The sequence below is a fragment of the Eubacterium sp. 1001713B170207_170306_E7 genome (genome assembly GCF_015547515.1).
Lineage (GTDB): Bacteria > Bacillota > Clostridia > Eubacteriales > Eubacteriaceae > Eubacterium.
In genome coordinates, this window is sequence record NZ_JADMVE010000002.1 from 57,672 (window position 1) to 115,342 (window position 57,671).

Annotated in this window: 49 protein-coding genes (2 of these 49 cut by a window edge); 25 read left to right on the forward strand and 24 right to left on the reverse strand. The window is 51.6% G+C overall.

The features are described 5' to 3' along the window. The 3 genes from I2B62_RS20780 to I2B62_RS05670 form a co-directional block, all read right to left on the reverse strand. Positions 1-1,061, reverse strand: the 5' portion of a protein-coding gene (locus I2B62_RS20780; protein WP_195268023.1) for a diguanylate cyclase. 589 nt of this gene lie to the left of the window's left edge; only the first 1,061 of its 1,650 coding nucleotides appear in the window; it begins with the start codon at positions 1,059-1,061; its stop codon lies beyond the left edge, outside the window. A gap of 112 nt (positions 1,062-1,173) precedes the next feature. Continuing rightward, the gene (locus I2B62_RS05665) at positions 1,174-3,594 is read right to left on the reverse strand and encodes an HAD-IC family P-type ATPase (protein ID WP_195268024.1); all 2,421 of its coding nucleotides are present in this window, start codon (positions 3,592-3,594) and stop codon (positions 1,174-1,176) included. Positions 3,595-3,934: 340 nt separating this feature from the next. After that, on the reverse strand, positions 3,935-4,381 hold the full coding sequence (locus tag I2B62_RS05670) for an Rrf2 family transcriptional regulator (RefSeq protein ID WP_195268025.1): 447 nt from the start codon (positions 4,379-4,381) through the stop codon (positions 3,935-3,937). 148 nt (positions 4,382-4,529) lie between these two features. Here I2B62_RS05670 and I2B62_RS05675 point away from each other — a divergent pair, with 148 nt between their 5' ends. Continuing rightward, positions 4,530-7,850: an FtsX-like permease family protein gene (locus I2B62_RS05675; RefSeq protein WP_195268026.1), complete on the forward strand. Its 3,321-nt coding sequence runs from the start codon at positions 4,530-4,532 to the stop codon at positions 7,848-7,850. A gap of 103 nt (positions 7,851-7,953) precedes the next feature. Then, positions 7,954-8,400: a GNAT family N-acetyltransferase gene (locus tag I2B62_RS05680; RefSeq protein WP_195268027.1), complete on the forward strand. Its 447-nt coding sequence runs from the start codon at positions 7,954-7,956 to the stop codon at positions 8,398-8,400. A gap of 284 nt (positions 8,401-8,684) precedes the next feature. Here I2B62_RS05680 and I2B62_RS05685 read toward each other — a convergent pair whose 3' ends face one another. Together I2B62_RS05685 and I2B62_RS05690 are read right to left on the reverse strand one after the other, a co-directional pair. Next, a complete protein-coding gene (locus I2B62_RS05685; protein ID WP_195268028.1) occupies positions 8,685-9,125 on the reverse strand; it encodes a hypothetical protein in 441 nt (146 codons plus the stop codon). Beyond that, positions 9,112-9,339 (reverse strand): helix-turn-helix transcriptional regulator, encoded by a 228-nt coding sequence (locus tag I2B62_RS05690; protein ID WP_195268029.1) that lies wholly within the window; start codon positions 9,337-9,339, stop codon positions 9,112-9,114. Before I2B62_RS05690 ends, I2B62_RS05685 begins: the two co-directional genes overlap by 14 nt. 132 nt (positions 9,340-9,471) lie before the next feature. On the opposite strand from I2B62_RS05690, the gene I2B62_RS05695 reads away from it, so the two are divergent. Both I2B62_RS05695 and I2B62_RS05700 read left to right on the forward strand, forming a co-directional pair. Continuing rightward, entirely contained in the window at positions 9,472-10,224 is a 753-nt protein-coding gene (locus I2B62_RS05695) for an ABC transporter ATP-binding protein (protein ID WP_195268030.1), read from the forward strand. Further along, positions 10,211-11,608, forward strand: a complete 1,398-nt coding sequence (locus I2B62_RS05700) for a hypothetical protein (RefSeq protein WP_195268031.1) — start codon at positions 10,211-10,213, stop codon at positions 11,606-11,608. Before I2B62_RS05695 ends, I2B62_RS05700 begins: the two co-directional genes overlap by 14 nt. Before the next feature lie 109 nt (positions 11,609-11,717). Here the strand turns inward: I2B62_RS05700 and I2B62_RS05705 are convergent, their stop codons facing one another. Beyond that, positions 11,718-12,236: a flavodoxin family protein gene (locus I2B62_RS05705; RefSeq protein WP_207735957.1), complete on the reverse strand. Its 519-nt coding sequence runs from the start codon at positions 12,234-12,236 to the stop codon at positions 11,718-11,720. Positions 12,237-12,257: 21 nt separating this feature from the next. Next, positions 12,258-13,148, reverse strand: coding sequence for a DegV family protein (locus tag I2B62_RS05710; RefSeq protein WP_195268032.1), 891 nt, complete (start codon positions 13,146-13,148; stop codon positions 12,258-12,260). Positions 13,149-13,321: 173 nt separating this feature from the next. Between I2B62_RS05710 and I2B62_RS05715 the strand changes: the two genes are divergently transcribed. From I2B62_RS05715 to I2B62_RS05730, 4 genes are all read left to right on the forward strand, one after another. Next, a complete protein-coding gene (locus I2B62_RS05715) occupies positions 13,322-15,472 on the forward strand; it encodes a Tex family protein (RefSeq protein WP_195268033.1) in 2,151 nt (716 codons plus the stop codon). Positions 15,473-15,824: 352 nt separating this feature from the next. Further along, positions 15,825-16,298, forward strand: coding sequence for a CarD family transcriptional regulator (locus tag I2B62_RS05720; RefSeq protein ID WP_195268034.1), 474 nt, complete (start codon positions 15,825-15,827; stop codon positions 16,296-16,298). Between the two features lie 148 nt (positions 16,299-16,446). After that, a complete protein-coding gene (locus tag I2B62_RS05725) occupies positions 16,447-17,553 on the forward strand; it encodes a PIN/TRAM domain-containing protein (RefSeq protein WP_195268035.1) in 1,107 nt (368 codons plus the stop codon). 131 nt (positions 17,554-17,684) lie between these two features. Then, positions 17,685-19,073, forward strand: coding sequence for an RsmF rRNA methyltransferase first C-terminal domain-containing protein (locus I2B62_RS05730; protein ID WP_195268036.1), 1,389 nt, complete (start codon positions 17,685-17,687; stop codon positions 19,071-19,073). 46 nt (positions 19,074-19,119) lie between these two features. Here I2B62_RS05730 and I2B62_RS05735 read toward each other — a convergent pair whose 3' ends face one another. Continuing rightward, complete coding sequence (locus I2B62_RS05735) at positions 19,120-20,364, reverse strand: MFS transporter (RefSeq protein WP_195268037.1); 1,245 nt, start codon at positions 20,362-20,364, stop codon at positions 19,120-19,122. 176 nt (positions 20,365-20,540) lie between these two features. Between I2B62_RS05735 and I2B62_RS05740 the strand changes: the two genes are divergently transcribed. Together I2B62_RS05740 and I2B62_RS05745 are read left to right on the forward strand one after the other, a co-directional pair. Then, on the forward strand, positions 20,541-20,834 hold the full coding sequence (locus I2B62_RS05740; protein WP_195268038.1) for a metalloregulator ArsR/SmtB family transcription factor: 294 nt from the start codon (positions 20,541-20,543) through the stop codon (positions 20,832-20,834). After that, positions 20,831-23,320: an FAD-dependent oxidoreductase gene (locus tag I2B62_RS05745; RefSeq protein ID WP_195268039.1), complete on the forward strand. Its 2,490-nt coding sequence runs from the start codon at positions 20,831-20,833 to the stop codon at positions 23,318-23,320. Before I2B62_RS05740 ends, I2B62_RS05745 begins: the two co-directional genes overlap by 4 nt. Before the next feature lie 125 nt (positions 23,321-23,445). Here the strand turns inward: I2B62_RS05745 and I2B62_RS05750 are convergent, their stop codons facing one another. The 6 genes from I2B62_RS05750 to I2B62_RS05775 form a co-directional block, all read right to left on the reverse strand. Continuing rightward, the gene (locus tag I2B62_RS05750; RefSeq protein WP_195268040.1) at positions 23,446-23,874 is read right to left on the reverse strand and encodes a hypothetical protein; all 429 of its coding nucleotides are present in this window, start codon (positions 23,872-23,874) and stop codon (positions 23,446-23,448) included. Continuing rightward, complete coding sequence (locus I2B62_RS05755) at positions 23,864-24,535, reverse strand: ABC transporter ATP-binding protein (RefSeq protein WP_195268041.1); 672 nt, start codon at positions 24,533-24,535, stop codon at positions 23,864-23,866. Before I2B62_RS05755 ends, I2B62_RS05750 begins: the two co-directional genes overlap by 11 nt. 15 nt (positions 24,536-24,550) lie before the next feature. After that, complete coding sequence (locus I2B62_RS05760) at positions 24,551-26,047, reverse strand: ABC transporter permease (RefSeq protein WP_195268042.1); 1,497 nt, start codon at positions 26,045-26,047, stop codon at positions 24,551-24,553. Between the two features lie 127 nt (positions 26,048-26,174). Next, positions 26,175-27,653, reverse strand: a complete 1,479-nt coding sequence (locus I2B62_RS05765; RefSeq protein ID WP_195268043.1) for a HAMP domain-containing sensor histidine kinase — start codon at positions 27,651-27,653, stop codon at positions 26,175-26,177. Then, positions 27,650-28,309 carry a response regulator transcription factor gene (locus tag I2B62_RS05770; protein WP_195268044.1) on the reverse strand — a complete coding sequence of 220 codons (660 nt, stop codon included), beginning with the start codon at positions 28,307-28,309 and terminating at the stop codon, positions 27,650-27,652. Before I2B62_RS05770 ends, I2B62_RS05765 begins: the two co-directional genes overlap by 4 nt. A 366-nt stretch (positions 28,310-28,675) precedes the next feature. Further along, positions 28,676-29,440, reverse strand: coding sequence for an exodeoxyribonuclease III (locus tag I2B62_RS05775; protein ID WP_195268045.1), 765 nt, complete (start codon positions 29,438-29,440; stop codon positions 28,676-28,678). A gap of 105 nt (positions 29,441-29,545) precedes the next feature. Between I2B62_RS05775 and I2B62_RS05780 the strand changes: the two genes are divergently transcribed. The 7 genes from I2B62_RS05780 to I2B62_RS05810 all read left to right on the forward strand — a co-directional run bounded on the left by I2B62_RS05780 (position 29,546) and on the right by I2B62_RS05810 (position 40,691). After that, the gene (locus I2B62_RS05780) at positions 29,546-31,045 is read left to right on the forward strand and encodes an FGGY-family carbohydrate kinase (protein WP_195268046.1); all 1,500 of its coding nucleotides are present in this window, start codon (positions 29,546-29,548) and stop codon (positions 31,043-31,045) included. 290 nt (positions 31,046-31,335) lie between these two features. Next, positions 31,336-32,277, forward strand: a complete 942-nt coding sequence (locus I2B62_RS05785; protein WP_195268047.1) for a sugar-binding transcriptional regulator — start codon at positions 31,336-31,338, stop codon at positions 32,275-32,277. A 108-nt stretch (positions 32,278-32,385) separates the two neighbouring features. Next, positions 32,386-33,918, forward strand: a complete 1,533-nt coding sequence (locus I2B62_RS05790; RefSeq protein ID WP_195268048.1) for an FGGY-family carbohydrate kinase — start codon at positions 32,386-32,388, stop codon at positions 33,916-33,918. 22 nt (positions 33,919-33,940) lie between these two features. Further along, positions 33,941-34,975, forward strand: coding sequence for a 2-hydroxyacid dehydrogenase (locus I2B62_RS05795; protein ID WP_195268049.1), 1,035 nt, complete (start codon positions 33,941-33,943; stop codon positions 34,973-34,975). Between the two features lie 51 nt (positions 34,976-35,026). Further along, the gene (locus I2B62_RS05800; RefSeq protein WP_195268050.1) at positions 35,027-35,689 is read left to right on the forward strand and encodes an L-fuculose-phosphate aldolase; all 663 of its coding nucleotides are present in this window, start codon (positions 35,027-35,029) and stop codon (positions 35,687-35,689) included. A gap of 207 nt (positions 35,690-35,896) precedes the next feature. Next, on the forward strand, positions 35,897-36,559 hold the full coding sequence (locus I2B62_RS05805) for a class II aldolase/adducin family protein (protein ID WP_195268051.1): 663 nt from the start codon (positions 35,897-35,899) through the stop codon (positions 36,557-36,559). 136 nt (positions 36,560-36,695) lie between these two features. After that, positions 36,696-40,691 (forward strand): collagen binding domain-containing protein, encoded by a 3,996-nt coding sequence (locus tag I2B62_RS05810; protein ID WP_195268052.1) that lies wholly within the window; start codon positions 36,696-36,698, stop codon positions 40,689-40,691. Between the two features lie 95 nt (positions 40,692-40,786). Here I2B62_RS05810 and I2B62_RS05815 read toward each other — a convergent pair whose 3' ends face one another. After that, entirely contained in the window at positions 40,787-41,488 is a 702-nt protein-coding gene (locus tag I2B62_RS05815) for a CatB-related O-acetyltransferase (protein WP_195268053.1), read from the reverse strand. A 287-nt stretch (positions 41,489-41,775) separates the two neighbouring features. On the opposite strand from I2B62_RS05815, the gene I2B62_RS05820 reads away from it, so the two are divergent. After that, a complete protein-coding gene (locus I2B62_RS05820) occupies positions 41,776-42,966 on the forward strand; it encodes a SpaA isopeptide-forming pilin-related protein (protein ID WP_195268054.1) in 1,191 nt (396 codons plus the stop codon). Between the two features lie 110 nt (positions 42,967-43,076). Here the strand turns inward: I2B62_RS05820 and I2B62_RS05825 are convergent, their stop codons facing one another. Beyond that, a complete protein-coding gene (locus I2B62_RS05825) occupies positions 43,077-44,975 on the reverse strand; it encodes an ABC-F family ATP-binding cassette domain-containing protein (RefSeq protein WP_195268055.1) in 1,899 nt (632 codons plus the stop codon). Between the two features lie 370 nt (positions 44,976-45,345). On the opposite strand from I2B62_RS05825, the gene I2B62_RS05830 reads away from it, so the two are divergent. From I2B62_RS05830 to I2B62_RS05860, 7 genes are all read left to right on the forward strand, one after another. Further along, complete coding sequence (locus tag I2B62_RS05830) at positions 45,346-46,527, forward strand: acetyl-CoA C-acetyltransferase (RefSeq protein WP_195268056.1); 1,182 nt, start codon at positions 45,346-45,348, stop codon at positions 46,525-46,527. Between the two features lie 156 nt (positions 46,528-46,683). Beyond that, on the forward strand, positions 46,684-47,460 hold the full coding sequence (locus I2B62_RS05835) for an enoyl-CoA hydratase-related protein (protein WP_195268057.1): 777 nt from the start codon (positions 46,684-46,686) through the stop codon (positions 47,458-47,460). Between the two features lie 140 nt (positions 47,461-47,600). Next, on the forward strand, positions 47,601-48,440 hold the full coding sequence (locus I2B62_RS05840; protein WP_195268058.1) for a 3-hydroxyacyl-CoA dehydrogenase NAD-binding domain-containing protein: 840 nt from the start codon (positions 47,601-47,603) through the stop codon (positions 48,438-48,440). Between the two features lie 33 nt (positions 48,441-48,473). Beyond that, positions 48,474-49,613 carry an acyl-CoA dehydrogenase gene (locus tag I2B62_RS05845; protein WP_195268059.1) on the forward strand — a complete coding sequence of 380 codons (1,140 nt, stop codon included), beginning with the start codon at positions 48,474-48,476 and terminating at the stop codon, positions 49,611-49,613. A gap of 24 nt (positions 49,614-49,637) precedes the next feature. Further along, entirely contained in the window at positions 49,638-50,420 is a 783-nt protein-coding gene (locus I2B62_RS05850) for an electron transfer flavoprotein subunit beta/FixA family protein (protein WP_195268060.1), read from the forward strand. A gap of 19 nt (positions 50,421-50,439) precedes the next feature. Beyond that, the gene (locus I2B62_RS05855) at positions 50,440-51,450 is read left to right on the forward strand and encodes an electron transfer flavoprotein subunit alpha/FixB family protein (RefSeq protein WP_195268061.1); all 1,011 of its coding nucleotides are present in this window, start codon (positions 50,440-50,442) and stop codon (positions 51,448-51,450) included. 196 nt (positions 51,451-51,646) lie between these two features. After that, positions 51,647-52,171: a gamma carbonic anhydrase family protein gene (locus I2B62_RS05860; protein ID WP_195268062.1), complete on the forward strand. Its 525-nt coding sequence runs from the start codon at positions 51,647-51,649 to the stop codon at positions 52,169-52,171. 47 nt (positions 52,172-52,218) lie between these two features. Here I2B62_RS05860 and I2B62_RS05865 read toward each other — a convergent pair whose 3' ends face one another. From I2B62_RS05865 to I2B62_RS05900, 8 genes are all read right to left on the reverse strand, one after another. Next, positions 52,219-52,530 carry a YbjQ family protein gene (locus I2B62_RS05865; RefSeq protein WP_013378882.1) on the reverse strand — a complete coding sequence of 104 codons (312 nt, stop codon included), beginning with the start codon at positions 52,528-52,530 and terminating at the stop codon, positions 52,219-52,221. Then, positions 52,511-52,732 carry a hypothetical protein gene (locus tag I2B62_RS05870; RefSeq protein WP_195268063.1) on the reverse strand — a complete coding sequence of 74 codons (222 nt, stop codon included), beginning with the start codon at positions 52,730-52,732 and terminating at the stop codon, positions 52,511-52,513. The genes I2B62_RS05865 and I2B62_RS05870 overlap by 20 nt, the downstream gene beginning before the upstream one ends. A 63-nt stretch (positions 52,733-52,795) precedes the next feature. After that, complete coding sequence (locus I2B62_RS05875; protein WP_195268064.1) at positions 52,796-54,118, reverse strand: hypothetical protein; 1,323 nt, start codon at positions 54,116-54,118, stop codon at positions 52,796-52,798. A gap of 97 nt (positions 54,119-54,215) precedes the next feature. Beyond that, positions 54,216-54,704, reverse strand: coding sequence for an ECF transporter S component (locus I2B62_RS05880; RefSeq protein WP_195268065.1), 489 nt, complete (start codon positions 54,702-54,704; stop codon positions 54,216-54,218). Positions 54,705-54,815: 111 nt separating this feature from the next. Continuing rightward, the gene (locus I2B62_RS05885; RefSeq protein ID WP_195268066.1) at positions 54,816-55,415 is read right to left on the reverse strand and encodes a hypothetical protein; all 600 of its coding nucleotides are present in this window, start codon (positions 55,413-55,415) and stop codon (positions 54,816-54,818) included. Between the two features lie 132 nt (positions 55,416-55,547). Beyond that, positions 55,548-56,579, reverse strand: coding sequence for an IS30 family transposase (locus I2B62_RS05890; protein ID WP_195268067.1), 1,032 nt, complete (start codon positions 56,577-56,579; stop codon positions 55,548-55,550). Positions 56,580-56,654: 75 nt separating this feature from the next. Beyond that, complete coding sequence (locus tag I2B62_RS05895; protein ID WP_195268068.1) at positions 56,655-57,356, reverse strand: phosphoadenosine phosphosulfate reductase; 702 nt, start codon at positions 57,354-57,356, stop codon at positions 56,655-56,657. Positions 57,357-57,387: 31 nt separating this feature from the next. Further along, positions 57,388-57,671, reverse strand: partial view of a replication protein gene (locus I2B62_RS05900; protein ID WP_195268069.1) — the final stretch only. Its footprint extends 664 nt past the window's final position; the window shows 284 of its 948 coding nt (coding positions 665-948); its start codon lies beyond the right edge, outside the window — the gene reads right to left on this strand; it ends in the stop codon at positions 57,388-57,390.

Sequence of the window (57,671 nt, forward strand, 5' to 3'; positions counted from 1 at the left end):
TTGTCGTTGTCCACCGGATTGATGTAAAAGCGTACCAGATCGATGACGCCCGCGGCACACAACAGCAGAAAGGCGGCAAACAGCGTGCTGACGCGCCGCTCATGGCACTTGACCCAGCTGTGAATAAGGGTTCCGATAAACAGAAAAATCGCGCTGATGAGCAAGGTGTGCGTGATGACCAGCATATTCGGCAGATACAGGACATTGACCATGGAAACACAGATATTAGCCAGAAAATTTGCAAGCATCAGCAGGGTGATAACATCGTAGGCCTTGTGGTAGCGTTCGTGGCTTCCCAGCTTAATAAACTGGATGATGGGAATGACCATCAGCGTGAAGCTATAGAAGGACAGGAGCACGCCAAAGGTGGTGTTAAACGGAAGAAACTGCAGAAAGTTGGAGTCTGTCAGAATCCACAGGGCCGACAGGATCGAGAAGGTACCCAGATAGATGAAACGGTCACGCCCGGTTTTGGGGCCGGGCAGGAAACCGAAGGTAGCCAGCAGCAGAACACCAATGATCAGCAGGAAAAGTGATACAAACATGCTGCCAACATCCTGGTTCATCTGACTGAACAATACAGCAGTCCGGCTGCCAAAGCTGATACTGCCCAGATGCAGGTTGGCCGAATCATAGAGCGACGCAACGGACAGGGTGACGGTTTCGCCGCCTGAATCCTCAGGGATCGAAACCACATGGTAAAGATTGCCAAAGGCGGTGTCTGCCGGCAGACTGTAGATTTCTGTACCATTGACGGATACAGTGAGGGACTGGTAGGCTGTCGGGATCCCCAAAACAGCGTCCGCCGGAAGACTCTCGGGAAGAACCGCGGTCAGACGGACAGAATCCGACGGAAACGTTGCCGGCAGAGCGGTTTCCGATTCTGTCAAGCCACTGTCCACTGCCCAGCTTTCCGTCAGCAGAGTAACAGGCCCCGCGTCAAAACGATTGTTGGCATGGGGAAGCAGGTTTGACAGTAATACAAGGACAGCGCCGCCCAGAACCAGCATGATCAGGAACAGAGCAGGAATAAGTTGAAAGGTTTTTTCCTTTATTGTCACAGATGCGTCTCCTTCGTCATAATTAGTGTATTTATATTGTAGCATATTTTTTGAAAAAGAAAACAAAAAAAGGCGGGATGCGTTGTGCATCCCACCGGGAGGCTATAGCCTGTCAGTCTCGCGCAGGCTCAGCGGCTTTGTTTTTTTTCAAGCTTTTAGTTTTTTTCTGCTGCTGCTCAAGCCGGCGCAAAAGGGCTGTCAGGCCGGTCATCAGCAGGGGAGACAGTGCGGTAAGGATGCCAAGGATCAGCCAGCCCTCCAGGGTGAGCAGGCTGAGGCTGAACAGAGGGCCAAACAGGAAGGCAGCCCCGAAAAAGCCCACGCCCATGGCCGCGATGAGGCCAGCCCGTGGCAGGCTCAGCGGCTGACAGAGCTTAAAAAGCACCAGAAGCCCGGTAACGCCGACCAGAAGCGTGCAGACTGTGGAAATCTGACTCATGGGCAGGCCCAGAAGGGAGCCGGCGGTCAGGACAGCCAGCAGGTTAAAGGCGTTGACCAGCCCGCCGGGCAGCGCACCGGACAGCACATTTTTCAGAAAATGCCCGCGCACCTGGCGGTCATTGGGCTCAAAGGTCAGGGCAAAGGAAGGAATTCCGATCATCAGCCCGCTGATCAGAGTGATGTGTATGGGCAGAAAGGGATAGGGGACCGCCACGAACAACAGGATCAGGGACAGGATAAAGGAAAAAATGTTCTTGACCAGAAACAGTGCGGCGGAGCGCTCGATATTGTTAATGACCCGCCGCCCCTCCCTGACGATCTGAGGCATCACGGAAAAATCTGAATCCAGCAGTACCATTTGAGATACGTGCTGGGCTGCGTCGCTGCCTGCTGCCATGGCGATGCTGCAGTCCGCCTCCTTGAGTGCCAGGACATCGTTGACACCGTCGCCGATCATGGCAACCGTGTGGCCGCTTTCCTTTAAACCGCGGATCAGACGGCGCTTCTGCTCAGGCGTAACCCGGCCGAAAACGCTGTGGTTCTCAGCGGCCGCGACCATATCCGCGTCCTCGTCAAGGGAACTGGCGTCAATATAGGCGCCGGCGCCGTTCACCCCCGCGCGCCGCGCGATCTCAGAAACGGCTTCGGCGTTGTCACCGGAGATCACCTTGATCGCCACACCCTGTTCTCTGAAATAGGCCAGGGTTTCCTGAACATCGTGCCGCAGCTTGTCGGAGAGAAAAATAAAGCCGAGGGGTCTCAGATTGCTGTTTTCAGGAGCTTCGACAGACGCTGCGGTGCCCTGAGCCAGCAGGAGCACCCGCTTTCCAGAGGCCAGATAAGGCTTTAGCCGGGAGGTGTAGCGGGTGTAGTTTTTACCCAGAAGCCGCTTGGGCGCGCCCAGAAAGCAGGCAGAGCCGTCATCCAGGATAAGGGCATTCCATTTGCGCTCAGAGGAAAAAGGAATCTCCGATTTTACAGAAAGGGACGGAGCATCCTGCGTACAATAATGGTTCAGGGCGGTAGCTGTGGCGTTTTCTGAGGTGGCAGCCTTTTGAAAAGCAGCGAGATGCTTTTCAAGGTCGCCCTCTGAGAGGCCGGAGAGCGGAAGGACGCCGGTGACTTCCATGACGCCTTCGGTCAGGGTGCCGGTTTTGTCCAGACACAGGGTATCCACTCGGGCCAGGTTCTCAATGCAGGACAGCTCGTGTACCAGAGTTCTGCGGCGGGCCAGGTTGACAACGCTGACGGCCAGAGCAATGTTGACCAGCAGGTACAGGCCCTCTGGAATCATGCCCACCATGGCGGCCACAGTGGAGCTGACCGCATAGGGAACACCTGTGTTTAAAAGGGCGCTCTGCTTGAAAAACATGATAAGCCCCAGAGGAATAATGCCAATGCCGATGAGCTTCAGCATCCGGTCAAGGTCACGCATCATTTCAGAACGATGTTTTTTACGGCGTTTGGCCTCCTGGGTAATGCTGGCGGCGTAGGAGTCCCCGCCGACCTTGTCCAGACGGGCGGAGCAGCTGCCGGAGACGATGAAGCTGCCGGAGAGCAGGCAGTCGCCCGTGCTCTTGGCAACGATGTCGGACTCGCCGGTCAGCAGAGATTCGTTGACCTCCACAGCGCCGCTGTACAGAATGGCGTCGGCGCAGATTGAGCTGCCGGGGCCAAAGAGTGCGATGTCGTCCAGCACCAGCGCATCCGGTGGCAGCGTCTGAACCACACCGTCCCGAATGACCCGTGCGTTCTGGCCTGAGAGCAGGGCGATTTTGTCCAGTGTGCGCTTGACCTTGAGCTCCTGGATGATGCCGATGAGTACATTGATGATGACAATGCCCAGAAAAAGCATGTCGGTATAGGCCTTAACCATAAAAAGACAAAGGGCCAGCGCGAAAAACAGCAAATTAAAAAAGGTAAAGATATTATCTCGAATGATCTGTCCCTCGGTTTTGGACAGACGGTCACCTGTCCTGTTATGCCAGCCCGCTTCTGCGCGGTGCTGTGCCTGTTCGCTGGTCAGCCCCAGGGCGGGGTCGGGGTTCAGTCGTGTGATGGGCTGCCGTCCGGCAGCAGAATGCTTTTTCATTGCGCTTTCCTGTCCTTTCGTTTTGCGGTAGGTTTATTCTATCAGCAAAATCTTACCGGCAAGTCGTCAAAATTCTTACTATTTTTTTAAGATTGACGTTTTCCAGACAGGTGAAAAGTCTTAAAAACGGCTTAATTTACACAGATTTCACATGACGTTCATGTTACCGTCACATTTCGAGGGTATTATACTGATATAACAAAGCACGTCAGCAGCGGACAATCCCTTCACCATAATGTGGTGGGTTTATATATACTTTTTCATTTCTTTTCCTTATTTTTTACAAAGCAAAAGCTGCCGTCCATGGGGTAATGGCCATGGACGGCAGCTTTTGTCTGTTTCAGATAAAAAACATGAAGTGGTTGTTTCCCTTATACCGGCCCGCTTCGACAACCAGTTCATCCAGTGTGATCTTTTCAAGATACGCCTGAACCGTCTGGTCCAGCGGGGTGAACACAGACTTCTGCATCGCGTGTTCGATGGCGGGCGAAGCCTCCTCCACACTGGTCTCAGTGCTTTCAAAAAGAATCTGCTCCAGCGCGGTCAGAATCTCATGGGCATTGATCTGGTCCGGCTCTCTTGTCAGCCGGTAGCCGCCCTGGGCGCCTTTGACAGAATGAACCAGTCCGGCGCGCTTCAGCAGAGAAAAAACCTGTTCAAGATATATTTTAGAGAGCCCCAGCTTTTCCGCAATCACGATGACCGGAACATAGTCCCCCTCAAAATCTCCTTGGGCAATGGCGATCATGGCCGCCAGACCATACCGTCCCTTCGCGGATATACGCATTGCGATACCTCCAATTCATAGTAAGTAAATATGTTTAATTCGATTATATCCTGAAAAGGCGCACGCGTCAAGTTAATCGGTTAAATTATGGTTAAACATTTCAGATTAATGTGTTAGAATAAGACCAGTATGAGAAAATGAGGGAAGTATGAAAGCATTAAGAAAAGATACAGTGCGGGAAATACGGAAATCCCTGAGCCGTTTTTTGTCCATCGTGGCCATTATCGCTCTGGGAATCTGTTTCTTTGGCGGCGTTAAGAGCACCAGTCCCAGCATGAAATACACAGCCAACCAATATTTTGAAGAACAGAAGCTGGCGGATATCCATCTGGTATCCACCTATGGCTTTACCGATGACGATGTGGCGGCCCTGAAAAAGGTGGACGGCGTGGCAGCCGTCATGCCGTCCTACTCTACCGATGTGATTGTGGAAAACGGCGAAAAGCGTCCAGTGTTCAAGGTGCTGGCCGTACCGGCTGAGGACGGCCTGAACCAGCCCCTGCTGCTGGAGGGCCGCATGCCGGAAAAGGATAACGAGTGCGTGATCGAGAAGCCGGACATCACCGGACCGCATACGGGCCGGAATGCCTACAGCATCGGAAGCACCATCAGGATGTCGCCTGAGGTGGGTGACAAGAAGCTGGAGGACACCCTGTCCCAGAATGAGTACACAGTGGTGGGCTATATCCGTTCGCCCCAGTACATCTCCATCGAACGCGGCTCCACCTCCGTGGGCAGCGGGGATATTTCTTTCTATATGATGGTTAAGCCCGGGGTCTTTAAGACCGAGCGCTACACCGACGCCTATGTCTACTCCACGGCCAGTGCGGATGGCGTCTCGGCCTATAGCACTGAATACAAGGATGCGGTGTCGGCGCTGGAAAGCCGTCTGGAAACTGTGGGCCACGACCGCCTGCAGGTCAACTATGATGATATTATAACCACAGGCACCCAGGAGCTGGATAAGGCTAAACGGGAGCTTCTGGACGCCCAGACCACCTTCGAGGAGGAGATCCAAAAGGCTGAGCAGAAGCTGCGCGACGCCGAACAGCAGATTGCTGACGGCGAGGCCGATCTGGCAGAGGGACAGAGAAGCTATGACGAGATGGTGGCCTCTACCACAGCGACCTTAAATGAAAAGGAGGCTCAGTTAAACGCAGCGGCAGCCCAGCTGGCCTCCGGACAGCAGCAGTACGCCGAGGGACTGAGCCAGTACGGCCAGAACAAGGCCGCCTATGAGGCGGGCAAACCGGCCGCGGAGGCCGCCATTGCCGAGGCTGAAAAGCAGCTGTCCGATGCGGCCCAGGGTATTGCGCAGCTAAAATCCGCCATCGCCCAGATTGAGGCGATCCCGGAAGAACAGCGGCCGCCAGAGCTTAAGGAAAAACTGAAACAGCTGAAAAGCCAGCTTGAGACAGCGCAGGCGGCTTATGATGCCGGGAGCGCGGAGCTGGCCGCGAACAGACAAAAGCTGGCCGATACTGAGAATCAGCTGGCAGCGGCTAAGGCCCAGCTGGACCAGTCAAAGGCGGCACTGGACAGCGGAGCCGCCCAGGCGGAGCAGGGAAGAGCTGCCATCGCCCAGGGCTGGCAGCAGCTGGAGCAGGGTAAGACTCAGGCCCAGCAGCAGCTGGCAGAAGGGCAGCAGCAGCTGGACGACGCCCGGAAACAGCTGGCGGAGGGCCGCGCGGAGCTGGAAACCCAGCGCGCCGAGGGACAGCAGCAGCTGGATGACGCCAGACAGAAAATCGCAGACAGCGAGAAGGAGCTGAAGGATGTAGACTTTGGCAAATGGTATGTGTTTAACCGCGACGATAATCCGGGCTACAGCGGTTACGGTGAGGACGCCAACCGCATCGACAACGTGGCCGGTATTTTTCCAGTGTTCTTCCTGCTGGTGGCGGCGCTGGTAGCTTTTACGACCATGACCCGCATGGTCGAGGAGCAGCGCATGGAAATCGGAACTTTAAAGGCACTGGGCTACAGGCCGGCCAGTATTGCATCCAAGTTTGTGATCTACGCGGCCCTGGCCGCCGCGGTGGGCTGTGCCATTGGCGTGGTCAGCGGCATCAATACCCTGCCGGGGTTGATCGTAGGCGCTTACAGCCTGCTATATCAGGTACCGGCGTTGTCACTCTCAGTGCCGTGGGGCGCCATCATTATCAGCTGTATCATCACCCTTTTGTGCACTGTGGGCGCAGCGGTTTTGATCTGCTCTGTGGAGCTGAGAGAGGAGCCTTCTGAACTCATGCGGCCAAAGGCCCCGAAGATCGGTAAGCGGATTTTTCTGGAAAAAATTCCATTCATCTGGAAACGCATGGGCTTTATCTCAAAGGTGACTGCCCGAAATATCCTGCGCTACAAGGCCCGTTTCTTCATGACCGTTATCGGGATTTCCGGGTGTACCGCCCTGATTCTGGCTGGTTTTGGCCTTCAGGACTCGATCTTTTCCATCATTCCCAAGCAGTTTGAGGAAATCTCTGTCTACGACGGCATGATGGCCTTTAAAAATGAGGATACTCTGGAGGCCAAAGCGCCCCTTGAGTCCGAGCTTAAGGCCGATCCTCAGGTTAAGGACGGCATGCTGGCCAAACAGCTGAAAATGAGTGTGGCGCTGGACAACGGCGGTCATTCCAAGGACGCTTACCTCTACGTGCCGGAAACGCCCGGTGATATGAACCGTTTCATCGACCTAAGGCACCGGAAGGAGCCGGATAAAAAGCTGACTCTGGACGACAGTGGGGCCATTATCACCGAAAAACTCGCAAATGACCTTGGGATTCAGGTCGGCGACACGATCCGGCTGTATTCAGATGATCGGGAATTTAAGATTAAAGTTGCGGACATTACAGAAAACTATATTGAAAATTATGTGTACGTGTCGCCAAAGGCCTATGAAGCCGCTTCGGGCGAGCCGGCCAAATACAATGTGGCTTATTTTAATCTGAAGGACACCAGCACAGATGCAGAAAACGCCTTTGGAGAAAAGTGGCTGGATAACAGCGATGTGGTGTCAGTGAGCTTTACGGGCAGCATCGTCAAATCCTCCACCGACAGTCTGAGCAGCCTGAACATGGTGGTGCTTGTCATGCTGGTGGCCGCTGGGGCTCTGGCCTTTGTGGTGCTCTATAATCTGACCAACATTAATGTGTCGGAGCGCGTGCGGGAGATCGCCACCATCCGGGTTCTGGGCTTTTATGACCGGGAGACCAACAATTACATCTTCAGGGAAAACATCATCCTGTCCTTTATCGGCATGCTCATCGGCCTGGGACTGGGAATTATCCTGAACAACTTTATCATCACCACTGTGGAGACCGACATCGTCATGTTCGGCCGGGGCATCGACCCGAGCAGCTACGTTTTTGCCTGTATCTTCACCATAGCCTTTACGCTGATTGTCAATCTTTTTATGGCGCCGGTGATCAAAAGAGTGGATATGGTTGAGTCGCTCAAGAGTATTGAGTAGCATGGGAAGAGGCAGAGAGCGGAACGCACCCTGCCTCTTAAATAGACTCAAATGTATGGAAAATAAGAGGTTTCATGAAACCAGGTGAGATTTTGGAGGTAAAATGATAATAACTGCGGTCAAAGACAGCGATAAAACAAATTTTATGGCACTTTTGCTTCTTGCCGATGAAGATTTGAAGATGATCGAGAAATACCTGTATCGCGGAGAACTGTTTGCCCTGTATGATGATGGCTTAAAAAGCGTTTGCGTTGTTACGCGGGAGAGCGATTCTGTCTGCGAATTGAAAAACATAGCTACTTATGAAAAATGGCATGGAAAAGGTTATGGAAGCCAACTTTTAGAACACGTATTTTCGCATTACAAAGATCAATATGCAACAATGCGTGTGGGAACAGGTGATGTCCCGTGGATTTTACAGTTTTACCAGAAAAATGGTTTTAAGCCATCTCACAGGGTTCGGAACTTTTTCAACGATAACTACGACCACCCGATGTTTGAGGATGGTGTTCAGCTGGTAGACATGGTTTATTTAAGCAAAGACTTATAATTTAAGCGTCCGCCGGCGAACCTGGCATGGGCGCTGTAAAAAGTTTTCTGCTTGGCCTGGGCTCCTGATCTGGCGGAAGCACAGCGGACTATGAGCAGGGTAAAGGTAAAGATGTTTAAAGCCTTTTAGAATGGGAGAAGAAAGTCCGATGGAGCTGGATAAGACCATTATCGGCGGCTATCTTGGATCAGCTCTGCTCTGTTTTAAGCGGCGGATTTTTAGAAATTAATAGAAAAACGGAAAATTTTAAGGCGAGGTGAAAAATCACCCGCCTCTTTTTTTATCTACCGCTGCCGGTAATAAACCCAAAAGGCCAGGAAAATCACAAGCGTAACGATCAGGACAGCGCCCAGAGTATAAAACAGGACCGGGCTGAAAAAGGAACAGACAATGCCGCCGAATCCCAGAAGCGCAAAGGTAAGGTAGAGGGTGCTTCGACAGGTTCTCAGCTGAATGGACTGGTTGCGCTCATCCTTTTCGGCGATTTCAAGGGCTTCGAGCGTTTCGGAGGACTTGAGGGCCTGGGCGTAACGGATAATGCGATAAACGCAGACAGCCTCAATACCTGCGAACAGACCGATGCTTTTTGAAAAGACAGCAGTGTCGGGCGGTCCGAAGGACGAAAGGCTGTACAGAACGCCGGCAGCGGCGGCCAGCGCACCGATGACGGCGATGAGAACACTGAGCGTTAAGCGCCGGACGATGGTTTTTCTAAAGGAATTCATGGCTTTTTTCCTCCTCATCAATTTCTGAGAAATCAAAGACCTGTTCGATGGCCAGGCCAAAGTATTTTGAGATTTTATACGCGAGGGCCAGCGAGGCCGTGTACTTTTCATTCTCGATGGAGGTGATGGTCAGCCGGGTGACCCGGACGGCCCTTGCCAGTTCGGCCTGGGAAATATGCCTTTGTTTTCTCAATTCGCGGATACGTGTTTTCATTCCGAAGCTCCTGTTTTTTTCTAATCATAATATAAAAACAGGAAAACGACAAGTATCAGCGCAAAATAGTATAGCACACTATACAATATTTGTATAGTGTGCTATACTATTTTTGGAAAGAGAGGAGAAAAGATGGCATTCATTGAACTGAAACAGGTGAGCAAAAGCTTTGGAAGTGTGCAGGCGTTAAATCAGCTGGACCTGGACATTGGGCAGGGATCGGTCTGCGCGCTCCTGGGCCATAACGGCGCGGGAAAGACCACGACGCTGCGGCTGATCCTGGGTCTGCTGTCACCAGACAGCGGTGAACTCACGGTCGGCGGTCTGAACCCAGTGCAGGACGGCGATGCGGTTCGGCGCATGTGCGGCGTACTGTCGGAGGATACGGGACTGTACGAGCCCTTAAGCGTCTATGATAACCTGAGCTATTTTGCAAGACTTTACGGCATGACACGCGGAGATTACGATGCCCGGATCGACGCCCTGCTGGCGCGCCTTGATATTTTAGATAAGAAAAACCTGGCAGTCAGAGGCTTTTCAACAGGTATGAAGAAAAAGGTGGCCCTGATCCGCGCGATGCTGCACCGTCCGCGCCTGCTGCTTCTGGATGAACCCACAAGCGGCCTGGATCCGGTGAGTATTGAGCATCTGCGCGCCATCCTTACAGAGCTGACGGAGCAGGACGGCGCCACCATTGTCCTCACCACTCACAATCTCAGTGAGGTGGAGCGGGTGGCGGACCAGATCGCCATATTGCGCTATGGCCGGAGTATTTTTACCAACACATTGGAGGCCTTGAGGTGTGAGACCGGCGGCGGGGATTTTGATCTCGAAAGGCTGTATATGAAGATTGAAGGGCAGGCGGCTGAACATGGACGGGATTAAAGCAGTCTGCGCCCAGCAGTGGCGGCTGACCCTCAGGGATAGCGGTACCTTGGCCTTTTATGCCTGCGGCGCCCTCCTTATCGGCGGGCTGCTGCCCCTGTGGCAGGCGGCCGGCCCCTTTGTGCTGAACGCCATGGTGCTGTACCCGCTTTTTCTCCTAAAGCAGTGGGCGTCCGAGACTTTTGCGGCTGAGAAGGAAACGCGGACGCTTGAGAGCCTCCTGGCCACCAGTGTGCGTAAAAAACAGTTGATTTTGGGAAAGGGCGCGTTCTGCCTCGAGGCCTCGGGGGGCTGCTTCTGCCTGAGCCTGATGCCGCTGCTCATTTTAAAGGCAGCAGCCGGTGTTTTACCCGATGTCACTGGCCTGATGCTGCTCGCTGTGACCGGGTTTTTTATCCTGGGCGCGTTGTGCCTTACCCTGACCGGGTTGTACACATCGGCGGTATCCGCCGATGTTCAGGAGGCCGGAGGCCGGGGGCTGTGCTTCTTGATCCCTGTTGGCTTTTACCTGATCGTGCTGCTCACGCTGGTTTCTCAGGAGCAGACCGAGGCGGCCCTGCTGCTGGGCGGGGTCTTTCTGCTGATGGCGGCCCTGCTGAGCAGCTGGGCGCTGCGGCGGCTGTGCAGATTGGAGCGGGCAGGTTTTCTATCAGCCACGGCGTGGAGAGCAATGGCAGGATATACGCGTCAGCGGGATACCCGTATACAGAGCCTGGTGGTGCTGAGCCATGAGTGGCGGTATTTCAGGGCGCTGGGACGTTTTAAGTTCAGCCTGCTGATTTTTACACTGGCCCCGGCTGTTTTTATGGTCCTCTGGCATTACTTTTTTGGCGCGGGGAGTGTCTACGCGGCTCTGGCGGTTTTGAGCCTTGGGACAGCCCGGATCACGGTAAACCTGACGGCCTATACCATTGGCGGCGAGCGGGCCTATAAGACCTTTGAGTCTCTGCTGTCCACACCAGTCACCACCGGCGCGCTGTTTCTGGGAAAGGGACTGCTGGCTCTTTTGTTCGCGTTTGCCATCAGCGTATTGGCGTCACTGCTGATGCTGCTGGTGTCGGCCATGACCCGCGGACTGGCCGGATTAATGCTGTTTTCGCCGGATCAGTGGCTGCTGTTGGCCGCTGGACTGCTGTTCAGCCTTTTGATGGCCTATGTTACCGGGCTGTTCAGTATGATGATGAAAAAGCCGCGTCAGGGCCTGTATGTGTCGGCTGTTTTCAGCTTTTTGGCCGTTGTTCCGGCTTTGTTGGCCGGAACGCTGACGGGAAGTCCAGTGCTCTGGGCGGCCGGCAGCTTGTTTTTTCTGATGGCGGCAGATCTGCTGCTGGCTGGGTTTATCCACAGACGGATCAGCCGGGATCGGCTCATGGGACGGATTTAAAAAGAGGTGGGGCGCAAAATGCGCCTCACCTCTTTTGGGGTAACAGCTGAAATTTTATACATATTTATGCATTAAAAGCGTTTCGGCTTTAGCTGCGGTGTCAGGAGCTTTATATTAAGCTCCTGACAAAATCCAAAGCCCTTTTAATATCGGCGTCATTTGGATGCTTTTTGGCAATGCCGCCTATTTTTCCAAAGGGTCCGAAAGTGTCGTAGCCTCTGCACTGGAAGGAACCGGCCACCGCCACGTTTTTTTCCTTCAGCAGCGCCCTTGCGCCTTTGGTATAATCCCGGTAGGGAACGCCGCAGGTCGCCATTAAAAACACGCTTTGATTTTCACCGAATGTGGTTTCTGTTATACATTTTTCAATGTTTTTATGCAGGTTGTTATAAAACACACCCGATGCGAAGCCGATCAGCTCATAGTCTGATAAATCAAGGCGCCCCGGCTTGGCCACATCAAACAGGTCAACGTCCAGGCCATGTTTGATGCCCTCAACGACTTTTTTGGTATTTCCGTGATGGATGGACACATAACAAATCGCGATTTTCATTTTAGCTATCCCCTGATTTTGATCCTTCTTATCCATCTCCTTGCCGATGTTCTGCATTGAAGTCAGTTCAGTCATAAAATCACAGCTCCTTTGCTTTTAGGGATAAACCCGTACATAATTATCCGGAAGGGCGTCGAAGAACATGACGCCGAGACAGTCAATGCCGATGTGAACGGTCAGCGCGCTGCCGGCACCGGCTTCGGGCGTCAGAAAATTCTTAGTTCCAAACTCCTTGGTCATGTATTTTTTGACCTTTTCCTGGAGCTCGGGTGCGGTACTGTTGATCATGCCCACGATCTGGTCCTTATCGGCCATGCGCTCATCAATGGAGGCCATCATTTTCTTCAAAGCCTTTTTCTGGCCGCGGACCTTGTCAAAGGCCAGAATCTGTCCGTCCTTAAAGTAAAGGATCGGAACGATTTTGAGCATCTCACCGATAAGGGCCACGTTTTTGCTGATACGGCCGCCCTGGGCCAGCCAGCGGATATCGCCCACCATAAAGAAGATCTGGATGTGCTCGGCCAGAAAGCGCATGCTCTCCACGATTTCTTCGTGGGGCTTGTGCAGCTTGTCGAGCTTGAGTCCCTGGTGCAGGATCATCATCATGCCGGTGGTGGCGCATTTTGAGTCCACAATACTGATTTTGCGTCCCGGATATTTTTCCAGCAGCTCGGAGGCGATGAGACAGGCGGTCTGGTAGGTGCCGGAGAGTCCGGAGGACAGAGCCAGATAGATGACGTCGTCGCCGTTTTTTAAGTGCTTTTCAAAGGTTTCCTGGTAGGCGAGGGCCTGGACCTGTGAGGTCTTCGGAAAGCTTGATGGATTGTTTTTAACAAAATTGATGACCATTTCCGGGGTAATGTCAATACCGTCGTAATAGGTTTTATCATCAAGGGTGACCGGAATCGGAAGGGATTCAAATTCATAACGGCGCAGGATTTCTTCGCTGATGTCGCACATTGAATCCACAATAAACTTATTTCCCATGGTACCCCTCCTTTTTCAAATTTCTTCTCCCATTTTAACATGGCCGCCTGTGTTTGACAATTAAGGGATTTCAGGCTTAAAGGCATCTTAAATAAAAGGTTTTGTTGCGGTGGCGGATTTATAATGGTAAAATGAACCGATGAGAAATTGTAATTTACAGAGGAGTCAACAACGTGGAATATTTAATTGATAAACTGGCGCAGGAATTCAATATCCGGCCAAAGCAGGTAGAGGATACCGTCGAGCTCATCGACGCGGGCAACACCATCCCTTTTATTGCCCGTTACCGCAAGGAGGTCACCGGCAACCTGAGCGATGTTTTGCTGCGTGATCTGGACGCCCGCCTGACCTACCTCCGGAAGCTGCAGAAGCGCAAGGAAGAAATCGCGGGCAGCATTGAGGAACAGGGCAAGCTGACGCCCGAGCTCAAGGCCGCCATCGACAAGGCCGCGACCCTTCAGGAGGCAGAGGACCTGTACCTGCCCTACAAGCAGAAAAAGAAAACCCGCGCCTCAGTGGCAAAGGAAAGGGGACTGGAGCCCCTGGCCACTAAAATCTATTTGCAGCTGGACACTGAGACGGCTCTGGCCGAGGACGCCAAAAACTACATTGATCCGGAAAAAGGTGTGGAAACCGCTGAAGCCGCCCTGCAGGGAGCCATGGACATCATCGCCGAGACCATTTCGGACAATGCGGATTACCGTAAGAGAATCCGCCGTCTGGTGACGGAAAAGGGCGCCGTCAAGTCCACAGTCACCAAGGCCTTTGCCGAGGAAAAGACAGAATTTGAAAATTATTACGACTACAGCGAGCCGGTTAAGAAGATTGCCAATCACCGGGTACTGGCCCTTAACCGCGGCGAAAAGCGCAAGGTGCTGGCAGTGAAGATCGTGGATCCGGCAGAGGAAATCCTGGCTTATCTGAAGAAATCCATCCTGAGGGATAAGGCCAGCAGCTATCTGGTGAGCGCTGTCGAGGACAGCTACAAGCGCCTGATTTTTCCGTCCATCGAGCGTGAAATCCGCACCGAGCTTAAGGAAAAGGCAGAGGAATCCGCCATTAAGATGTTTGCCCTCAACCTGAAAAAGCTTTTATTACAGCCGCCCTTTAAGGATAAAACCACTATGGGCTTTGACCCAGCCTTTCGAACCGGGTGTAAAATCGCGGTGCTGGACCCTATGGGCAAGCTTCTGGACACAGCGACAGTTTACCCGACGGAACCGAAAAACGAGGTGGCAAAATCGGAAAAGATTTTGCTGGGTATGATCGAAAAGTACAAGGTGGACATCATCTCCATCGGCAACGGCACCGCCTCGCGGGAATCCGAGCAATTTGTGGCTGAGATGCTGAAAAAAACCGACCGCCCGGTGCAGTACATTGTGGTCAACGAGGCGGGCGCTTCGGTTTACTCGGCCTCTGAGCTGGGCGCTGAGGAGTACCCGGACATCAACGTTTCCCTGAGAGGGGCCATCTCCATTGCGGGCCGCCTGCAGGATCCGCTGTCGGATCTGGTGAAAATTGACCCCAAACACATCGGGGTGGGCCAGTATCAGCACGACGTTAACCAGAAAGAACTGGAAAAGGTTCTGGACGATACCGTGGAGGACGCGGTCAACAACGTAGGTGTCAACATTAACCGGGCGTCGGTCTCCCTTTTAAAGCACGTGGCAGGCGTCAACAAAACCATTGCCAAAAACATTATCGACTACCGTGAGGAAAACGGCAAGTTCTTAAACCGCAAGGCGATCAAAAAGGTCAAGGGACTGGGCGCAAAAGCCTTTGAACAGTGTGCGGGCTTCCTGCGCATCGATGATGGGGATAATATTCTGGACAATACCGGCGTCCATCCCGAATCCTACAAGGCGGTCCAGAATCTGCTGAAAAGCATGGGTCTGACCACCGCAGACCTGGAGGCCGACAAGCTGGGCGACACGGTCACCCGGCTTAACGCCTTGGACGTAAAGGCCACTGCGGCCATGCTGGAAATCGGAGAGCCGACCCTGCGGGATATTATCAAGGAGCTGAAAAAGCCTGGACGTGACCCCCGTGATTCCGCACCCAAGCCGCACCTTAAATCCGACGTTCTGAGCATTGAGGACTTAAAGCCAGACATGGAACTGGTGGGCACAGTGCGCAACGTCATCGACTTCGGAGCTTTTGTGGACATTGGCGTGCACCAGGATGGCCTGGTACACATTTCACAGATCAGCGACCGCTATATCTCCCATCCCACCGATGTCCTATCTGTGGGCGATGTGGTCACCGTCAAGGTGCTGTCTGTGGATGTGGAGCGCAAGCGCATCGGCCTGTCCATGCTCATTTAACAAAGCCTTAAGAAAGCCTGCCGCATTCACCCGGATGCGGAACATTATACTGAATGAACAATTAAACACTGGGCGCCCCTGCCGTCGGACAGGGGCGCTGCTGTTTTTTGAGCCAGAACACAAATCCAGGTGACCGCAGAGAGTCGCCCGAAAATCTTTGTGCACTATGCCCCCCGGAAGGCCGCTGACATGGCAGAACGCCAATGGAGTGTCCTGCCCGCCTTTTATAAAGCGCAAAAGGCTCGGAAAATGAAAAAATTCATTGACAAAGCATTATATTTCTTATAAAATATTACATTTGTGTTTTTTTTATGGTATAATGAAATCAGCAATTATGATTGAGGTGTATATAATGTACGAAATCGGCGATAAAATTGTATATCCAATGCATGGTGCAGGTGTGGTCAAGGATATCGAGGAAAAGGAAATTTTTGACACCACTCAAATGTATTATTTGATGGAAATTGTATCTGAGGGAATGGAGATTCTGATTCCTGTGGACAAAGCGGACGAGGTTGGTGTACGTGATATAGTAACAGCCGATGTCATTGAGAAAATGCTCGACAGCCTTGAGGGGCCGAGCGACCAGATGAACGGCAACTGGAGCAAGCGGTATCAGGATAATATGGATATCCTGAAAAGCGGCGATATTTTTGACGTTGCCAAGGTGGTTAAGAACCTGACGCTGCTGGATCGGAAAAAGGGTCTTTCTACCGGAGAAAAAAAGATGCTGACCTCTGCCAGAAACTTTCTCATCAGTGAGATGGTGCTGGTGCAGGGACGGAGCAAAGAGGAATCGCTTCAGGTTATAGAAGAAAAAATTTAGCGCGTTTTGGACGCGTAAGGCGATGATTAAAAAAGAGTTGTCATTTGTGACAGCTCTTTCTTTGTATGATGCTTTTGCTTTAACAGATTTTTAAGGCTAAGCGTGCTATAATGAAACTACTATGGACTGAAAGGAGGTGAGAAATGAAATGCTGCAAAAAATTTTAAGAGTATGTTTTTCGATTTTAGGGGTATTGCTGGGCAGTGCCCTGGCGCAGATGGTAATCGTCAATGAGTGGCTTCAGGCGACCCTGCGGGTTCAATTTACGCCGGAAATCGAGCTGGGAACTTATATTGTTATTATGGTTTTGTGTGGACTTATCTTTTTTATTTTCTTTCCCCTGATACTCAAAGGAATCAAAAATCTTACCAAGATGGTGGAAGCCAGCATGGAGGATGTCCGCCTCGTCGACATTGCCCTGGGCGTCGGCGGCCTGGTGATCGGTCTGATCATCGCGATGCTTATCAGCTTCGCCTTTTATCAGATCCCGTTTCCGTGGGTCAGCAGTCTTTTGACCGCGGTGATTTATATTGTGCTGGGTTACCTGGGCTTTACGCTGCCAGTTAAGAAACGAGACGACATTGTAGCCGCCATTCAGGCGGGTAAAAAGGAACGCGACGGAACGACTTCCAGCCGGAAGATCTCAAAGAAAAAGAACAATGCTGCGGCCAAGGTGCTGGATACCAGCGTGGTGATTGATGGGCGGATCTACGATATCTGCAAGGTCGGGTTCATGGAAGGCCCGTTGATCGTCCCAGTCTTTGTTCTCAACGAGCTTCAGCTCATTGCGGATTCCTCGGACGACCTTAAGCGCAACCGCGGCCGCCGCGGTCTGGACATCATCAATAAAATGCAGAATGATCTGGACGTCCCGGTACAGATCTCCGAGGAGGACTATGACGACATCCAGGAGGTTGACGCCAAACTGGTGCGGATGGCCAAGGAGACCAAGTGCAAGATTTTAACTAACGACTATAATCTGAACAAGGTTGCTACCGTACAGGGCGCCGAGGTTTTAAACATCAACGAGCTGGCCAACGCCGTGAAGCCTGTGGTGCTGCCCGGTGAGGAGATGAAGGTGCTTCTGGTAAAGGCCGGCAAGGAATCCGGCCAGGCTGTTGCCTATTTGGACGACGGCACCATGATCGTCGTGGAAAACGGCAAAAAGTATATTGGCGATAATATTACTGTTATTGTTACCAGTATCCTGCAGACAGCCGCAGGGCGGATGATCTTTGCAAAGCCGAAAAAGTGAGAAGCGGTTCAGCGCGCCCGTGGATACCGGTATGCCGGTGTTCGCGGGTTTTGTCTGTATCCCTGACAGTTGACAGACAGGGTTATAAAGATTACAATTATTTTTTTAAGAAGCGTGAAAGGAGATGAAACATGCAGATACCAGAGGCCTTTAAAGAAAAAATGCGGCGCCTGCTGAGCAACGAGGACTACGAAAAGCTCATGGCCTCCTATGACGGGGTGGTGAACAAGGGCATTCGGACCAATACCCTGAAGTGCACATCGGAGGAGATGGGGCAGAAAACGCCCTTTGAGCTCACGCCTGTGGACTGGTGCCCGACCGGATACTACATTGACAGCAATGTGAGGCCTGGTAAAAATCCGGCTTATTACGCGGGACTGTACTACGTGCAGGAGCCTACAGCCATGACCTCGGCGGAGGCCCTCTCGCCCGAGCCGGGAGACTGGGTGCTGGACCTCTGCGCTGCACCGGGTGGAAAATCGACCCAGCTGGCCTGTAAGCTCAAGGGTGAGGGACTGCTGGTTGCCAACGAGCTGGTGAACAACCGGGCCGAGATCCTGGCTAGCAACGTGGAGCGCATGGGCGTGCCCAACGCGCTGCTGTTCAACGAGTTTCCGGAACGATTGGCAGCCCGGTTTTATGAGCGCTTTGACAAAATTCTGGTAGACGCCCCCTGCTCGGGCGAGGGCATGTTTAGAAAGGACAACGGCGCGGCGGAGGAGTGGAACCCGGAACGGGTGGCACACTGTGCAAAACGCCAGATGAAGATTCTGGAGAGCGTAGATAAAATGCTGAAGCCCGGCGGCGTCATGGTCTACTCGACCTGTACCTTTTCGCCGGAGGAAAACGAACAAGTGATTGAGGATTTCCTGGGAAATAACCGCTATGAGCTGATGGACATGAACCTTAAAGGGCTTAACGATCGGGGTCGGCCTGAGTGGTCGGAGCAGGGGACGCCGGCCCTCGCCAAAACCCTCCATGTTATGCCTTTCCACGTCCGGGGTGAGGGACATTTTATCGCAAAGCTGCGCAAGACAGCGGCCTGCCCGCCGGAGGATGAGCCCCTGAAGCTTAAGGGAAAATCCCGTTTAAAGCCCGCAGGACGCAGGGATCTGGATGATTACGAGGCCTTTGTGGCACAGTACATGAACCGGGCCTTTGACAACCTGCACCTTCAGGGCGATCAGGTTTACAGCCTGCCCGAAGGCATTACCGTCCGGGACATCGAGGGCCTGAAGGTACTGCGCCCGGGGATTCATCTGGGCACGCTCAAGAAGAACCGTTTTGAACCTTCGCACACCCTGGCCATGACGCTGGCGCCTGAGGACTTTAAAAACGTCTATACCGTAAAGGATGATGAAGAGGCCTATACCTACCTGAAGGGCGAACCCATCACCGGGGCAGATCTCAAAGGCTGGGTGCTGGTGTGCTGGAACAGATGGCCCCTGGGCTTTGGAAAAGCCAGCCAGGGCATGATTAAAAACCACTTTCCCAAAGGGCTGCGGATTCGGAAGAAATAAAAAAGAGGTAAGGTCTGAAACGGACCCTGCCTCTTTTTCGTTATTATCAGGCTTCTTTCGCGGCGTTGATCCTTCTCACGGCCAGTACAAACAGGACAAAGCCGATGACAAACAGGAGGGAAATGGAGATGATGCCATAGCGGGAATGCCCTGTGAGCTGGGTGACAACGCTGACGAGCAGGGTGCCGGTAAAGGCCGCCCCTTTGCCAAAGATGTCGTAAAAGCCAAAGTACTCGGCGGATTTTTCCTTGGGGATGATCTTGGCAAAATATGACCGTGACAGGGCCTGGATGCCGCCCTGGAAGATGGCAACGCAGACGGCCAGGAACCAGAATTCCCACGCCTGATCCAGCTGGATAGCAAACAGAGCGATAAAGAAATAGCCGATGATACCTGTGTAAATGAGCTTTTCAGTCTTTACCCTTTTGGACAGCCAGCCAAACAGGAGAGCGAAGGGGAAGGCCACAATCTGGGTGAGCAGCAGAGCCATCAACAGGTCGTTGTCACCCACGCCCACGTCCTTGCCATAGGAGGTCGCCATCTCGATGATGGTGTAGACGCCGTCGATATAGAAGAAAAAGGCCACCAGGAAAAGAACGATATTTTTATCCTGACGGATGTTTTTGATGGTGTGACCGAGGCGAACAAAGCCTTCCTTTACCGGATTGGACACATGCCCCACAGAAAATTTCTGATGGTAGCCCCGGAGCAGAGGTACGCTCATGAGCACCCACCACACCGCGGTGATGACAAAGGAGATGGAGGTTGCAAGCTGAGTGCTGATGCCAATGCTTCCGGCAAAAAGTACCAGGAGCATACAGGCCGCAAAGGGTATGCAGCTGCCAATGTAGCCAAAGGCGTAGCCCACGCTGGAGACCTCGTCCATACGCTCGTCGGTGGTCACGTCGGTGAGCATAGAGTCACAGAAGATAAGGCTGCCGTTATAGCCGATTTTGGCGACTACAAACATGACAAGAAAAAGCAGCCAGCCCATGGGAATCCCCAGGGCCACACAGCCTACGGCCCCCACGCCCAGCGACAGCAGAAACAAACGCTTCCGGTAGCCGCTGGTGTCCCCGATGGTTCCGAGAATGGGGCCCAGGATGGCCACGATCAGGGTGGAGATAGAGGTGGCGTACCCAAAGTAGGCGGTGGAATCAGCCATGGACACCCCGGCAGAGGAGGCGATATTTTTAAAATAAATCGGAATGATGGTTGAAACCAGCATGATAAAGGCTGAATTCCCCACGTCGTACAGAATCCAGGACTTTTCGATTTTAGATAATTTCATAAGAATCCCCTTTTTTTGTTCTTGGTTTTATTATAAAGAATAATACGGAAAAAAGCTATCTTTTTAAGTTAAAAGTATGTTAGAGGAAAAAAGAAAAAATTTTTATTGACTATATTAGAAAAATATAATATAATAATATTATAAAATTAGAATAAACGAATAAAGGGAGTCGGTCAATGGATATAAAAAGGCAGCAGGAAAACGAGCAGGCCGCCGGGATTTTAAAGGCGCTGGCCCACCCGGTGCGGCTGTGTATGGTAAGGGGGCTCATCGAAAGGGGACGAAACAACGTCTCTTATATGGAGTCCTGTCTGGAGGTGTCCCAGTCGGGGATTTCCCAGCATTTATCCAAGCTCAAGGCAGCTGGAATTGTGCGGGGAACCCGGGAGGGCAATGAAGTTTACTATGAGCTCTGTAATGAACAGGTTAAAGAAATTGTAGAAGTTCTATTCAAGGAGGAACAACAATGAAAAAAATTCTGATTGTCGGTGGTGTAGCCGGCGGCGCAACCGCTGCGGCACGTTTGAGACGTTTGAGCGAAGAGGACGAAATCATCCTCTTTGAGCGCGATGAGTATATTTCCTTTGCCAACTGCGGACTGCCCTACTATATCGGCGATGTGATCAAGGACCGCAGCAAGCTGCTGGTACAGACCGTGGCCGGAATGTCCAAGCGTTTTAACCTGGATATCCGCAATTTCAACGAGGTGACAGCCGTGGACCGTGAAAACGGCCGTGTCACGGTAAAGAATACCAAAACCGGCGAGACCTATACCGAGACCTTTGACCACCTGATTCTGTCACCGGGCGCGAAGCCCATTGCTCCGCCGATTCCGGGTCTGGCCGGGTCGGACAGCATTTTCACCCTGCGCAACGTGGCGGATACCGACAGGATCAAGGCTGAGGTGACAGACCGCAGCCCTAAACGTGCTGTGGTAGTCGGCGGCGGCTTTATCGGCATTGAAATGGTGGAAAACCTGAGGGATCTGGGCATTAATGTGACCCTGGTCGAAAAGCTGAACCAGGTGCTCAAGCCCTTGGATTTTGAGATGGCGCAGATCATCCATCAGGAACTGAACGCCCACGGTGTCAATGTGATTCTGGGCGACGGTGTTGATCATTTCGAGGACGCAGGCAAAAAGGTGGTCTTGGAAAGCGGTATGGCGCTTGACGCAGACATGGTTATCCTGGCCATCGGCGTCGCTCCGGAAAACAAGCTGGCTAAGGATGCGGGCTTAAAGCTGGGGCCAAGGGGCCACATAGTCACAACGGAAAGCTATGAGGTAATAGACGGCGAAAACGGCGAGGCAGTCAAGAACATTTACGCCATCGGGGACGCCATTGAGGTCCGTGATTTTGTGGATGGCTCCCAGACGGCTGTGCCTCTTGCGTGGCCAGCTAACCGCCAGGGCCGCACCGTGGCGGACCATATCAATGGCATTCCCTTTAAAAACCACGGTATCCAGGGAACCTCTGTGGCCAAGGTTTTTAACAAGGTATTTGCCACCACGGGCAACAACGTGGGCCAGCTGAAGGCCAAGGGTCTGCCTTTCCAGCAGATACACGCTCACCGCGGCAACCATGCGGGCTACTATCCGGAGTCCAGCAATATTGCCTTAAAGCTGATCTATGATCCCAAGACCTTAAAGCTTCTGGGTGCTCAGGCGGTAGGCCAGGACGGCACCGAAAAGCGGATTGACGTCATTGCCTCTGTCATGAAGATGGGCGGCACCATCTATGATTTACAGGATATGGAGCTGTCCTACGCGCCGCCATTTTCCGCGGCGAAGGACCCGGTCAACATCTTAGGCTACATTGCCCAGAACATTGACGAAGGCGTTTATAAAACCGTGGAATGGGACGAAATTGACGATATTATCGCAAAGGGCGGCTATCTGTTGGATGTCCGCACGCCGGTGGAATTTGGCGCGGGCCATGTGGAAGGCTCCCACAATCTGGAGCTGGATACCCTGCGCGACCATATCGGTGAGATCCCGGTGGGCAAGGACGAGCCTTTGTATATCACCTGTCAGGTAGGGTTGAGGGGCTATCTGGCCATCCGTATTCTGGAAGACCATGGATTCACCAACCTTTACAACCTGGCCGGCGGCTACAATACCTATAAAACCAGCCATTACAAGCTGGCAGAACCGAGCTTTGACGTGGAAGGCGGTACGCCGGGGGAGCCTGAAGCCCCCAAGGGGGCAAAGACAGATGTAAGCCCTGTTAAAACAGTGGATGTGACCGGCCTCCAGTGCCCGGGCCCGCTGATGGCGACCTATAAGGCGGTGAGCGAGGTGGCGGACGGCGAGCTGGTACAGACCATTGCCACCGACTTCGGCTTTGTGCAGGATGTGGAGTGCTGGTGTAAAACCAACGGACACACTCTTATCTCGCAGGAGACCAGGGGGAACAAGTACATTGCCACCATCCGAAAGGGTAGCGGCAGCTCTAAATGCAGCCTGGCGGCTGCGGTGCCGGCTTCCCAGAAAAACGCGACCATGGTGGTGTTTGACGGTGAGCTGGACAAGGCCATTGCGGCCATGATCATTGCTCAGGGCGCGGCGGCTCAGGGCAAGGACGTCACCCTGTTCTTTACTTTCTGGGGCCTGAATGTGCTGCGCAGGCCAAAGGCGAAGCGGGTGAAAAAGAATTTTGTTGAAAGGATGTTTGGTATCATGATGCCAAAAGGCGCCAGAAGCCTGCCACTGTCCAAAATGAACATGCTTGGCATGGGGCCTGCCATGATCAAGAGCATTATGAAAAAGAAAAACGTGGATGACATTGAGACCATGATCCACAAGGCTCAGGAGGCCGGTGTGCGCTTTATTGCCTGCACCATGAGCATGGAACTGATGGGCATTAAAAAGGAAGAGCTGATTGACGGCATCGAGTACGCCGGTGTCGGCACCTATATCGCCAGCAACGAAAATGTCGGAACCACCCTGTTTATTTAACGAAAAACGTGAAAAAGCCGCTGCCTTTATTGGCAGTGGCTTTTTCACGTTAAGGGAGCGGTGTGTACGCAGGTCGTATTTTCTCTGGCAAAAGGCTTCCTTTCTCGGGCTTATTGGCTGTGTGTTTATTCTTCTTCCTCAAAGCCTTCTAACGTATCGTCATAGGGTTCGGGCGCTGAGGCTGGAGCGTCTGCTTGGGTGGGGCGGGGTTCAGGATTCCCGGACAGGTTCGGGAATGACGCGGGTTCGGCGGGGCCGGGAAGAATCTCGACGCGGTTGGGGCGTTTGGTAAACAGCTCTTTCAGGAACCCGGGGTCCAGCAGGATGGCGATGCCGGCAAAGATGGCGGCATAAATGAGATACTGGACGGCGTTGGTCATGTAGTAGTTAAAGATATTATAGGCGTTTCCTCTGGGCAGCAGCTGTCCGGTGGACAGCAGAGTGAGGATGTACTGATGGGTGTGGACGAGGGAAACGAGGGTGTAAATGACCAGGAGCAGGGACAGGATATAAAATGCCAGAGCGGTGGCCGAGGGTTTGGTTTTAAAGCGCATGTTGAACCTCCTTTGGGATGTTTGGGCGGCGTTTCAGGGTGACCGCGGTTTTATTTTTAATTTTAAAGACGATATCGGCTTCTTTTGCCACGGCGTTGGAATGGGTGACGATGATCACGCATTTGCCGGATTCGTGGGCGCTGCGTTTCAGGATGGCGGTAATATCCCGGGCGGTTTCACGGTCCAGGTTGCCGGTGGGCTCATCGGCCAGGATAATGGGGGCCGGGGAGGCCAGCGCCCTGGCGATGGCGACACGCTGCTGCTGGCCACCGGAGAGCTTGAGAACATTACGCTTGACCTCCTCATCGGTAAGTCCCAGGCTTGTGAGTAACCCGGCGGGGCTGCCTTTGGCGGAGAGCCGGACATTTTCGGCGGCGTTCATGTAGTCGATAAGGTTGTAGTTTTGAAAGATCAGGGAAATGTTCCGCTTCCGGTGCTTTTCGAGTCCGAATTTTTCCACGGGTTTTCCGTTAAAAAGGATACGGCCCTCTGTCGGGGAATCCAGGCCGCCTGCCAGAGACAGAAGCGTGGTTTTCCCGGAGCCGGAGGGCCCCAGGATCGCGTACATTTTTCCGGTCTCCATGGCGAGGCTGACGTCTGCCAGAACAGGGTCCTGGCGGTTATAGGCGTAGGTAATGTGCTGCATTTCTAATATTTTCATCATAACTCCTTTCGGTTAACTCATTTTCGAGAGAATTTCCTTTGGCTTCAGCCGCAGGATGGAGATGGAGGCAAAGCCGACGGACAGGACCACAATGGCCGCACCCGCCGCGTAGACCTGAAGCAGCAGCGGGGCGTTGAGGGATACGTCAATCTTGTCGATGGGCGGCGCGTCCGGGGTGGACAGATCGCTGGGGGTCGCTGCGCTGATAAGGGTGGAGTCTGAGCTGCCCGCGGCCTGTGTGCCGGCGGCAGACTCCCGGGCGATGAGGTAATCGGCGGTGGCCTGTGACAGCACCGGCCCCACGGCGGTGGCCAGCATGAAGGCGATGACCGTCAGGCTCAGGGCCTCGGCCACATACTGCCCGATGATATTTACTTTGCTTTTGCCCAGGGACAGGAGAATGCCGGATTCGTGGGTCCGTGTCCGGGTCCAGAGGGTCAGGATCAGAGAAAGGATCACCAGGCTGACGGCGGCGACAATGATCAGGACCAGGGTGACCAATTTGCTGATGTTTTCCAAAGAGCCGGCCATTTTCTGGTACAAGGCGTCGTCGGCTGAGAGCATGAGGTTGTCGTCTTCCAGATTTGGCAGGTCGGTCCGGGCCTTTTCGATGAGGCTTCCGATATTTTTAGGGTCGGCGGCGTAGAAATCCGCCTTGGTGTAGACCGGCGTTTTGCCGGCGGCCAGCCCGATGCCGGCGGCCAGGCGGGCGCTGCCGAAGAAGGTGTTTTCCTGAAGGGACATGGACAGCGGAAGCATTTCCTTCGCAGAAGCCTTGGCCTCGGTGTAAAGGCCGACGATCTCCGCCTCAAAGGTTTGATCTGGGTCGAGGCCGGAATCCTTGCGCAGGACAGCGTCGACGGATTTCAACCGGATTTTGTCCCCGACCTTCAGGTTGTTTTTCTGGGCTAAAGCCTGGTGCAGGATCACGGCGTTTTCATCCTGACGGCTGACGTGACGGCCCTCCGTCAGCTTCAGGACACCGGTGCTAAAGGATGGGTTCTTTTCGCTACTGGTATCGCCCTGAAAGGTGAGCATGTTGTTAAAGGTCTCGTTCATTGAGCGTGTGTCGACAGGGTTGCCGTTCTCGTCTGTGACTGTGTCGCTGGTGTTGGGGGCTGCCGCTTCCTTTTCGGGCTTGAGGTTTTCAAAGCCGTCGGGCAGGACGTAGCGGTTGGCGGTGAGATTATAGTCCCTGACGCCGTCGTTGGCGGCGATTTTTTCAGCGGCCTCCTCGGTGACAAGGTCGCCTTCAAAGGACGCGCTGCGGCTGCTTTCCTCAACGGATGCGTTGCGGTTGTTTTCCTCAATGAGCTTTTCGATGTCCGCCTCCAGGGTAAACTTGCCGCCTAACCTTTCGCGGGCCGCGTCCTCGGCCTGGAAGGCGGCGCTGCGGACTGCGAAGCCGGCCAGCACAAGGTTGGCCATAATAAACAGAATAAGCAGGAGCAGGATGCTTCTGCCCCGTTTACGTGTGATAAATAAAAAAGCACGTTTAAACAGGTTCATGGGGTTCCTCCTCTTTTCTTGATTGCTTTCAGTATAGCAGCCCATTGTGTGGCGAAAATAGAAGTTTTGTGGTGTTTGTGTGAAGCGGCAAAAAATAAAAAAGCCCCGGCGGGCGGCCGGGGGAGCATTATGGAAAATGGATGGTAAACCGCATGCCCTCGGGGTTTTTCATGGGCTCAAAGGTGTAGGGCAGGCCGCAGCCGGACAGGATACGGTCGGTGAGGTACAGGCCCAGGCCGTTGCCGCCGTTGTCGTGGCTGTGTGAAAACTCGGGACGGTAAAAGGCCTCCTTGAGATGGGGCAGGTGCTCTCTGCTAACGGGCGGGCATTCGTTCTCGATCACCAGGCTTCGTCTTTCAAAACGGAGACGGGCATTTTGGCCGGCAGGGGTATAACGGACAGCGTTGGACAGCACGTTGGACAGGGCCTTTTCGAGAAGGGGCGCGGGCACCCGGGCGGTAAAGCTGCCGGTTGTGTCAAGGGTGAGGCGCACGCCGCTGGCCCGGGCGATGAGCTGGTAGGGTGCTGCCACACGGTCGACCAGGGCGGCAAGATCGGTCTCTGCCGGCGTTTGGTTTTCCACCAACAAATCAAGGCGGGTAGCGTCTAGGATCTCACGGATGAGCACGGACAGCTCGTCGATCTGCTCCCGGCAGACCTGGAGGTAGGTATCCCGGTCCCGGTAACGGCCCACGCCGCAGATCATCCCCTCCAGCATGCCGCTCACAGCGGTGACCGGTGTCTTGAGCTCATGGGAGGCGGTCCGCATAAAATCGACCTTGGACTGTTCCGCGGCGCTGACCTTGGCGATTTCGTTTTCCAGCTCATGGATGCTGCTGAGCAGAGAGGCGTAGAGGCTGTTGAGATTTTGGGACAAAGCGCCAATTTCGTCGCCGGAGGTGACTGCGCAGCGGGCGTCCGGGTCCAGGGTCTGCATACGGGCAGTCACCGCTGAGATCTCCTTGATGGGGCGGGTGAGGGCCCGAGAGTAGAACAGGGCAAAGACCGCAGCGATGGCCAGACAGATGAGCAGCGCCACGGGCAGGAGCATGAGGATAATGCTTGAGGCCTCGCCGACCGGCTGCAGGGTGGCGGTGATGCTGAGCTGGTAGAGGCTGCCGTCGGCGGCCTGGATGTCCCGCTGGGTGGAAATACCCTCAGAGACCAGAGCGCCGTCCTGCAGCATGGGCACAAGGACACTCAGGTCGGGGATGATCAGGGCGTCGGCGGCCGGGGAGACCGCGTACTGCCCTGTGCTGCCCTGGGTATCGGCTTCGACCCCCGGTGCGCTCTGGGATACGGTATCCTCATCGGTGAGGGTGGAGTAAGTGATGCCGTTGGAGTAGACTACGCCGTTGCCGGCCAGGGTGACAGTGGCGTTGTTTTTGCTGATAAAATCGCTGATCAGGGCGTTATAATTGTCTGGGGAGGCCTTTTCCAGTGCTGTTGCCAGGGCGTCGGTGGCGCGGTGCAGGTTTTGCTCCTTGACCCGGGTGTAGACCCCGGGCAGCAGAAAATACAGCAGGGCGTAGGCCACCAGGGTGATGACAAGCATCAGGCTCAGGGTGAAGAGAAAAGTCTTGGGGAACAGCTTGAGCTTTTTCATTCGGGTGCCTCAAATTTATAGCCCAGTCCGCGGACTGTGACAATGCAGTCGATGCCCAGCTTTTTGCGGATATTTTTAATGTGGGTGTCGATCTTCCGGTCGGAGGAAATATAATCGATGCCCCAGACGCCGTCCAGAATCTGCTCACGGGACAGGGCGCGGCCCCGGTGGTCGATTAGAAACTTCAGCAGCTCCAACTCCTTGATGGACAAGTCGATGGGACCGTCGGCGTTACGGGCGCTGTAGCCCTCAAAATCGAGGGTGACGCTGCCGAGAGTCATCGTGTCTGCGGCCGCGCCGGCGCGGCGCAGCAGCGCTTTTACACGCTTTACCAACAGGATGGGGGAAAAGGGCTTGGTCATGTAGTCATCGGCCAGGCGGTCAAAGCTCATGACCTGGGTGTGTTCATCATCGACGGCGGTGAGCATGAGCACAGGGACGTCGCTGGTCCGGCGGATGGTTTTGAGCAGGGTGAGGCCGTCCATTCCCGGCAGCATGATGTCCAGCAGCACCAGGTCAAAGGCCTGGGACTCAAAGGCCGCCAGGGCCTTTTGGCCGTCGAAGGCTGCCCGGATCTGGTAGCCCGCGTCCTCCAGGAAATCAGTGATCACCTCGCTGGTGTTTTTATCGTCTTCTACAACAAGTATTTTAGGCATAAGGGACTCCATTTGAAATTTGATGCTTTATTATAACACAGAAAAATTAAAGACAAAATAAAAACACCTGCGGCTTACGAGAGAAGTGAAGGTGTTTTTATTCACGATAAAAGAAGAAAATGTTTTGCGGCCAAACGACGAGCCAGCCGCGCTGTCTAGAAGGTTCACATGCTGAAAAGAGGAAAGGAGTTCCTGTAAAGGGCATGTGACAGCGGATGGTGGTCGATCACGATCCGTCTGTAAGACCATTATAGCACAAAATAAAATAAATGTCTATATAAAAATAAACTATTATTATCATAAAAACGGATTGTTTAGAAAAATATATTAAAAAGCCCGGCGTTTTATGTGTGCGCCGGGCTTTTTTTAAACCGTGATCTCGATGGAAACCGGGCAGTGGTCGGAACCAGTGACCTCGGTGTGGATGGCGGCGTTTTTAACCATGCCGATGGCATTCTCCGAGACAAAGAAGTAGTCGATACGCCATCCGGCGTTGTTAGCCCGGGCATTAAAACGATAGGACCACCAGGAGTACTCGACCGTGTCCGGGTGCAGGTGGCGGTAGGTGTCGACATAGCCATTTTCAAAGAAATGATCCAGCCATGCGCGCTCCATGGGCAGGAAGCCTGAGCGTTTGGCGTTGGATTTGGGGTTCTTTAAGTCCATCTCGGTGTGGGCTGTGTTGACGTCACCGCAGATAATGACCTTTTTGCCCTGAGCCACCAGCGCGTTGACATCCTTCAGGAAACAGTCGTAAAAGTCCATTTTGAACTGAAGGCGCTCGTCATCTTTCTGGCCGTTGGGGAAGTAAATATTAAACAGAGTAAACGCCGGGTATTCCATGATGATGGTGCGGCCCTCATGATTGAAGCGGTCATCGGACAAACCGGTGGTGATGCTGAGAGGCTCCTCTTTATAATAAACGGCGGTGCCACTGTAGCCCTTGCGCTCAGCACTGTGGAAAAAGGTGCGGTATCCGGGGATGCCCTTAATGTCTTCGCCGATCTGGTCCTCGGTGGCTTTGACCTCCTGAAGGCACAGGATATCGGGCTGGGCGGTTTCGACCCATTCGCTAAAGCCCTTTTGTGCCACCGCGCGGATGCCGTTGACGTTCCAGGAATATAATTTCATCTCAATGCTCCTTTGTCGATTTTTTATGTTTTTTTTGGTATAATGTAATTTATTATAACATAGAATGGCGAGCAGCGAGCCAGGAAATGTACGGGAGAGAAAAAAATGAACTATATCATCGGGATTGACGGCGGCACGACCAAAATAAAGGCGGTTCTTTTCGACACCACAGGCCACGAGATCGAGACCGTGGCGGCCCCCAGCGATCTTTTAGAGGACGGCGTGAGAAAGGAGCTGGACATGGCCTTTTTCTGGGAAAAGACAGCAGCCTGCGTGCGCCTGCTGATGGAGAAGGGGCCCGCGGAACCAGGGGACATCCTGGCTATCGGGGTGACCGGGCAGGGCGAAGGCCTGTGGGCCCTGGATAAAAACAATCGGCCAGTGGGCAACGCGATCCTGTGGAACGACGGGCGCGCCCACGAGGAGGATTGGGCTGTCAATGAGAAAACACCGGGTATCGGCAAGCTGGTGCACCGGAATCTGGGGACGCCGGTAGGGGCCGGGAGCGCGCTCCTGCTGCTGAAATGGGTCAAGGCCAACCAGCCGGACCGCTACCAGCGCATACAAACGGTGTTCTTTGCAAAGGATTGGCTGCGGTACTGTATGACGGATCGTATCGCCACAGACCGGACCGACGGCGGCGCCGCCTATTTGAGGCTGATCGACGGCGCACCTGCCAAGCAGGCGCTGACCGTGCTTAGTCTGCCGGAGGTGGAAAACGGGATCCCGGAGATTTTACCGTCGGACTTAGTTGCCGGGGCGCTGGCACCTGCGGCCGCGGAAAAAATGGGCCTGCAGCCAGGGATTCCGGTGGCTACCGGCGTGATGGACGTGGTGGCCTCAGCGGTGGGTACCGGCGCGGTGGGCAGCGGAGACGCCGCGGTGGTTCTGGGCACCACCTGCGCTGTGGAACGGGTGCTGCGGCTCCGCGACTGCGATGTGACCCGTTGCCGCAGACATTACCTGCACCACGTGCGTCAAGATCTGGCCATTGACCTGTCCTCCACCATCAACGGCATGGAAAACGTGGAGTGGATGATGCGTGAGATCGCCAGGAGCGCCAATTACCGAGTGGTTGAGGGTCTGATTGAGGATACCCGGCCCGGCAGCGGCGGGGTGGTTTACCATCCCTACCTGTCCGCTGCCGGAGAGCGGGCGCCGTTTCAGCACCGGGACGCCAGCGCCAGCTTTTTTGGAGTGAACGCCCGAACCACCAAGGGCGACCTCATGCGCGCGGTGTATGAGGGCCTGGCCTTTTCGGTCCGGGACTGCCTGGAGGGCGGCGATTACAGGGGCCGCCTGCTGCTGTCCGGCGGCGGCGCGGCAAGCGCAACCCTGTCTCAGATGATCGCCGACGTGACCGGTCAGTCTGTGGTAGTGACCAAGGGCTCAGAATTCGGCGCTCTGGGGGCCGCCATGACCGCAGGCACCGCCATCGGCCTCTTTGAAAATGTGGAGGACGCCGCGGCCAGATGCTGTCGGCTTAAAAAGATCTATAAGCCCCGAAAAAATGAGATGTATGAAAAGTGCTATACCTTCTACCGTGAGCTCAGGACAGCTTTTGGACCACTGTGGGAACGGCGGGCAGAAATTTTTGGGCGGTAGGGTCGAATAAAATAAAGAATCGTGATTTTTATGAATAAAAAAGTCTGATGTGCGTTTTTGTGCATTGGGCTTTTTATTTTGCACCTTTTAGGATTTAAAAGATAAAATTAGAACTATTATCTTAAAAAAACAATGAGAAAATGTAATATTACTTGACAAATGTAATAAAACGGTGTAAATTATAGTCGTGAAATACATTTGTAAAATAAAAATACAAATGTAACGCAATTGAAAAATAGGTGGACATATGTAATAATGAAAAAAATATGGACACTTATTTGGAGGTTGCCATGGAAGATAAAAATCTGTATATCAAGATCGCGCACTGGTACTACACCCTGGGCATGACGCAGGATGAGATTGCGAAACGGCTCTCTTTCACAAGACAGCGTGTGAACCGGATCATCAGCTCCCTGAGGGATATGGGCATTGTCACCATAAAGGTCAATGGTTACGCTCAGGGAAATGTGGCGTATGAAGGGGCGATCGAGGAGCATTTTGGTTTAAAAAGAGTAATCATTGCGGAATCGTATGATGGTGAGAGCAACTACCTGCCGTCGCTTGCCAACACGGCCTCCCAGTATCTGGAGGATTACCTCCAGCCAGGTATGATTATTGGGGTATCCTGGGGGGAAACGCTGGCGGCGACCATCTCAAATCTTTCCTTTAAGCGGAGGAGCGAGTGCACGGTGGTGCAGATGGTCGGGGCTCAGAACATTGACATGGATATGTTAAAGTCGGATGAAATCGCCCGGTCGCTGGCGGATAAGCTGGATAGCGTGTGTTACATACTCTACGCGCCTGTTATTGTGGACCATGCGGAGACCAAGAAAATGCTGATGGAGGAGCGGACCATTCAAAAGTCCTATGAGCTCATGCGGCGCTGTGATGTGGCGCTCTTTGGGATTGGGCAGGTGAGCCGTGAATCCACCATGTGCAAGCGTGGTCTGCTGAAAGTTGAGGATATCGACCGCCTGAGGCAGGACGGCTTTATTGGGGATGTGTGTGTGAACCCGGTAACTCTTAAAGGCTGCTGGCAGGATTGTTTTATTCGTGACCGCGTTATCAGTGCGAATATGGACATTCTGAAAAATATTCCGAATGTGGTGGCCATCGCCGGAGGAGAGGATAAGACGGAAGCTATTATCGGCTGTCTGGCCTCCGGGGTCATCGACACGCTCATCATCGACGATATGACAGCAGAACGCATTGTGAAAACTCTTGGTTTATAGGACTGGTTTGAACCACCTGGTGGTTTAAATAGATAAGGGCAGCGGCTGTATTGTGACAGCAAGGGGGATGCCGCTGTCTGAAAAAACTATGATTCTCGGAGGGAAAACATGAAGTATATTATCGGCATTGATGCGGGGACATCCAATGTAAAGGCAGTTTTGTTTGATGTGGATGGCAATGAAATTTTAGTCGAAGCTTTGGAAAATGAGCCCATTTATATCGGCGATACGGACGTGGAGCAGAACATGAACATTTTGTGGGAAAAGGTTGCCCTTTGCATCAAAATGCTCATGGAAAACGGACCGGCAAAGGCGGACGATATTCTGGGCATCGGCGTTACCGGTCAGGGCGAGGGTATCTGGCTCATGGACGAAAACGGCGAGCCTGTACAGGATGCAATCCTGTGGTGTGACGGCCGCGCTGCCGATGAAGTCGCTAAGGTGACGGAGGATGATCCAAAGGTCGGCGAAATGATTTTCAAAACAACAGGGACACCGCCGTTGACAGGAACACAGCTGATGCTGCTGAAATGGATGAAAAATAACCGCAAGGACGTACTGGACAGGGCAAAAACCATGTTCTTCTGCAAGGACTGGGTGCGCTATAAGCTGACCGGCGCTATCAATGGCGATATGAGCGACACGGGAACCTCCTTAATGGACGCGGAAAAAGGCGAGGTGGCAGTGGAGATGTTAAAGGCACTGGATCTGGGCGAATACGTGGATCTGATTGCCCCGGTGGTCATCTCCAATAAAATTGTCGGAAATGTACTTGACGGCACAGCAAAGGATCTTGGCCTTAACCCGGGGACACCGGTGGTAGCGGGTGCTATTGACGTTGTGGCTGCCGCAGTGGGCATAGGGGCTGTGGAGGACAAAGATATCTGCGTTATTCTGGGCACCACCTGCGCTAATGAAATCTTCATGAAAAAGGATGATTGCGAATTTGGCAGGGAAGGAACCCGTCTCGAAAAACATGCGGTGGGCGATTTGTTTGTCAACCTGATGCCAACCATGAATGGAACGCCGAACATCGACTGGGTACTTAACGAAATTGCCCTGACCAAGGATTTTTCCAAGGTTGATATTATGATTAAGGACGTTCCGGCTGGCAGCGGCGGCGTGATCTATCACCCCTACATCAGTGCAGCGGGTGAACGTGCGCCATTTTATCATCCGCATGCCAAGGCCAACTTCTTCGGTATCAGCGCGAATACCAAGCGCGCAGACCTGGTGCACGCGGTTTACGAAGGGATCACCCTTTCCATTAAAGACTGCCTGCAGGGAGCGGACAGAAACAGTAAAATCTTCATTGCCGGCGGCGGCGCCAAGAGCTCCATCTGGGCGCAGATGATTTCAGATGTCACCGGTATGGAGGTAGTAGTTTCAGCCGGAAATGAGTTCGGCGCTAAGGGAGTCGCCATGATGGCAGGCCTCGCGGTGGGCGAATATGAAAGCTATACCGACGCAGCCCGCAGAACCTGTAAATCTGAACGCGTTTACCGTCCGAGGCCAGACCAGAACGCAATTTACGAAGACATCTACACACTGTACAAAGGCATCCGTATTGCCTGCGAGAGCCTGTGGACAGCCCGTGCCGATGTGATGAAAACCATCAATAAACGTACCCGCGAAAACTAGAGACAGAAAGAAGGATAACACAATGAAAATTTTTTTTACTGCAGAATACGATGAAGAACAGTTAAAGCCATTATACGAAATGGGTGAAGTGGTAAAGGACGGCTGGGCCATTGGGCTGCCAAAAATGCAGGAGGAGGAGCTGATGGAAAAGTCTGCCGACGCGGATATCATTATCACAAGCTACGACGACATTACACGGCCTGTCATTGAAAACGCCCCGAACCTCAAGCTTATCGCCTGTACCCGCGCCACCCCGGTCAACGTTGATATGGATGCAGCAAAAGAACATGGTATCCCCGTTATCTATACACCGGGACGTAATTCCGACACCACCGCAGAGATGACCATAGGCCTCATGCTTGCCGTTGCCAGAAAAATTCCGATGGCCTACAAAGCCTTAAAGGAAGGCAGATTTACCGCGGACCCCAATACCCAGAAGGTGACCAAAGAAGGCCTGAAGGTCGATATGGTCTGGGATATGGAACCCGGTTCACCTTATATGGTCTTTAAGGGGACCCAACTTCACGGCAAGACCCTGGGGATCGTTGGTTATGGCAGTATTGGCCGCCGTGTGGGCAAAATCGCCCGGGCCTTTGGCATGGAGCTGCTGATTTATGACCCGTTTCTCTGTCCTATCGATCTGGAGGAGGTCGGCGTTAAAAAAGCAGAAAAACTGGAAGACTTGATGAAAAACGCGGACTTTATCACCTGCCACATGAAGATCACTCCGGAGACCACAGGCATTATCAGCCGTGAAATGATTGCCCTGATGAAACCAACTGCTTACTTTATCAACAGCTCCAGAGGTGCGATCCTTGATGAGGAAGCCCTGATCGACGCACTCCGCGAAAAACGGATTGCCGGAGCGGCCTTCGACGTTTACGAAAAGGAGCCCATTGCCAGCAACCATCCATATATCACCGAGCTCGACAATGTGGTTATCACACCGCATATTGCCGGCGCCACCGGCGACGTTCTCGTGAACCATACCAAACAGATCGTCGCCGATGTACAGCGCTTTTCAGAAGGCCGCCGAATGCTGTACGAATACCGTTAAAGCCAGACAGACATACATAAAAAATTTAATAAATTAAAGAGGAGAGTAAACATGTTACTGCAAAAAGAAAGAGAAGACGTTGTTAAATACTGCCAGATGCTGATCACCCACGGATTAACCAAGGGAACGGGTGGAAACATCAGTATTTTAAACCGGGAAGAAGGCCTGTTCGCCATCAGCCCAAGCGGTATCGACTATTTTGAAACTGAGCCTGAGGACATTGTTGTCATGAACCTGAAGGGAGAAATCGTGGACGGTGTGCGTAAGCCCTCCAGCGAGCATGAGCTGCACCGCATTTTCTATACCGACCGTGACGACATCGCCTCAGTGGTTCACACCCACTCAGTTTATAGCACCGTACTGGCAACCATCCGTGAGGGTTTGCCGGCATCCAGCTACCTGGTGGCCTTCTCAGGCTACGATGTCCGATGCGCCGAGTACGCCTCCTACGGAAGCGTTGAGCTGGCGAAAAACACCTTTGAAGCCATGAAAGACCGAAACGCTGCCTTCATGGCTAACCATGGACTTATTGCCGGGGGCAGCGATATCCTCAATGCTTTTAACATTGTGGAACAGATCGAACAATGCGCAGAAGTTTACGTTAAGGCCAGAGCTATCGGCACACCCGTGCTTTTGGATCAAGACGAGATGACACGCATGATCGACAGCTTCAATAACTCCTACGGCCAGCGTAAAGCCAAAAAAGACCTGTAGGGCGTGAGTCTGTTTTCTTAAATGAATAAACCCCATTAAAATACACCTGAAGCTTAAACCCTTAAAAGTTTAGTTGATAAATTCTCTTTAAAAGAGTATAATAGCTTTTAAACAAACCTTACCCGAAGACCGGAAACCCGTCTTCGGGTTTTCCTGAATCTGGAATGAAAAGGTTATCTTACTTTAAATGTGTGAAAGGAGAATGTTATGGAATACGCAAAGGAAAGACAGGATATCGTGGACGCCTGCCGGTGGCTGGAGGCCAACGAGATGGTCATTGGTACCTGGGGCAATGTCAGTATGCGCCTGGATGCGGGAAAACTGCTGGTGACCCCGAGCCGGGTATCCTTCACGGATATTTATCCTGAGGACCTGGTGGTCGTAAACGGTGATGGCTGTAAGGTGGAGGGCGTATGGTACCCAAGCTCTGAGGTACATATTCACCGTCTTATCTACGCCAAACGTGGGGATGTCAACGCCATTATCCAGTGTTATCCCACCTATGCTTCGGCTATGTGCGCCTCCCAACAGGGGATTCCTCCGATTTTTGAGGAGATGAGCCAGCTCATCGGCGGCGGTATTCCGGTAACGCCTGAATACATTAATGCCGGACAGCACCGGAGGCTGGCAGAGGCTGTCATCGAAACCATTGGTCAGAAAAACGCCATCCTGATCCGTAACCACGCGCCCATGTGCTTTGGCCGCGACATGACCGAGGCACTCACCTGCTGTAAGGTCACCGAGAAGGCGGCCAAATCCTACCTGGCCCTGAAGGGCGGCGTGGACGTGGCCGTGATTCCCGACGAAATGGTCGAAGCCGAACGTGAGCGTTACCTGAACAAATACGGGCACGAGGGCTGTGAGGAGTGATTTTAGAAAGCCTTTCGGGGCTTTTTTTTGTTTGCAGACACAAAAAAGTATAAAATAATTCGCTGTCATTCAATTATAAGAATACCTGTTGGGTATAAAAAGTAAAAGCATTAAAGTAATAAGAAGGGAAAAAACAATGAAAAAAATAGTGAGTGTAGTCCTATCACTGATGATGATTCTACAATTTTCATTGCCGCAGGCGGCATTTGCCCAGGAAAATGACAGCGCACAGAAAGAGGCATCAGGTCTGGTCGCTGCTGGCAAGGTAGAGGAGGAAGCCCCTGAGGCAGAGCAGCCTGAACAGGCAGCAGATACCGAGGCGCAGCCCGGGAAGAACGCAGAGTCCACCGCCATACTGCTTGAAGCGGCAGAAAAGGCACCGGCTCCAGCAGAGACGGAAAGCCAGCCTAAAACGGGCGGACGGGATATCAAAGAAATTTTTCAGGCGCTGGGTTACAGTGAGGCGGACAGCACCATCCTGACAGGAATGACTGTGGCTTATTATGACGAGGATGGAAAACAGGTGGCAGAGCCTACCATTGACGATACCGTACGATTCGATATTACCTTTGCCCTGCCAGAGGATGTCCGTGCTCAGATGCAGGCCGGTGATTATTATCAGTTTGAGCTGCCGGACAATATCAAAATTGCCAATAATGTCAGCATTCCGCTTATCGACGAGACGGGAAACCAGTACGCCACCGCATTAGTAGGTAAGGACGGTACGGTCACCATCACCTTTACTGACGAAGTGACGAAAAACAGCGACATCAGCGGAAACCTCAATTTTTCAGGCGGATTTGATAAGGAAAACATGACAGGTCCTGGCAATACGATCATCAAGATCCCAAATGAGGAAAAGCTGCCGCCCACAGAGGTGGTGGTTAAGCCAGGTGCCGGGAGCGCCATTGAAAAAAATGGCTATTTTGATCGAAATATGAACCCCGAAAAGGTTATCTGGAAGGTAGACATCAATAAAAGCATGGATACGGTGGAGGGTGCGGTCGTCACCGATACCCTGCCGGACGGACTTTTACTGGAAAGTGTGGCAGTTTATCAGGTTGATGTTGACTTTGACGGTAATGTCATCGAGGGCAGCCAGACTCCTGTGGATCCATCTGAATATACCGTTGGGAGTGACGGCACCGTCACATTTAAAAGCACTATTCAGTCTGCCTGCCGTATTGAGTATGAAACCCGTATTGACCCCGAAAAGAAGCCTGCGGACGGTGGTACGCTCACCTTTAAGAATGAGGCGGCCCTGAGCGGAGACAACATTTCGGATATTACGACAAGCGCCACTGTGGATGCCGAATATGGTAAGATTCTTGAAAAAAGCCGGGAGAACTACGATTCTCAGACACAGACCTTCAGCTGGGAGATCAAGTACAATTACAGCGAGGGAAAAATTCCGCAGAATCAAGCTGTAGTGACCGACAAAATCGGCAGCGGCATGGAATATGTAGACGGCAGTCTGGTGCTCCGGTCGGTCAGCTTTGGTGCTGACGGCAGCGTCCAGATAGACCGGACGTTGGAGGAGGGGAAAGATTACCAGCTCATAGAAACAGCGGACGGCTTTAAGGTCCAATTTCTAAGCGATGTGGATTATGCGGTTCAGATGACCTATCAGACCAAGGTCTCCGGCATACTGGACGAAAATCAGAAATATAAAAATGAAGTTGAAATTGGCACTGGGCAGACGGACAGCGCAAGTGGCAGCGCCAAACAACAGGGCGTCATCAAAAAATTTGTCTCTGCCGACCAGGAAAACAGAAAGATTAACTGGTCCATCGATGTCAATAAAAACAACTACACCATGCAGGACTGGTCCCTCACTGACACTCTGAGTCCAGGTCTATTTCTGGATGAATCGTCGCTGGTGATTAAAAATAAGGCTGGAAAGACACTGGAGCGAGACAGGGATTATACCCTGCTCTATGACCAGACCGACAACCATTTTGACATCGTTCTGATTGGTGCCTATAATCCCACAAGTGACAGCTTTAAGATCACCTATACTACAGACTATGACACTGGTGTAACGGTATTTCCGGATGGCAATGTCTATTTTAAGAACGACGCTGTCTCGAACTGGACCGATACCCAGGGTGGAAAACACAGCAGTAAGGATGAGGCCGAATACCGGCCCAATGACTACGCAGCCTATAACGGCTTTAAAAATGGCAGCTACAATGCCGTCGATAAAACCATCACCTGGACCGTGGGGGTCAATTATAACAGTGTCCTGCTTGGGAAGCCGACCGCCATTGAAGACCCCATCACCGGCAATCAGGTATTTATTCCCGGGTCTGTCAAAATTTACCACTACACAGTAGACAGCAAGGGTGAGCCAGTAAAAGGGGATGAAATGACGCCTGATGAATATGATCAGTTTCGGGTTCAGGAGCCCAGCGCTGAGGAAAATATCCTGAAGATACTGTTTCCAGAAGGCGCTGAGGGCCGTTATCTTATTGAGTTCCAGACTACTTTAGACGGACAGGTTATACACGACAGTGATACCTATAAAAACACCGCAACCTTTACAAACGGACGCGATGTCCATCTGCTGGAGGGCGAGGTGTCCATCACCAACGGTGGTAAGCTGGCCGCTAAATCCGGCGTTCAGGACGATGATGGCTACGTTCAGTGGCAGGTCACTGTGAACCCCAGTCAGTCCGCGCTCAGCGATGTTCAGGTTATTGACCGCCCCTCAGGCAACCAGATCGTTGACCTTGATTCGCTGAAGGTATATGGCGCTCAGGTAGATGAAGCCGGAAATCTGACTCTGGACCAGAATACTGTGCTGGTTCAGGACACGGATTACACTGTGGCCTATGCTCCCAGCCCGGAAACCGGTGAACAGGAGCTCACAGTGAGCTTTTTGAAGGATATTGACCGCGCATACTTTGTCACCTACCGAACGAAGGTGCTGCTAGAGGAAGGCAGTGAGCAGAAGGTGCGCAATGAAGTTATCATAAAGGGCAATAATGAGGAAACCGTCGAGGGTGGCGACAACCAGGAGCTGGGCGTTATCGTCAATGATGGTGGTGGAACCGTTGTGGGCAAAAAAGGCAGTATTCTGCTGGAAAAGGACAGCACTACCACCCACAACCCGCTGGCCGGAGCCGTATTCCAGCTCTATGACAGCAACGGCGTACGGCTGGGCGCCCCTGTGACCACTGGGAGCGGCGGGCAGATCGCCTTTAACGACCTGGTCTACGGCAATTACATTTTAAAAGAGCTGAAGGCGCCGGATGGCTATAACCTGGATCCCGCACTGGAACAGGGAATTATGCTCACTGTCAATGCGGAGAGCAGCCAGAAGAACAAGATACAGCGTTTAGAGAACGATCCTGTCCAGGTCACCCTGGTCAAGGAGGACGAGAACGGCAATCACCTTGCAGGCGCGGTATTCAGCCTTGAAATGAAACAGGGCGAAAACTGGAAGCCCATTCGAGAAGAAACCGAGCTGAAAACCGGAGAAGACGGACGTCTGACCGTGGAAGCTCTGGATGAAGGCACCTACCGGTTTACAGAACTAACGGCCCCGGACGGCTATATTCTGAACACGCAGCCTGTGACCTTTACCCTGACCAAAAACGGGGATGGTGTGATACCAGCCCTGACCCTGAGTCCGGTACAGAATTATCAGGGCAGCCCTGAAATTATAAAGGCTGGCGCGGATGGCCGCCCACTCGCGGGCGCAGCCTTTAAACTGACAAAAGACAATGTAACCGTAATGGAGGGGGTGATCACCCAAAATGACGGAACGGCCAAGGTCAGCGGGCTGGCCCCCGGCGTCTACGAGCTGGTGGAAACCAAAGCCCCAGACGGCTATACGCTTGACAGCACTCCCGTCATTTTCGAGATTGAAGCGCGTGCGGCAGGACGGCCAGCGGCTGTACAGATACACATGGTCAACCAAGAGGAAAAACCACCGGAGGTTACTGTAACAACCCCGCCGGACCCGGATCCGGAATCCCAGAGCCCTGGGAAGACGCCTCGTGAGGCGGGTGCAAAAGCCCCGGAAACCGGCCTTCAGTTGAAAGACGGCATCGGTGCGTCCCTGTTGCTGCTGGCAGCCGCAGGCATTGTCCTCTGGGTGGTGACCAGACGGAAGGAAAAACGTTAATCGCGTATTCCCAAATCGAAACCCGTAAAGGTACAAAAATACAGAGGACTGCCGCAGTGATCTGAAATCACTGCCGGCAGTCCTTTTTTAGCATGCTATTTCGTTTTTTCCAACCGCTCGATGACTGTGCGGGCCGTATCGCCGAGCCATTTCTTTTCCAGGACCGCGTCAATGCGACCGTTGATGAGCTCGGGCAGGAATTCACGAACTTCTTCATCTGGCAAATCCCACCACTTTAAGGCCATGAGCTTCTCAATGGTGGCCTCGTCAAAGCGTTTGCGGATAGGGCGCGCCGGGTCGCCGGCCACCACGGTGTAGGGCGGGACGTCCTTTGTCACCACACTGCGCGTGCCGATGATGGCGCCGTCGCCAATGTGTACCCCAGGCATGATTACACTGTTGTATCCAATCCACACATCGTTGCCCACGATCGTCGGCCCCTTGAGGGTACAGACCTTGTCATCAGAAAAAAAGCTTTCATCTAACGCCCAGTGAGCATTTACAATGGGGAAGGGATAGTTGGCAAGAGAATCAAAGTTATGGTTGGCCAAAGGACAGATAAAAGTTGTGCCTGAAGCCAGGGAACAGTATTTTCCAATAATAATCTTATCCTGATGAAACTCTGGAAAGTGGTATAATACGTTGTTTTTCACAAAATCTCGCGGGTCATTCTTTTCGTCGTGATAATAGGTGTGTTCCCCCACCTGAATATCCGGATCATCAATGACATTTTTTAGATAAACCACCGTGGGATCACCGTCATTAAGATAAATTCGCTGAGCATTCTCCTTGCGCATTTTTCACACTCCTGTTCATGCAGAATATTTTACGTTTACATTATATCAAAAGCCAAGAGCTTTAGACAGTTCATCGCCAAATTTTGCGGACAGAGAACAAGAAATTACGGCTTGAAAACACGTGGATTTATTTTTACCGCGCCAATCCGGTGATAGAAAAGAAAAAGCAGAATGCTTTTAAGCTGTGGGAAATGCCTTTTTATTGGGTAAGTAATACATAAGTGTTTTGAATGGATTGCGGAAGTTTTTACGACTTACCCATTGTATCAATAGAGAAAGGAATCAGCATGAAAAAATTAACGGGCACTCTGACGGTCCTTATTATGGTCATATTATTCTCATTTTCACCCGTTTGGGCGGCTCAAGGGGGCGAGGGCAAGGCCGCACCGACACCCACCGCGGCTGAACAGGCCCAGGAACCAAAGGACAAGACGCCGGTAGAAGCCCAGGAGAGCGGTGAGGCCGCATCCGGCCCGGGAGACAGCAGCGCCATTGCCGCCGAAAAGGCAGCGGTACTGAAGTCGGGAAATTACTATACCTTTAAGCTGCCTGACAGCGTCATCATCACCGAGGAGCTGTCCCTGCCGCTGACCGAAAAGGACGGCCGGCTTTACGGAACCGCCTATGTGGGGACCGATGGGGTGGTCATCATCGCCCTGACAGAGGAAGCCGCCGAGGACGCGGTGGTGACTGACCGACTGGAGGCCGCCGGTGCAGAGCCGGCAGCCGTCCAGACCCTGGGCGATACCTCCGGCCCTCAGGGCAGTGTTGTTTTCAGAAAACAGGATGAAAATGGTAATGGCCTGGAGGGCGCGCGGTTCGAGCTTTTAAAAACCGATGACAACAACCGGACAGTGGCCGCGGTTACCTCCGGCGGGGACGGCAGTGTGCGCTGTGATGCTCTGTCGCCCGGGGCCTACCGGGTAGTCGAAACTCAGGCCCCGGCGGGTTACCTGCTCAATCGAGAGACCGTGGCGTTTACAGTGCCCGACTCGGCCCAGACTCAGGCGGTCGTGGTGGACGCAGGGGTGCACACCGGCTACCAGGGCCGTCTGATGATTCTGAAAATGGATGAGGAACGGGACCCGTTGGCTGGGGCTACCTTTAAGATTCTGGACGCCAACGGCTATACCCTGCAGAAGGATCTGGTCACCGGAGCGGACGGGCAGATCTGGGTCAGCAATCTGGCTCCCGGACGTTACCAGGTCATGGAGACTGAAGCGCCTGCGGGATACCATCTGGACGCCACCCCGGTGAGCTTTGAGGTGTCCGACGCCGCACAGGGCGAGCCCGCCGCCATGGAGGTCAAGGCCGTCAATGTCCGGCGTGCCTCCAAGCTTAAGTACTCAACGGGCGCCGCCTCGCCAAACGCCGATACAGGCGTGGACGGCATGGACTTTCTGGGGCTTGGGTTTGTCATGCTGGCAGCAGTCACGGCCGCAGGGGTGATGGCCTACCAGAAATCAAAACGAAAATAAAAACAGATCAAAACCCGCCGGCACGGTGTGTGCCGGCGGGTTTTTTGACTGTTGAATTCAGATTTTCTTCCTATTTATATTAAGGGATAAATTCAGATTCAGGAGTAAAGTCAGCTGCTGACAGCTTTTCCAGCATTCTTAATGCCTTCCAGGTATTCCTTCCGTTCCATTTTCTCGAGCAGGGTTTCCTCGGACTGGTCTTTTTCCTCACTCAGAGCCTGGAGGCGGGTGTAGTCTGTTGTAATGCCGGCCATCTCACGGTCGATTTCCTCCAGGCGGATTTCCAGGGCCTCCATCTCCGTGTCGATATGGTCATATTCCTGCTGCTCCCGATAGCTCAGGCGAATGGTTTTTGACCGGACCTTTTCGGTTTTCGCCTCACTGGGCTTGTTGCTGGCCGGTTCATTGTCCTTGCCGGCGTGCTTGGCCATGTAGTCGGTGAAATTACCGGTCTGCACCAGGATCTCGCCACCGCCGGTAAAGGAGAAGATGGTGTCGCACACCCGGTCCAGGAAGTAGCGGTCATGAGAAACAGTGAGCACGCTGCCCTGGAAATCGTCCAGGTAGTTTTCCAGGATTTTGAGGGTGTCGATGTCCAGGTCATTGGTGGGCTCGTCGAGCAGCAGTACATTGGGCGCGGACATAAGGATGCGGAGCAGGTACAGCCGCCGCCGTTCACCGCCGGAGAGCTCTGAGATACGAATCCACTGAGCAGTGCGGTCAAAAAGAAACAGCTCCATCATCTGGGCCGCGGTAATGACCTCGCCCCGGGCGTTCTCTACGGTTTCTGCACCCTCGCGGATGTACTCGATGGCCCGCAGGCTCAGGTCCATGTCCTCGGATTCCTGTGAGAAATAGCCGATTTTGACTGTGTCACCAATGACGATGCTGCCGCTGTCCGGCCGGATTTTCCCCGCAATCAGGTTGAGCAGGGTCGATTTTCCCCGGCCATTTTTTCCGATGATGCCGACGCGCTCGTCCGGGTCGAAGATGAAGCTGAAGTCCTTCACCACACACTGGCCCTTAAAGGCCTTGGATACGTGATCCATGTCCACCACCTGTTTACCCAGCCGTGTGAACCCCACGTTGATCTCAAGGAAGTCCTCGCCCAGGTCGGCGGCGCTGTTTTTAATGTCCTCAAAGCGCTGGATCCGGGCTTTCTGCTTGGTGGTTCTTGCCCGGGCGCCCCTGCGGATCCACGCCAGCTCGCGCCGGTACAGGTTCTGCCGCTTCTGCTCCATAACGCTCTCGAACTCCTTGCGGGCGGCCTTTTTTTCGACGAACTCGGAGTAATTGCCGGTATATTCGTACAGTTTTCCGCCGTCCAGTTCCATGGTCTTGTTGACCACCCGGTCCAGGAAGTAGCGGTCATGGGTGACCATCAGGAGCGCGCCCCTGCGGTTTTCCAGATATTTTTCGAGCCAGGTGATGGTTTCGTTGTCCAGGTGGTTCGTGGGCTCATCGAGGATCAGGAGGTCGCAGGGGGTCAGCAGCACAGAGGCCATGGCCACACGCTTACGCTGGCCGCCGGACAGGGCGCCGATGGTTTTGTCAAAATCCTTGATGCCCAGCTGTGTTAATATGGTTTCCACCTGGGATTTCAGGTTCCACAGGCCTGCGGCGTCGATGGTATCGGTCAGACCCAGCAGGTGCTTCTGGAGCTTTTCGTCCTCGGGATAGCGGGCCAGAAGGTCCAAGGTACTTTCGTAATCGCGCAGGGTGTTCATTTCCGGGGTGTCGGCCCGGAAGACCTGGGCCAGGACGGTGGCGCAGGGGTCAAGCTCGGGCGTCTGGGCCAGGTATTCGATACGTTTGGCGCCATAGACTCGGATTTCGCCGGCGTCGGGGCTGTCCTGTCCGGCCACAATCCGCAGCATGGACGTCTTGCCGGTACCATTAATACCAATGACACCGATTTTATCGCTGTCCTCGATGTTAAAGCTGATTTCTTCAAAAAGGGTCTTGACCCCGTAGGTTTTTTTAAGGTTGATGACGGATAATAGATTCATGATTTTCTTTTCTTTCTTTCAGCGGTTTTCTTAAGGGCTATTTTAACACAGATTGCGTCAAGAAAAAAGAAATCAAAAAATAAGGCTAATTTAAAGCTTTATTGAGTAGTATAAAGATACAATAAAACACCACTTATGGAGGATTTGTAGGATTATAGAGGGTCAATATACCTGTATATACATATTTCACAAAAAAAGACCGTTTAATAACAGAATTTTCCTGTAATCTATTGCAAATTGGCTGGATATGTGGTAGTATTGTTATATATTTAACAGATACTCCTTTTGTTCTATAAATGGACAGTTGGAGTATAAGATAAATTATCAAATATTCACATGGAAATGTGAGAATTAATGGAGGGAATTTTAAGTGGCAAAAGAAGTAGTATTAGCTGGTGCTGTCCGTACAGCAATTGGTAGTTTTGGTGGTTCCTTGGCAAACGTTCCAGTTGTAGACCTGGGAAGCATTGTTATCAAAGAAGCATTAAACCGCGCAGGCGTTAAACCTGAAGATGTTGATGAAGTATTAATGGGTTGTGTACTGCAGGCTGCCCAGGGACAGAGTGTTGCCCGTCAGTCCGCTGTAAACGCTGGTATTCCGGTTGAAGTACCTGCTTTAACACTGAATAACTTATGCGGCTCTGGTTTGAAATGTATCAATCTGGCAGCTGCTATGATTCAGGCTGGCGAAGCCGATATCATTGTTGCCGGCGGTATGGAAAGCATGTCCAGCGCTGCTTACGCGGTTCCAAAGGGACGCTATGGCTACAGAATGGGCGACGGCCAGTTCATCGATACCATGATCAAAGACGGTTTAACCGATGCGTTCAACCACTATCACATGGGGATTACCGCTGAAAACGTCGCAGAACAGTATGATGTAACCCGTGAAGACCAGGATGATTTCGCAGCCAAGAGCCAGCAGAAATGTGAAGCTGCTCAGGCAGCAGGCCGTTTCGACGACGAAATCGTACCGGTTCCGGTAAAAGTTAAAAAAGAAATGGTTGACTTTAAAGTTGACGAATTCCCAAGAAAAGGCGTTACCGCTGAAGGCATTGCTAAAATGCGTCCGGCTTTCAAAAAAGATGGTACCGTAACAGCTGCCAACGCTTCCGGTATCAATGATGGCGCTGCCGCTATCGTTGTAATGTCTGCTGAAAAAGCCAAAGAATTAGGCGTTAAGCCAATGGCTAAATTTGTTGTCGGCGCTTCCGCTGGCGTTGATCCTTCCATCATGGGCGTAGGACCAATTTTCTCCAGCCGCAAAGCGTTAGATAAAGCTGGTTTAACCATCGACGACATGGACCTGGTAGAAGCAAACGAAGCTTTCGCTGCTCAGTCCTGCGCAGTTGGAAAAACTTTAAACATTCCTGAAGATAAATTAAATGTCAACGGCGGCGCGATCGCCTTAGGTCATCCGGTAGGTGCTTCCGGTGCCCGCATCATGGTTACCTTACTGCACGAAATGCAGAAACGCGGCGCTAAAAAAGGTCTTGCGACCTTATGTGTCGGCGGCGGTATGGGTGTATCCACCATCGTTGAAATGGACTAATTTTGCGCAGATAAAGGACGAATTACTGCAGTGCTCCCCCTTTCCCACTTACGCCTAAATGGGCTGATTCGCGGGAAAGGGACTGAGCCTTGTATTTCGGCCTTTCTCTTAGTGAAAATAAAGGATTTTATCAATTAAGGAGAGAAGGTAATTACAATGGGTTTTGTTAAATATGAACCACAGGGTGCCGTTGCTGTCATCACCATCGACCGTGAAAAGGCTTTAAACGCTTTAAACAGCGAAGTCCTTGAAGATCTGGAAAAAGTGATCGACGGCGTTGACCTCGATACGATTCGCTGCCTGGTTATCACAGGCGCTGGTCAGAAATCTTTTGTTGCCGGTGCAGACATCGGTGAAATGAGCAGCCTGACTCAGGCTGAAGGCGAAGCCTTCGGTAAAAAAGGCAACGATATTTTCAGAAAGATCGAAACCTTACCGATCCCGGTGATCGCTGCGGTTAACGGTTTTGCCCTTGGCGGCGGCTGCGAACTGTCTATGTCCTGTGACATTCGTCTGGCTTCTGAAAACGCAACCTTTGGCCAGCCGGAAGTCGGCTTGGGCATCACCGCTGGTTTCGGCGGCACACAGCGTCTTGCACGCCTGATCCCGACCGGTAAAGCAAAGGAAATGCTGTACGCCTGCACCAACATCAAAGCGGCTGACGCTTTGAGCTGGGGACTGGTTAATGCTGTTTATCCGGCAGACGAACTGATGCCAGCAGCGCTGAAATTAGCAGGTAAAATTGCTAACAACGCTCCAATCGCTGTCCGCAACACCAAAAAAGCCATCAACGATGGCCTTGAAATGGGCATGGACGATGCGATTGCCTTTGAAGCAAAACAGTTTGGCGGATGCTTTGAATCAGCCGATCAAAAAGAAGGCATGGCGGCTTTCCTGGAAAAACGTAAACACGAACCTTTCCAGAATCGTTAAGCCTGTAATTTAATATGATTTTCAACTCAAGGGTATTTTTCTGTAAAAATACCCTTGAGTTTGGGCTTTTGGCCTGTATATACAAATTTGTATATACAAGAATATAAAAAAAGTTTTTAATTTATCTAGGAGGACTTAAAATGAAAGTTGGCGTTATTGGTGCCGGTACAATGGGATCTGGTATTGCTCAGGTTTTCGCTTCTACCGACGGTTATGAAGTGGTACTTTGTGATATCAAACAGGAATTTGCCGATGGTGGTAAAGCTAAAATCGAAAAAGCATTAGCAAAACAGGTTGCTAAGGGCCGTATCGATCAGGCTAAAATGGACGCAACCTTAGCAAAAATCACAACAGGCTTAAGAGAAGCCGTTGCGGATTGCGACCTGGTTGTTGAAGCTGTCTTAGAACAGATGGAAATGAAACATGAATTATTCCAGGCGTTACAGGAAATCTGTAAACCAGAATGTATTTTCGCTTCCAACACTTCTTCTTTATCTTTAACAGAAATGTCTCAGGGCGTTGACCGTCCGGTTATTGGCATGCACTTCTTTAACCCGGTTCCGGCTATGAAACTGGTTGAAGTCATTGCTGGCTACCACACTTCTCAGGAAACCGTTGATACCATTAAAAAGATTGCTACTGATATCGGTAAGACACCGGTACAGGTTAACGAAGCGGCTGGTTTCGTTGTAAACAGAATCTTAGTTCCAATGATCAACGAAGGCATCGAAGTTTATGCTGCAGGTACTGCTTCTGCTTCTGATATTGACACCGCGATGAAATTAGGCGCAAACCACCCAATGGGACCACTGGCATTAGGCGACTTAATCGGTCTGGACGTTGTTCTGGCCATCATGGAAGTATTACAGGCTGAAACTGGCTCTGACAAATACGCTCCGGCGCCGCTGCTTCGCAAAATGGTACGCGCAGGCGTTTTAGGTATGAAAACAGGAAAAGGATTCTTTGATTACACAAAATAAGCTTGTGTGACAAATATATTTAGGAGGAACAGTATGGACTTCAATCTGAGTAAGGAACATCAAATGTTGCGCACACTCTACAGAGAGTTTGCAGAAAATGAAGCAAAACCAATCGCCCAGGAAATTGACGAAGAAGAACGCTTCCCACAGGAAACCGTTGATAAAATGGTTAAAAACGGCTTTATGGGTATCCCGATTGCCAAAGAAGACGGCGGACAGGGCTGTGACACTTTAGCCTACATCCTGGCTGTTGAAGAATTATCCCGCGTTTGTGGTACCACAGGCGTTATCCTTTCAGCACACACCTCTTTAGGGATGGACCCTATCCGTAAATTCGGTACACCAGACCAGAAAGCCAAATATATTCCGCGTTTAGCAAGCGGTGAATTATTAGGCGCTTTCGGTTTAACTGAACCAGGTGCTGGTACCGATGCTTCCGGACAGCAGACAAAAGCTGTTTTAGAAGGCGACCACTATGTATTAAACGGTACAAAGATCTTTATCACCAACGGTGGTAAAGCCGATGTTTACATCATCTTCGCCATGACCGACAAGAGCAAAGGCACCAAGGGTATTTCTGCATTCATCGTAGAAAAAGACTATCCTGGCTTCTCAATCGGTACAAAAGAAAAGAAAATGGGTATCCGTGGTTCTTCCACAACCGAATTAATCTTTGAAGACTGCATCGTTCCAAAAGAAAATCTTCTTGGCAAAGAAGGTAAGGGCTTTGGCATCGCAATGCAGACACTGGACGGCGGCCGTATCGGGATCGCAGCTCAGGCTTTAGGTCTGGCACAGGGCGCTTTCGACGAAACCGTGGCCTATGTTAAAGAAAGAAAACAGTTTGGCCGCTCCATCGCCAAATTCCAGAATACACAGTTCAAATTAGCCGATATGTACGCGCGTATCGAAGCTGCCCGTAACCTGGTTTACAAAGCAGCCATCGCTAAAGATACCCAGAAAGTATTCTCTGTCGAAGCAGCAACCGCTAAGTTGTTCGCAGCTGAAACCGCTATGGCTGTTACCACAGAATGTGTACAGTTACTTGGTGGTTATGGTTACACCAGAGACTATCCAGTTGAACGTATGATGCGTGATGCTAAGATTACCGAAATTTATGAAGGAACAAGCGAGGTACAACGTATGGTTATATCTGGCAACGTTCTGAAATAGGAAGTTCAAAAGGAGGAAATTTAGGTGAATATTGTAGTTTGTGTAAAACAAGTTCCTGATACAAATGAAGTAAAACTTGATCCAGTAACAGGTACATTAATTAGAGATGGCGTTCCAAGTATTATGAACCCTGATGATAAAGCTGGTCTGGAAGCCGCATTAGAGCTGAAAGACGCTACCGGCGCGCACATTACCGTTGTTTCCATGGGACCACCACAGGCAGACGACGTTCTTCGTGAAGCGCTGGCTATGGGCGCAGATGAAGCGATTTTAGTAACCGACAGAGCTTTCGGCGGCGCCGATACCTGGGCAACTTCTACCACCATCGCTGCAGCTGTTAAAATGTTAGACTACGACCTGATCATTACCGGCCGTCAGGCAATCGACGGTGATACCGCTCAGGTTGGTCCTCAGATCGCTGAACATTTAAACATTCCAAATATCAGCTACGCTGAAGACATTAAAGTGGAAGGCGACTCTGTTATCGTAAAACGTCAGTATGAAGACAGATACCATACCATTAAAGTACAGATGCCTTGCTTAGTTACCGCTTTAGGCGAAATGAATACACCGCGTTATATGACTCCTGGTGGAATCTTTGACGCTTACAGATCAAATGAAGTAAAGGTCTGGACCCTGGAAAACATCGAAGTGGATACCACTAACATCGGTTTAAAGGGATCCCCGACACGCGTATTCAAATCCTTCCCGAAAGCTTTAAAAGCGGCCGGAACTGTTGTTCAATTAGATCCACAGGAATCTGCTGATTTCTTACTGGAAAAATTGAAAGAAAAATTCATTATTTAATGGAAAGTGGTGAACATAGATGAGTTTACAAGATTATAAAGGTGTTTTCGTCTTTGTACAGCAGGTAGATAACGTTATTACTCCTGTTTCTTTCGAACTGATTGGTAAAGGCAAAGAATTAGCCAATGATTTAGATACAGAAGTTACTGCTGTTGTTTTAGGTTCTAAAATTGACGCAATGGGCAAAGAATTAGCCCGTCATGGTGCAGACAAAGTCATCATGGTTGATGATCCTGCTTTAGAAGTATATACAACCGAACCGTATGTACATGCTTTTACAGAAGTTATTAATAAATATAAACCAGAAGTTGTTCTGTTTGGTGCAACCGCTATTGGCCGTGATATGGCGCCGCGTGTATCCGCACGTGTTCATACCGGTTTAACCGCTGACTGTACAAAACTGGAAATTAACCCAGAAGACAAGGGCTTAATGATGACCCGTCCGGCTTTCGGCGGCAACATCATGGCGACCATCCTGTGTCCGGAACACCGTCCGCAGATGTCTACCGTACGTCCTGGCGTTATGCAGAAGCTGCCAACCGACGACGCAGCTGAATGCGAAGTTATCAAAGAAGAAATTGCCGGCTTAAGCGATCACATGAACGTAGAAGTTATGGAAATTGTTAAAACCGTAGCCGAAAAAATGGATATCCAGGACGCTAAAATCCTTGTATCCGGCGGCCGTGGTATGGCATCTCCGGAAAACTTCAAACTGCTCGAAGACCTGGCAGACGCTTTAGGCGGAACCATCTCCTCCTCAAGAGCCTGTGTAGACGCTGGCTGGGTTGAAAAAGACCGTCAGGTTGGTCAGACCGGTAAAACCGTTCGTCCGAACCTGTACATTGCCTGCGGTATCTCCGGCGCAATCCAGCATTTAGCTGGTATGGAAGAATCCGATGTCATCATCGCCATCAACAAAGACGAAACCGCTCCGATCTTTAACGTAGCAGATTTCGGCGTTGTCGGTGATGTCTTCAAAATCTTACCACTGTTCACAGAAGCAGTTAAGAAAGAAATGGCAACCCGTTAATCGGCGTTTCGATAAAATTAAAAGTCCGAAGCTTACTTTAGCTTCGGACTTTTTCAGGTTATAAATCGAATGGCGGTGTCCGGAAAAAAGTGTTTTTTTGCGTTCCTTGTGCAACATTTTGTGAGCGGTTTACAAATGCCGCGTAAGGGTATAAAATGAAACCAGCAACTAAAAACCATTTACGATGGAGGATTCGATGTCAGGAAAAAATATTTTTATCGCAAAGAGCGCGGATGTACTGGGCAAGGTACGCATCGGCGATTATAGCAGCATCTGGTACCAGGCGGTACTGAGAGGGGATATGGACAGCATCACCATTGGTGAGCGCAGCAACGTGCAGGACGGCTCCGTGGTGCACGTGGCGCCGGGCGGCTACTGCGTTAAAATTGGCGACGGGGTCACCATCGGGCACAATTGTACGGTTCACGGCTGCACCATTGAAAACAACGTGCTGGTCGGTATGGGCTCCACCATCCTAAACGGCGCAGTCATCGGTGAAAATACCATCATCGGTGCAGGCTCCCTGGTCACCCAGAACAAGGTCATCTCGCCGAACTCGCTGGTGATGGGAAGTCCGGCCAAGGTCATCCGTCCGCTTACCGACGCCGAGATCGACAGCATCCGTGAAAACGCCAGGGAATATATGGAATGTATGCGCCTGGAACCTGGCAAAAGCTATTACGAAAACAGCGAAGGCATTATTGTCGTGCGCCAGATATAGGTGTCCGGCCGCTAAAAAAGCACCCGAGAGGTTTCGGGTGCTTTTTTTTACACAAATTTTACCGCTGTGCCATAGGCAATGACCTCTGCGGCCCCCTGCATAATGGCAGAGGAGGCGTAACGGATATTGACCACCGCGTCGGCGCCAAGGCCTTCGGCTTCCTGCACCATACGCTTGGTGGCCAGTGCCCGGGCGTCGTTCATCATTTCGTTATAAGCCTTGAGCTCGCCGCCCACAATGGTTTTAAACCCCTGGCTGATATCCCGTCCGATATTTTTGGACTGGATGGTTGAGCCCTTGACCAGGCCTAGCATTTCAAATTCTTTACCGCTGATGTAATCAGTATTGACTAAGATCATCTTCTTCTCCGCTCCTTATCTCATCGATTCTCTGGATCAAAACATGGAGGGAAACACCGGCCAGCGCCAGTGGCAGGATACTGCACAAAATCTTGACAATCAAAGGGACATCAATGATAAAGCAGACAATGATAAATCCCACAAAGTATAAGATCAGCAACAGCCCAATGACCAATGGGGCAATGATTTTCCTGACTTTCATAGACTGACCGCTCCCTTCCTAAGCTGCTTTCATTATATCGGATAACAGGGTCCAGAGCAAGGATTAATCATCATAATCCCCAAAAATGTTGCGGCTGCGTCGATTTCGCAGCTTAAAGAAGGCAAAGACACCGCCGCCGATCAGCACAATGACGATCGGAACTGCGATGAACAGTGGGTTAATGCCTTTATCCGTTGTTTTCAACATGACCACGTAATCGCCCGGTGCGCTGGCCGTAAAGGTAGCCACTTTGGTATCGTTGTGGTAGGTGGTGACAACCGGTTCAATACTGTCACCGGAGCTGTTGTACCGGGTAACGGTAAACTGGGCTTCGGACTGGAGCTTTGAGGCCTCATCGTCGGTCAGGGCCAGGTTCATTTCCAGCGGCTTCTCAAAGCTCGAGAGCGCGGACAGGGCCCCGGTGGCTTTCAGCGTCGAGGCTTCCAGCGTAAAGGGCGTGGTCACAGGCGTCAGCTTGGTTTCAGACAGCTTATAGCTGCTGCTTGAGAGCGTCGGGCCCTTTTTAAGCCCAAGGACCAGTTTATCGCCGTCGGCCAGCTTGTTCAGGTCATCGGTTTTTAAAAGAGAGGGGGAAACCGCAATGGAATCCTTGTTGATGGGAACATTTAAGGTGATTTTGGCTGTCTGCATATTTTTGAGGGCTGTTGCCGGGATCCGGAGCGTGACCGACGGATCGGTCAGCTTGGTGGTGTCAATGGCCTGGGCCTTGAGGACCAGCTTCGTGAGTGCCGACGCGCCAGACTGCTGTTTTTCGGTCAGCTTAGCCGTTCCGGCGGTAATGGCCGCGTTCAGGGCATCGTTGTTAAACTCTACCGTTACCGCGTTCTGATTAGTGGTGGCCGTGTAAGCGTTGGCCGGCAGGTTCACGTCAATGGTGGTTTCCTTGACGGTCAGCGTGACCGGGTAATCCCCCTCGACCTGCTGAACCTCCTGCACCTGCTCTTCCACCGTGGTATCGACGGTTGTGGATTCTGTGGGCACATAGTCGTCGCTGTCGTCGTAGGAAGGATTGTAAGACGGGGTGTAGTAATTGTCGTCATCGCTGTCGTAGTAGTCACCGCCGCCATCGTCGCCGTCGTTATTTTCATCTGAAGGAGGCGCGACAGGGGCTTCCGGTTCTGTTGGAGTCTCAGGCTGAGTGGGTGTTTCGGGCTCGGTGGGTGTCTCCGGTTCGGTGGGCGTCTCGGGTTCCGTAGGGGTTTCCGGCTCGGTGGGCGTTTCATTACCGCCGCTGCCGTCGTCCGGATCACGGGTGCTGGTCATAACAGAGACGGCGCCCGCCTTGTAAGCCGTTGCGCAGACCGTTGACACGGTAAAATTAAAAATCAGAGCAAATGACAAAAGTGCTGTGAATAGTTTTTTCATTGTTCTCTCCATTAAAGTTAATCATAAAAAAATCGAATTGTAATTTATATTATATCACAATTCGATTAAAAAGCGTAAATTCTTTTAAGTTTTGTGCTCAGGACTCGATGCGGAACGGAGTGAGCGGCCGGAACAGCAGCATGGAGATAACAATGCCCACAAGGGCCTGCAGAGCGTTGAAAGGAATGTTGACCAGCGGTGAGACAAAGCTGCCGTACAGCAGGATTTCCGACACATAGTAGATCAGGGTCATGATCACACCGGCCACGGCCATCACGCCGATTTCTTTTCTGCGGCCCGGGTTTCCCCGCAGAAAATAGCCCGTCAGGCAGGCCATCACGCCCTTGGCCAGCATGGTGGGAATGATATAGGCCCCGAAGCCCGCAAAGTAGTCGGCTGCGCCCGCGCCCAGAGCGGCCGCGATGGTGCCGTAAACCGGTCCCAGAATAAACCCGCACAGAAAGACCGCCGCGTCCCCCAGATGGATATAGCCGTTGGGGATGGGGATTTTAACCACTGAGATCATGATAAAGGTAACAGCCATGAGCAGGGCCGTATAGCATACTTTTTTGGTCGTGATATTCACTTTAAACCTCCGAAAATCAAATAGTGTTTCCATTATAGCACACCGGCAGAGAATGAAAAGGACCAAAAAGGACCAAAATCACGCGGATTCTGGTCCCTAAGGCTACGATGCTTACTGTACCTTTTCAATAAAGATGCTCACGCTGCTCGCATAGTCGAGACCGGTGCGCTGTGGGTTGTTGGGGCTGATGGTCACACTGATGTCGCAGCCATCCACGTTGCCGGTCACTGTGGTGGAGGCGTCGCTTTCGGCAGCGTTAAAGTTTTCGGCCGAGGCCATGAGCTCAGAGTAGAACTGAGCGAGCTCAGCCGTGTCGGCGGTGGAGCCGTAAACCGCTGTCCAGCCCGGGTTGCCGTTGTTGGTGGTGATGTCGTGGGAGTCGCCCACACCGCTCACCTTATAAAGGGGCAGCAGGTTGCTGGGGTAAGACTGAGCAAGCTGCCCGTCCTCGTTATTGTAGAGGTCGGCCTGGTTCGCGTCGATGACCTCCTGCATTTCCGGCGGCGTCTGTAAGCCATCAGAGCTTGCGCTGTTGTCGACAGTTGGCGCCGGCGTGGCGGTTGGTGTGTTGTCTGCGACCGACGGTGCGCTGGTCGGTGTCGTCTTAGCGCTGTCATTTGAGCCGCTTAACATCGGCACAAAAAACATGACGCCCACGATGATGACAATCACTGCTAAAACGCCGAGAAGTACCTTTTTTTTCGTGTTCATGTTGAGTCACCTTCATTCATCTTTCTAAAATACTATTAATGATTCCGTATAGTCCATTATAAACGATTTTCTTTAAAATATAAACCATTTTCTTCAGGTTTTGCTGAATTGCAAGTCAAAACGCGAAATAAATCACAATAACTTTAAATCCGAAAGGGCGTTCTTAAGACAATAGCTAGAGCTTTGAAATCCAAACATTTTCCGCGGGTAATTATTGATAAAATCGGTAATCTCTTTAATAGTAGCTTTGCTTATTTTTACAATGTTGGCTCCTTTGGGAATGAAACGCCGGATAAAGCGATTATAGTTTTCATTACTGCCACGCTCAAAAGCAGAGTAAGCATGGCAGTAATAAGCGACGGTGCGTTTAAAATCCTCATTAAATATGGAACCCTCGATCAAAGATTGATTGATAAATTCTGTGCCATTGTCCATGGTAATGGATTTAAAAACCAGTGGGAAAGCATGATGAAAGGTCTGCTCCAGATCATCGAGACAGGCCTTGACGCTTTCCTGTTTTTTATTAGGCATTTTATAGACATAGGAGTAACGGGTTAAGCGTTCCGTAATGACGAGTAAAGCCGCCGTTGAAGTGGTACACTGGCCGGATAAAATGCAATCCATTTCCCAGTGACCAAATTCATCACGGTTATTAATATGTTCGGGACGTTCTGTAATGGGACGGCGGTTAACGGCTACTTTCTTTGGCTGTCTTTGATAGACGGTTTTTTTGCGTTTATGATAGGGTAAATCCGACATTTTAAGGCCATCTAAGTCTTTATGCGTAACCGCGTTATAAATCGTTTTATAGCTGATCTGAACGTGATAATCACGCTTCAGGAGATAAGCCGCAGCTTCTGGTGAATAACCTTTTTTCAGTAAACGGATTAAGACGGTTTTCGTTTCAGAGGATTGTTCAAAGGTACGTCTGCGACCTTTAGCTTCACAGGCTTCAAGGTGCTTTAACTGCGCATAGTCGGCTTTATAAACAAAGATATCCCGATAATTTCCTTTAGCAATTTGTTTAAGCGTTCCCCGTTTAATCTCACGACAAATGGCCGAATAAGACTTACCCAGCTTACGGGCGATATCGGCTTTACTTACCTTTTCTTCCAACCAATTTTCAATTTTATACCGTTCACGCTCTGACAAATGCTTTCCCATGATCCTTACCCCCTGCAAAACAACAAGAAATATTTTACCATAAAACGACTTCTTACTAATATTTAGTATTTATATCTAGATCATAGCCAATTCACACGCAATACCGCAGTCTTGCATGATCTCTTTGCTTTTTCTGCCCCGATTTGGGTCTAATTCGTCTAAAAACGTCCCTTTTATACAGCTATGCCCGATTTCTCTTTCTAATTTTGCCATCCTCTCAAATACATCTGGAAAATCCTTTCTGATTTTATTCCAATACCACATACCTCCCTTCACGCAGCCGATACAATTATTGTTCGGATAACCGAGGTCGTACATTTTCGGACGTTTTATACCAAGTTTCGAGCAAATACCATGACAATCGCTCTTGCTTAACCCGTGCTCGATTAGCGGAAACTCGTGCTTAAATTCCGGCATAGATTCTACCAGCCTTTCCGCTCTGTATTTTTCTGAAATATCGTATCCCCACACATATGTTATCGGCTCATTCTGCTGCCTTTCCCAGTCTTTACGTACTCTTTTTTTAAGTACCTCTGTGCACTTTGCTCCATATGGGCCGTTCACATATCTAAACTGTTCAATCACATTTTGAACGTTTTTGTAACGACTTTGGAGAATCTCGATTTCTTTACCTAACACTTTCTCGCAATCTGTTAAAAAACGTAGACTATCCGGGTGTTGATTCTCAATATGGCAATACATAATCTTATCTAAATCTTTTGTGAGGTAGCAAGCAACAAAAGAGCTTACTCCCGTGCTAAACCAACTAACTTTCATAATAAAAACTCCTTAAAATTTAATTTTTTATCTATAACAAACTCAATTGGTCAAAGTAATCTTCTTTTTCGATTTTGTTCTTGTCTTTGTAATGCAATATTTTGTGTATCCGGCGCTTGAAGGCGTTGAAGGTCTCCGGGCTGACATGCTGGATGTTGTCGTACTGCTCCTCGAAAGGAATATTCGTGATGATATAGACCTTGGTATAGCAGGCGTATTTATTGGCGTAGCGGCAGGGCAGTTCAAGCGGGTAGCCGTCCAGATAGTTGAGCATGTCCTGTATCTTTAAACTGCTCCGAAACTCTTCAAAGATCA

Coding starts and splice junctions, on each gene's coding strand:
- I2B62_RS05890 (WP_195268067.1), bottom strand. CDS start 56,579: ATGGGAAAGCATTTGTCAGAGCGTGAACGGTATAAAATTGAAAATTGG.
- I2B62_RS05710 (WP_195268032.1), bottom strand. CDS start 13,148: ATGGGAAATAAGTTTATTGTGGATTCAATGTGCGACATCAGCGAAGAA.
- I2B62_RS05735 (WP_195268037.1), bottom strand. CDS start 20,364: ATGAAATTATCTAAAATCGAAAAGTCCTGGATTCTGTACGACGTGGGG.
- I2B62_RS05895 (WP_195268068.1), bottom strand. CDS start 57,356: ATGAAAGTTAGTTGGTTTAGCACGGGAGTAAGCTCTTTTGTTGCTTGC.
- I2B62_RS05740 (WP_195268038.1), top strand. CDS start 20,541: ATGGATATAAAAAGGCAGCAGGAAAACGAGCAGGCCGCCGGGATTTTA.
- I2B62_RS05825 (WP_195268055.1), bottom strand. CDS start 44,975: ATGAATCTATTATCCGTCATCAACCTTAAAAAAACCTACGGGGTCAAG.
- I2B62_RS05665 (WP_195268024.1), bottom strand. CDS start 3,594: ATGAAAAAGCATTCTGCTGCCGGACGGCAGCCCATCACACGACTGAAC.
- I2B62_RS05840 (WP_195268058.1), top strand. CDS start 47,601: ATGAAAGTTGGCGTTATTGGTGCCGGTACAATGGGATCTGGTATTGCT.
- I2B62_RS05785 (WP_195268047.1), top strand. CDS start 31,336: ATGGAAGATAAAAATCTGTATATCAAGATCGCGCACTGGTACTACACC.
- I2B62_RS05755 (WP_195268041.1), bottom strand. CDS start 24,535: ATGAAAATATTAGAAATGCAGCACATTACCTACGCCTATAACCGCCAG.
- I2B62_RS05705 (WP_207735957.1), bottom strand. CDS start 12,236: ATGACTGAACTGACTTCAATGCAGAACATCGGCAAGGAGATGGATAAG.
- I2B62_RS05765 (WP_195268043.1), bottom strand. CDS start 27,653: ATGAAAAAGCTCAAGCTGTTCCCCAAGACTTTTCTCTTCACCCTGAGC.
- I2B62_RS05845 (WP_195268059.1), top strand. CDS start 48,474: ATGGACTTCAATCTGAGTAAGGAACATCAAATGTTGCGCACACTCTAC.
- I2B62_RS05870 (WP_195268063.1), bottom strand. CDS start 52,732: ATGAAAGTCAGGAAAATCATTGCCCCATTGGTCATTGGGCTGTTGCTG.
- I2B62_RS05775 (WP_195268045.1), bottom strand. CDS start 29,440: ATGAAATTATATTCCTGGAACGTCAACGGCATCCGCGCGGTGGCACAA.
- I2B62_RS05875 (WP_195268064.1), bottom strand. CDS start 54,118: ATGAAAAAACTATTCACAGCACTTTTGTCATTTGCTCTGATTTTTAAT.
- I2B62_RS05865 (WP_013378882.1), bottom strand. CDS start 52,530: ATGATCTTAGTCAATACTGATTACATCAGCGGTAAAGAATTTGAAATG.
- I2B62_RS05760 (WP_195268042.1), bottom strand. CDS start 26,047: ATGAACCTGTTTAAACGTGCTTTTTTATTTATCACACGTAAACGGGGC.
- I2B62_RS05855 (WP_195268061.1), top strand. CDS start 50,440: ATGAGTTTACAAGATTATAAAGGTGTTTTCGTCTTTGTACAGCAGGTA.
- I2B62_RS05885 (WP_195268066.1), bottom strand. CDS start 55,415: ATGAACACGAAAAAAAAGGTACTTCTCGGCGTTTTAGCAGTGATTGTC.
- I2B62_RS05805 (WP_195268051.1), top strand. CDS start 35,897: ATGGAATACGCAAAGGAAAGACAGGATATCGTGGACGCCTGCCGGTGG.
- I2B62_RS05790 (WP_195268048.1), top strand. CDS start 32,386: ATGAAGTATATTATCGGCATTGATGCGGGGACATCCAATGTAAAGGCA.
- I2B62_RS05810 (WP_195268052.1), top strand. CDS start 36,696: ATGAAAAAAATAGTGAGTGTAGTCCTATCACTGATGATGATTCTACAA.
- I2B62_RS05720 (WP_195268034.1), top strand. CDS start 15,825: ATGTACGAAATCGGCGATAAAATTGTATATCCAATGCATGGTGCAGGT.
- I2B62_RS05770 (WP_195268044.1), bottom strand. CDS start 28,309: ATGCCTAAAATACTTGTTGTAGAAGACGATAAAAACACCAGCGAGGTG.
- I2B62_RS05800 (WP_195268050.1), top strand. CDS start 35,027: ATGTTACTGCAAAAAGAAAGAGAAGACGTTGTTAAATACTGCCAGATG.
- I2B62_RS05745 (WP_195268039.1), top strand. CDS start 20,831: ATGAAAAAAATTCTGATTGTCGGTGGTGTAGCCGGCGGCGCAACCGCT.
- I2B62_RS05725 (WP_195268035.1), top strand. CDS start 16,447: ATGCTGCAAAAAATTTTAAGAGTATGTTTTTCGATTTTAGGGGTATTG.
- I2B62_RS05700 (WP_195268031.1), top strand. CDS start 10,211: ATGGACGGGATTAAAGCAGTCTGCGCCCAGCAGTGGCGGCTGACCCTC.
- I2B62_RS05670 (WP_195268025.1), bottom strand. CDS start 4,381: ATGCGTATATCCGCGAAGGGACGGTATGGTCTGGCGGCCATGATCGCC.
- I2B62_RS05795 (WP_195268049.1), top strand. CDS start 33,941: ATGAAAATTTTTTTTACTGCAGAATACGATGAAGAACAGTTAAAGCCA.
- I2B62_RS05730 (WP_195268036.1), top strand. CDS start 17,685: ATGCAGATACCAGAGGCCTTTAAAGAAAAAATGCGGCGCCTGCTGAGC.
- I2B62_RS05815 (WP_195268053.1), bottom strand. CDS start 41,488: ATGCGCAAGGAGAATGCTCAGCGAATTTATCTTAATGACGGTGATCCC.
- I2B62_RS05695 (WP_195268030.1), top strand. CDS start 9,472: ATGGCATTCATTGAACTGAAACAGGTGAGCAAAAGCTTTGGAAGTGTG.
- I2B62_RS05675 (WP_195268026.1), top strand. CDS start 4,530: ATGAAAGCATTAAGAAAAGATACAGTGCGGGAAATACGGAAATCCCTG.
- I2B62_RS05750 (WP_195268040.1), bottom strand. CDS start 23,874: ATGCGCTTTAAAACCAAACCCTCGGCCACCGCTCTGGCATTTTATATC.
- I2B62_RS05685 (WP_195268028.1), bottom strand. CDS start 9,125: ATGAATTCCTTTAGAAAAACCATCGTCCGGCGCTTAACGCTCAGTGTT.
- I2B62_RS05680 (WP_195268027.1), top strand. CDS start 7,954: ATGATAATAACTGCGGTCAAAGACAGCGATAAAACAAATTTTATGGCA.
- I2B62_RS05820 (WP_195268054.1), top strand. CDS start 41,776: ATGAAAAAATTAACGGGCACTCTGACGGTCCTTATTATGGTCATATTA.
- I2B62_RS05860 (WP_195268062.1), top strand. CDS start 51,647: ATGTCAGGAAAAAATATTTTTATCGCAAAGAGCGCGGATGTACTGGGC.
- I2B62_RS05835 (WP_195268057.1), top strand. CDS start 46,684: ATGGGTTTTGTTAAATATGAACCACAGGGTGCCGTTGCTGTCATCACC.
- I2B62_RS05690 (WP_195268029.1), bottom strand. CDS start 9,339: ATGAAAACACGTATCCGCGAATTGAGAAAACAAAGGCATATTTCCCAG.
- I2B62_RS05780 (WP_195268046.1), top strand. CDS start 29,546: ATGAACTATATCATCGGGATTGACGGCGGCACGACCAAAATAAAGGCG.